General features: G+C 31.1%; 49 protein-coding genes, 2 pseudogenes and 3 riboswitches. Of the genes and pseudogenes, 7 read left to right on the forward strand and 44 right to left on the reverse strand.

Translation table 11 applies throughout. The annotated features are described in order from the left end of the window. Nucleotides 1–472: 472 nt before the first annotated feature. From guaA to BUB34_RS07505, 8 genes and pseudogenes are all read right to left on the reverse strand, one after another. On the reverse strand, nt 473–2005 hold the full coding sequence (gene guaA / locus BUB34_RS07465; protein ID WP_073126081.1) for a glutamine-hydrolyzing GMP synthase: 1533 nt from the start codon (nt 2003–2005) through the stop codon (nt 473–475). 3 nt (nt 2006–2008) lie between these two features. Beyond that, nucleotides 2009–3472 carry an IMP dehydrogenase gene (guaB, locus tag BUB34_RS07470; RefSeq protein WP_073126082.1) on the reverse strand — a complete coding sequence of 488 codons (1464 nt, stop codon included), beginning with the start codon at nt 3470–3472 and terminating at the stop codon, nt 2009–2011. Between the two features lie 240 nt (nt 3473–3712). Further along, nucleotides 3713–3814: riboswitch (purine riboswitch) on the reverse strand. 50 nt (nt 3815–3864) lie between these two features. Next, a pseudogene (larC, locus tag BUB34_RS13555) lies at nt 3865–5048 on the reverse strand (nickel pincer cofactor biosynthesis protein LarC). 32 nt (nt 5049–5080) lie between these two features. Continuing rightward, nucleotides 5081–5824 carry a nickel pincer cofactor biosynthesis protein LarB gene (gene larB / locus BUB34_RS07485; RefSeq protein ID WP_073126087.1) on the reverse strand — a complete coding sequence of 248 codons (744 nt, stop codon included), beginning with the start codon at nt 5822–5824 and terminating at the stop codon, nt 5081–5083. A gap of 190 nt (nt 5825–6014) precedes the next feature. Next, nucleotides 6015–7640, reverse strand: coding sequence for a chaperonin GroEL (groL, locus tag BUB34_RS07490; protein WP_073126089.1), 1626 nt, complete (start codon nt 7638–7640; stop codon nt 6015–6017). A 20-nt stretch (nt 7641–7660) separates the two neighbouring features. Continuing rightward, nucleotides 7661–7945 (reverse strand): co-chaperone GroES, encoded by a 285-nt coding sequence (gene groES, locus BUB34_RS07495; protein ID WP_073126091.1) that lies wholly within the window; start codon nt 7943–7945, stop codon nt 7661–7663. A gap of 245 nt (nt 7946–8190) precedes the next feature. Then, entirely contained in the window at nt 8191–9681 is a 1491-nt protein-coding gene (cls, locus tag BUB34_RS07500) for a cardiolipin synthase (protein WP_073126093.1), read from the reverse strand. A 21-nt stretch (nt 9682–9702) separates the two neighbouring features. Further along, nucleotides 9703–10578, reverse strand: a complete 876-nt coding sequence (locus BUB34_RS07505) for a DNA-3-methyladenine glycosylase family protein (RefSeq protein ID WP_073126095.1) — start codon at nt 10576–10578, stop codon at nt 9703–9705. Nucleotides 10579–10839: 261 nt separating this feature from the next. On the opposite strand from BUB34_RS07505, the gene BUB34_RS07510 reads away from it, so the two are divergent. After that, the gene (locus tag BUB34_RS07510) at nt 10840–11502 is read left to right on the forward strand and encodes a deoxynucleoside kinase (protein ID WP_073126097.1); all 663 of its coding nucleotides are present in this window, start codon (nt 10840–10842) and stop codon (nt 11500–11502) included. Beyond that, nucleotides 11495–12157, forward strand: a complete 663-nt coding sequence (locus BUB34_RS07515; RefSeq protein ID WP_073126100.1) for a deoxynucleoside kinase — start codon at nt 11495–11497, stop codon at nt 12155–12157. The genes BUB34_RS07510 and BUB34_RS07515 overlap by 8 nt, the downstream gene beginning before the upstream one ends. Nucleotides 12158–12231: 74 nt before the next feature. On the opposite strand, the gene pyrE is transcribed toward BUB34_RS07515, so the two are convergent. From pyrE to BUB34_RS07555, 8 genes are all read right to left on the reverse strand, one after another. Beyond that, a complete protein-coding gene (pyrE, locus tag BUB34_RS07520) occupies nt 12232–12804 on the reverse strand; it encodes an orotate phosphoribosyltransferase (protein ID WP_073126101.1) in 573 nt (190 codons plus the stop codon). Nucleotides 12805–12843: 39 nt separating this feature from the next. Beyond that, a complete protein-coding gene (locus tag BUB34_RS07525; protein WP_073126175.1) occupies nt 12844–13746 on the reverse strand; it encodes a dihydroorotate dehydrogenase in 903 nt (300 codons plus the stop codon). Continuing rightward, entirely contained in the window at nt 13739–14431 is a 693-nt protein-coding gene (locus BUB34_RS07530) for a dihydroorotate dehydrogenase electron transfer subunit (RefSeq protein WP_084120282.1), read from the reverse strand. Before BUB34_RS07530 ends, BUB34_RS07525 begins: the two co-directional genes overlap by 8 nt. Nucleotides 14432–14441: 10 nt before the next feature. Further along, nucleotides 14442–15365, reverse strand: coding sequence for an aspartate carbamoyltransferase (pyrB, locus tag BUB34_RS07535; RefSeq protein WP_073126105.1), 924 nt, complete (start codon nt 15363–15365; stop codon nt 14442–14444). Nucleotides 15366–15529: 164 nt separating this feature from the next. After that, nucleotides 15530–16684, reverse strand: coding sequence for a C40 family peptidase (locus tag BUB34_RS07540; protein WP_073126107.1), 1155 nt, complete (start codon nt 16682–16684; stop codon nt 15530–15532). A 533-nt stretch (nt 16685–17217) separates the two neighbouring features. After that, nucleotides 17218–18477 carry a Glu/Leu/Phe/Val family dehydrogenase gene (locus BUB34_RS07545; protein ID WP_073126109.1) on the reverse strand — a complete coding sequence of 420 codons (1260 nt, stop codon included), beginning with the start codon at nt 18475–18477 and terminating at the stop codon, nt 17218–17220. A 127-nt stretch (nt 18478–18604) separates the two neighbouring features. Beyond that, nucleotides 18605–19426, reverse strand: coding sequence for an ATP-binding protein (locus BUB34_RS07550; protein ID WP_073126110.1), 822 nt, complete (start codon nt 19424–19426; stop codon nt 18605–18607). 190 nt (nt 19427–19616) lie between these two features. Continuing rightward, entirely contained in the window at nt 19617–20708 is a 1092-nt protein-coding gene (locus tag BUB34_RS07555) for a CapA family protein (RefSeq protein WP_073126112.1), read from the reverse strand. A gap of 152 nt (nt 20709–20860) precedes the next feature. Between BUB34_RS07555 and BUB34_RS07560 the strand changes: the two genes are divergently transcribed. After that, a complete protein-coding gene (locus tag BUB34_RS07560) occupies nt 20861–21031 on the forward strand; it encodes a DUF362 domain-containing protein (RefSeq protein ID WP_073126114.1) in 171 nt (56 codons plus the stop codon). 120 nt (nt 21032–21151) lie between these two features. Here BUB34_RS07560 and BUB34_RS07565 read toward each other — a convergent pair whose 3' ends face one another. After that, nucleotides 21152–21781 (reverse strand): redox-sensing transcriptional repressor Rex, encoded by a 630-nt coding sequence (locus BUB34_RS07565; protein ID WP_073126116.1) that lies wholly within the window; start codon nt 21779–21781, stop codon nt 21152–21154. 137 nt (nt 21782–21918) lie between these two features. Here BUB34_RS07565 and BUB34_RS07570 point away from each other — a divergent pair, with 137 nt between their 5' ends. Both BUB34_RS07570 and BUB34_RS07575 read left to right on the forward strand, forming a co-directional pair. Next, entirely contained in the window at nt 21919–23832 is a 1914-nt protein-coding gene (locus BUB34_RS07570) for an ABC-F family ATP-binding cassette domain-containing protein (protein WP_073126118.1), read from the forward strand. Nucleotides 23833–23968: 136 nt separating this feature from the next. Beyond that, nucleotides 23969–25345 (forward strand): MATE family efflux transporter, encoded by a 1377-nt coding sequence (locus tag BUB34_RS07575; RefSeq protein WP_143153348.1) that lies wholly within the window; start codon nt 23969–23971, stop codon nt 25343–25345. 74 nt (nt 25346–25419) lie between these two features. Here the strand turns inward: BUB34_RS07575 and BUB34_RS07580 are convergent, their stop codons facing one another. The 4 genes and pseudogenes from BUB34_RS07580 to BUB34_RS07600 all read right to left on the reverse strand — a co-directional run bounded on the left by BUB34_RS07580 (nt 25420) and on the right by BUB34_RS07600 (nt 27070). Then, nucleotides 25420–25623 (reverse strand): helix-turn-helix transcriptional regulator, encoded by a 204-nt coding sequence (locus BUB34_RS07580; RefSeq protein WP_073126121.1) that lies wholly within the window; start codon nt 25621–25623, stop codon nt 25420–25422. 5 nt (nt 25624–25628) lie between these two features. Continuing rightward, entirely contained in the window at nt 25629–25991 is a 363-nt protein-coding gene (locus BUB34_RS07585) for a DUF3796 domain-containing protein (protein ID WP_073126123.1), read from the reverse strand. Nucleotides 25992–26034: 43 nt separating this feature from the next. Continuing rightward, nucleotides 26035–26577: pseudogene (locus BUB34_RS13560) on the reverse strand (ATP-binding cassette domain-containing protein). Nucleotides 26578–26821: 244 nt separating this feature from the next. Beyond that, nucleotides 26822–27070, reverse strand: a complete 249-nt coding sequence (locus tag BUB34_RS07600; protein ID WP_073126126.1) for a hypothetical protein — start codon at nt 27068–27070, stop codon at nt 26822–26824. A gap of 285 nt (nt 27071–27355) precedes the next feature. Between BUB34_RS07600 and BUB34_RS07605 the strand changes: the two genes are divergently transcribed. Next, nucleotides 27356–27682, forward strand: a complete 327-nt coding sequence (locus BUB34_RS07605) for a transposase (RefSeq protein ID WP_278276710.1) — start codon at nt 27356–27358, stop codon at nt 27680–27682. Nucleotides 27683–27935: 253 nt separating this feature from the next. On the opposite strand, the gene tsaD is transcribed toward BUB34_RS07605, so the two are convergent. The 14 genes from tsaD to BUB34_RS07675 all read right to left on the reverse strand — a co-directional run bounded on the left by tsaD (nt 27936) and on the right by BUB34_RS07675 (nt 45655). After that, nucleotides 27936–28952: a tRNA (adenosine(37)-N6)-threonylcarbamoyltransferase complex transferase subunit TsaD gene (tsaD, locus tag BUB34_RS07610; RefSeq protein ID WP_073126129.1), complete on the reverse strand. Its 1017-nt coding sequence runs from the start codon at nt 28950–28952 to the stop codon at nt 27936–27938. 3 nt (nt 28953–28955) lie between these two features. Continuing rightward, the gene (rimI, locus tag BUB34_RS07615) at nt 28956–29411 is read right to left on the reverse strand and encodes a ribosomal protein S18-alanine N-acetyltransferase (RefSeq protein WP_073126131.1); all 456 of its coding nucleotides are present in this window, start codon (nt 29409–29411) and stop codon (nt 28956–28958) included. Beyond that, the gene (tsaB, locus tag BUB34_RS07620; protein WP_073126133.1) at nt 29401–30117 is read right to left on the reverse strand and encodes a tRNA (adenosine(37)-N6)-threonylcarbamoyltransferase complex dimerization subunit type 1 TsaB; all 717 of its coding nucleotides are present in this window, start codon (nt 30115–30117) and stop codon (nt 29401–29403) included. Before tsaB ends, rimI begins: the two co-directional genes overlap by 11 nt. Then, complete coding sequence (tsaE, locus tag BUB34_RS07625; protein WP_073126135.1) at nt 30117–30569, reverse strand: tRNA (adenosine(37)-N6)-threonylcarbamoyltransferase complex ATPase subunit type 1 TsaE; 453 nt, start codon at nt 30567–30569, stop codon at nt 30117–30119. Before tsaE ends, tsaB begins: the two co-directional genes overlap by 1 nt. 324 nt (nt 30570–30893) lie before the next feature. Further along, on the reverse strand, nt 30894–31502 hold the full coding sequence (locus BUB34_RS07630) for an ECF transporter S component (RefSeq protein ID WP_073126136.1): 609 nt from the start codon (nt 31500–31502) through the stop codon (nt 30894–30896). 120 nt (nt 31503–31622) lie between these two features. Continuing rightward, a riboswitch (FMN riboswitch) is annotated at nt 31623–31741 on the reverse strand. 99 nt (nt 31742–31840) lie between these two features. Then, nucleotides 31841–32998: an amidohydrolase gene (locus BUB34_RS07635; RefSeq protein ID WP_073126138.1), complete on the reverse strand. Its 1158-nt coding sequence runs from the start codon at nt 32996–32998 to the stop codon at nt 31841–31843. Nucleotides 32999–33028: 30 nt separating this feature from the next. Continuing rightward, complete coding sequence (locus tag BUB34_RS07640) at nt 33029–35170, reverse strand: Tex family protein (RefSeq protein ID WP_073126141.1); 2142 nt, start codon at nt 35168–35170, stop codon at nt 33029–33031. Between the two features lie 59 nt (nt 35171–35229). Then, nucleotides 35230–36340 (reverse strand): peptide chain release factor 2 gene (gene prfB, locus BUB34_RS07645; RefSeq protein ID WP_143153350.1). Its coding sequence is split into 2 segments (ribosomal slippage): nt 35230–36264 and nt 36266–36340, totalling 1110 coding nucleotides; the frame shifts between segments, so codons are not numbered across the junction. 14 nt (nt 36341–36354) lie between these two features. Next, entirely contained in the window at nt 36355–39027 is a 2673-nt protein-coding gene (secA, locus tag BUB34_RS07650; protein WP_073126145.1) for a preprotein translocase subunit SecA, read from the reverse strand. 226 nt (nt 39028–39253) lie between these two features. Next, nucleotides 39254–39802 carry a ribosome hibernation-promoting factor, HPF/YfiA family gene (hpf, locus tag BUB34_RS07655; protein ID WP_073126147.1) on the reverse strand — a complete coding sequence of 183 codons (549 nt, stop codon included), beginning with the start codon at nt 39800–39802 and terminating at the stop codon, nt 39254–39256. Between the two features lie 751 nt (nt 39803–40553). Next, complete coding sequence (locus tag BUB34_RS07660) at nt 40554–41354, reverse strand: ComF family protein (protein WP_073126150.1); 801 nt, start codon at nt 41352–41354, stop codon at nt 40554–40556. Continuing rightward, nucleotides 41341–43578, reverse strand: coding sequence for an SF1B family DNA helicase RecD2 (recD2, locus tag BUB34_RS07665; protein ID WP_073126153.1), 2238 nt, complete (start codon nt 43576–43578; stop codon nt 41341–41343). The genes BUB34_RS07660 and recD2 overlap by 14 nt, the downstream gene beginning before the upstream one ends. Before the next feature lie 128 nt (nt 43579–43706). Continuing rightward, nucleotides 43707–44900 carry a methionine adenosyltransferase gene (gene metK / locus BUB34_RS07670; protein WP_073126155.1) on the reverse strand — a complete coding sequence of 398 codons (1194 nt, stop codon included), beginning with the start codon at nt 44898–44900 and terminating at the stop codon, nt 43707–43709. Nucleotides 44901–45018: 118 nt separating this feature from the next. Beyond that, a riboswitch (SAM riboswitch) is annotated at nt 45019–45121 on the reverse strand. 96 nt (nt 45122–45217) lie between these two features. Next, nucleotides 45218–45655 (reverse strand): COG2426 family protein, encoded by a 438-nt coding sequence (locus BUB34_RS07675; protein WP_084120284.1) that lies wholly within the window; start codon nt 45653–45655, stop codon nt 45218–45220. A 152-nt stretch (nt 45656–45807) separates the two neighbouring features. Here BUB34_RS07675 and yyaC point away from each other — a divergent pair, with 152 nt between their 5' ends. Then, nucleotides 45808–46317 (forward strand): spore protease YyaC, encoded by a 510-nt coding sequence (gene yyaC / locus BUB34_RS07680; protein WP_073126157.1) that lies wholly within the window; start codon nt 45808–45810, stop codon nt 46315–46317. 113 nt (nt 46318–46430) lie between these two features. On the opposite strand, the gene fabZ is transcribed toward yyaC, so the two are convergent. The 9 genes from fabZ to BUB34_RS13410 all read right to left on the reverse strand — a co-directional run. Further along, nucleotides 46431–46859, reverse strand: coding sequence for a 3-hydroxyacyl-ACP dehydratase FabZ (gene fabZ, locus BUB34_RS07685; protein WP_073126179.1), 429 nt, complete (start codon nt 46857–46859; stop codon nt 46431–46433). 22 nt (nt 46860–46881) lie between these two features. Beyond that, nucleotides 46882–47901 carry a rod shape-determining protein gene (gene mreB, locus BUB34_RS07690; protein ID WP_073126159.1) on the reverse strand — a complete coding sequence of 340 codons (1020 nt, stop codon included), beginning with the start codon at nt 47899–47901 and terminating at the stop codon, nt 46882–46884. Between the two features lie 181 nt (nt 47902–48082). After that, nucleotides 48083–48349: a sporulation transcriptional regulator SpoIIID gene (gene spoIIID / locus BUB34_RS07695; protein WP_073126161.1), complete on the reverse strand. Its 267-nt coding sequence runs from the start codon at nt 48347–48349 to the stop codon at nt 48083–48085. Nucleotides 48350–48457: 108 nt separating this feature from the next. After that, on the reverse strand, nt 48458–49120 hold the full coding sequence (locus BUB34_RS07700; RefSeq protein WP_073126164.1) for a M23 family metallopeptidase: 663 nt from the start codon (nt 49118–49120) through the stop codon (nt 48458–48460). Nucleotides 49121–49245: 125 nt separating this feature from the next. After that, nucleotides 49246–50274, reverse strand: a complete 1029-nt coding sequence (gene spoIID, locus BUB34_RS07705) for a stage II sporulation protein D (protein ID WP_073126166.1) — start codon at nt 50272–50274, stop codon at nt 49246–49248. An 82-nt stretch (nt 50275–50356) separates the two neighbouring features. Continuing rightward, complete coding sequence (murA, locus tag BUB34_RS07710) at nt 50357–51610, reverse strand: UDP-N-acetylglucosamine 1-carboxyvinyltransferase (RefSeq protein WP_073126168.1); 1254 nt, start codon at nt 51608–51610, stop codon at nt 50357–50359. 20 nt (nt 51611–51630) lie between these two features. Beyond that, nucleotides 51631–52368 (reverse strand): YwmB family TATA-box binding protein, encoded by a 738-nt coding sequence (locus BUB34_RS07715; protein WP_073126171.1) that lies wholly within the window; start codon nt 52366–52368, stop codon nt 51631–51633. A 1105-nt stretch (nt 52369–53473) separates the two neighbouring features. Further along, a complete protein-coding gene (locus tag BUB34_RS07720; RefSeq protein WP_073126172.1) occupies nt 53474–54646 on the reverse strand; it encodes an SEC-C domain-containing protein in 1173 nt (390 codons plus the stop codon). Between the two features lie 128 nt (nt 54647–54774). Beyond that, the coding region (locus BUB34_RS13410) for a hypothetical protein (RefSeq protein WP_207647851.1) at nt 54775–54976 on the reverse strand (202 nt) is incomplete at its 5' end.

The raw sequence follows: 54976 nt of genomic DNA on the forward strand, positions 1-54976 counted from the left end.
CACAACCGCATTTAGAGCATGCTTTTGGAACATATGTAAGCACTGCGTTTAATACCTTAAACTCAATACCTCTTACTTTTTCAATTCCATCTCCTGTAAATACTAAATTTTTATCGCTAATTCCTAGAATATTTGATATAATATCATTTGAGCACATGTCAAACCTCCTCGTTTATTTTGTTGTGGTGACTTAATTATACAACGAGTTTGACATGTGTTCTTTATTTTTTAAAAAATAATAGCGCTGATAGTAATTAGTCCATTTTTGTCTAACGACAATTATGGATTTTTTATTACCATCAACGCTAAATATTATACAGCCGTTTAATATTGATTGTATTGGTTGCAAAAAGGTTGCATTTTTTTAAAAAACCCCTCTGAAACTTACTATAAATAAGTCTTAAAGGGGTTTTTGTGTTAGTATTTTCAATATTTGTAGTACTTTATTTTTTATGACTAATTTTAACTATTGTTATTCCCACTCAATAGTTCCTGGTGGTTTAGAAGTTATATCGTAAACAACTCTGTTTGCTCCATCAACTTCATTTACTATTCTATTAGATATTCTTTCAAGCACGTCGTATGGCATCTTATACCAGTCTGAAGTCATACCATCAGAAGATGTAACAGCTCTTATACCTACTAAGTAAGCATATGTTCTTTCATCTCCCATAACTCCAACAGTTTTTACATCTGGTAAAGTTGCGAATGCTTGCCATATATCCTTGTATAAACCAGCTTTTCTAAGCTCGTCCATGTATATTGCATCAGCTTCTCTTAGAATATCACATTTTTCTTTTGTAACTTCTCCAATTACTCTTATTCCTAGACCTGGTCCTGGGAATGGATGTCTAAATATTAATCCTTCTTCTATTCCAAGTTCTAATCCTATTTTTCTAACCTCATCTTTGAATAAATCTCTTAGCGGTTCAACTATTTCAAACTCTATATCTTCTGGAAGCCCTCCAACGTTGTGATGAGATTTTATAGTTGCAGAATCTCCTTTTCCACTTTCTATAACGTCTGGGTATATAGTCCCTTGAACTAGGAAGTCCATTTTTCCAAGTTTATTTGATTCTTCTTCAAATACTCTTATGAACTCTTCACCTATTATTTTTCTTTTTTGTTCTGGTTCTGTTACACCTTTTAACTTAGATAAAAATCTATCTTCACAGTTAACTCTTATTAAGTTCATGTCGAATTTTTCTCTAAATATTCTCTCTACATCATTACCTTCATTTTTTCTTAGTAATCCATGATCAACGAATATACAAGTTAAATTATCGCCTATTGCTTTATGAACAAGCACTGCTGCAACTGATGAATCTACTCCACCACTTAAAGCACAAAGTACTTTTTTGTCTCCTATTTTAGCTTTTATTTCCTTTATTTTATCATCTATAAATGAATCAGTTGTCCAATCTCCTTTTACTTCACAAACATTGTATAAGAAGTTTGTAAGAACTTTATCTCCTTCTAAACAATGTTCAACTTCTGGATGGAATTGAACTCCGTATAATTTCTTTTCAGCATTTTCCATAGCTGCAACTGGGCAATCTTCAGTATGTGCTACTATTTCAAATCCTTCTGGTATTCTATCTATTAAATCAGTATGGCTCATCCAAACTGAACTTGTAGAAAGTCCTCTAAATAAAGGAGATTCATGATAAGTTATAGCTGTTTTACCGTATTCTTTTTCTGCATTACTTCCTTTTCTAACATTTCCACCTAATATGTGTGCCATCACTTGCATTCCGTAGCATATACCAAGTATAGGTACACCCATTTCAAATATTTCTTTTGCTATCTTTGGTGAATCTTCTAGGTAAGCACTATTTGGTCCACCTGTAAATATAATTCCCTTTGGATTTTTAGCCTTTATTTTTTCTAAATCTGTATTGTATGGTAATATTTCACAATATACATTATTTTCTCTAACTCTTCTTGCTATAAGTTGGTTGTATTGACCTCCAAAATCTATTACAAGTACTAATTCATGTTTCATATTCTATATATCTCCTTGTATACTATAGTTTGGTGCTTCTTTAGTTATTGTTATGTCATGTGGATGACTCTCTTTTAATGAAGCAGCTGTTATTTTCACAAATTTAGCATTATCACTTAACGCCTTTAAATTAGATGAACCTGTATATCCCATTCCCGCTCTTAGACCACCTAACATTTGGAATACTATATCTTCTGCTTTTCCTTTGTATGCTACCATTCCTTCAACACCTTCAGGAACTAGCTTCTTAGCATCTTCTTGGAAGTATCTATCTTTAGAACCGTGTTCCATAGCTCCTATAGAGCCCATTCCTCTATAAGTTTTATAAGATCTTCCTCTGTAAAGAACAACTTCACCTGGACTTTCTTCTGTACCTGCAAATAATGATCCCATCATACAAGCACTTGCACCACATGCTAAAGCTTTTACTATATCACCAGAGTATTTTATTCCTCCGTCTGCTATAACTGGTATTCCGTATTTTTTACCAACTTCCGCGCAATCCATTATCGCAGTTACTTGAGGTACACCTATACCTGCAACTACTCTTGTAGTACATATAGATCCTGGCCCTATACCTACTTTAACACAATCCGCACCAGCCTTTATTAAATCTTCTGTAGCCTCTGGAGTTGCAACATTACCTGCTATTACTTGAAGTTCTGGGTAAGTCTCTTTAACCTTTTTAACTGCGTCTAAAACACCTTGTGAGTGACCATGAGCCGTATCTACAACAATTATATCTACACTTGCTTTAACTAAAGCTTCTACTCTTTCCATCATATCGCCAGTTATTCCAACGCCAGCTCCACATAATAGTCTTCCACGAGAATCTTTTGCAGAGTTAGGGTATTGTATTTTCTTTTCAATATCTTTTATAGTTATCAAGCCTTTTAAATGACCTTCATCATCTACTATAGGTAATTTTTCTATCTTATGTTTCTTAAGTATTTGCTGAGCTTCCTCTAAAGTTACACCTTCTTTAGCTGTTACTAAGTTTTCCTTAGTCATAGCTTCTTCTATACTCTTAGTTAAATCATTTTCAAATTTTATATCTCTATTAGTTATTATACCTATTAATTTATTGTCTTCGTCTACTATAGGTACCCCTGATATTTTGTATCTAGCCATTATATTATCGGCATCACCTATATTATGGTCCTTAGATAAGAAAAATGGGTCTACTATAACACCACTTTCACTTCTTTTTACTTTGTCTACTTCTAATGCTTGTTGTTCAATAGACATATTTTTATGGATTATACCTAGACCTCCTTGTCTAGCCATAGATATTGCCATTTTAGATTCTGTAACAGTATCCATACTTGCACTTATTAATGGAATATTTAACTTTATTTTCTTAGTAATGTTAGTTGATAAATTTACATCTTTAGGTAAGATTTCAGATTTTTGAGGGACTAATAACACATCATCAAATGTTAAGCCTTCTTTTAGTATATTTGCCATAATAGCTCTCCCTTCCTTTTATATGTTTATACGAAATATTTTTAAATAATTTAACGAATTAAAGTTTTGCTTTGTGGAATATTTGTTCGTGTCCGAAATATTTAACAAAAAACCTGTATAGTAACTTCCATAATTCTTATTAAAAGTGAAATTACTATACAGGCTTCCAAATTACCTATTTTCATCTAGCTAACATATAGGGAAATCTATTCAGCCTATATATTTACTTAAAAGGTATTTTGGTATAATAATTTCACTCATAGTCAAGATATTTACGGTATCTTGGTAGAAACTCTCAGACCTTATTTCTGAGCATATACGAGTGATATTTTTATCTTTAGTTATAATTATTGTTTATTCAAGTTGAATACTAATTTATCAAAATTTAATAACTATGTCAATAAGTTTGGTTTAAATTCTTGCTGAATAAAAAAATTTATGTTATTAAATATCGTTATAATAGGAACTTTGTTGTCTTTTGACATTTGTTTGCACTGTTCATACTCAGGCGAAACTTTAATAAGACTTCCTTTATAGTATCCTAGTTTAACTGTTATATTACCGTAAGGAGTGCTGATTTCCCTAAATTCCCTATCTATTTTTGCCCTATTATATTTTGTATACCTAACTCCAAATGTACTAGTTTCCAAAATAAGTATATCGACAAATTTTTCTAAATCTTCAACTTCACATAAAACAGATATTTTTATAGCTGGCCTATTTTTTTTCATGAATATACTCTCTGTATAAACATCAAGTGCACCTTCACTAAGAATTTTTTCATATAAATAAGAATACACCTCTGAAGACATATCGTCAATATTAGCACTTATTTTATAAATTACTTCTTCTTTTTTTTTTCACCTAGGATGGTTCTTAATATATTTGGAACTTCAAATTTTTTATCTCCTATACCATATCCAATTTGACTAGGTTCAAATTCAAGTTCATCCACAAACTCATCTACTAAAACCTTTATTATAGCCGCTCCGGTTGGAGTTGTACATTCACCTTTTACTGTATTTAGTTTTATAGGTACTCCCTTCAAAATTTCTATAGTAGCTGGGGCAGGAACCGGCATAATACCGTGATCACATTTTACAAATCCTGATCCTACAGGAACACTACTTGCATATATTTTATCCACTAAAAGCAAGTCTATTAATACAGATACTCCTACTATGTCCACTATAGAGTCTATAGCACCAACTTCATGGAAATGTATCTTTTCAACAGTTGTCCCATGAACTTTCGCTTCAGCCTCGCCCACTACCATAAATATTTTTTTGGATAATTCTTTTACTTTTTCATTTAGCTCACTTTTTTCTATTATTTCAAATATATCCTTTAGATGTCTATGAGCATGAGTTTCTTTAGTTATTACATTTACGTTTGTTCCTATTATTCCACTTTCATTTTTTTCATTTATCTTTATTTCTACTTCTTCATCTAAATTTAATTTACCCATTTCCTTTAAAAATATATCTTTTGATACTCCCAAATTTAATAAACTAGCTATAGTCATATCCCCTGAAATTCCATTTACAATATCAAAATAAAGTATCTTATTATTCATTTTATCTCTCCTCAAATATATTATTTTATAGGTTATTTTAGTTTATTTATCATCGATGCTAAATATCCAGCACCAAATCCATTGTCTATATTTACAACAGATATTCCAGAGGCACAGCTATTGAGCATTGTAAGAAGAGATGATAATCCTCCAAAATTTGCCCCATACCCTACAGAGGTAGGTACAGCTATAACAGGTACATCAACAAGACCGCCAACTACACTTGGAAGGGCCCCTTCCATCCCTGCTACTGCGACTATTACCCTAGCACTATCTAGTATATGTTTTTTATTTAATAATCTATGTATCCCAGCCACTCCTACATCATATATCCTGATGACATCGTTTCCTAGAAATTTAGCAGTGTAGTATACTTCATCCGCAACAGGAATATCAGAAGTCCCTCCTGTTAATACGACTATTTTTCCTTTGCCTCTATTTTCTATTTCATGATTTTGTATTTTAAGTATTTTAGACAACTTTTCATACTCGGCTATTGGGTAAACTTCTCTAACTTTATCAAAAGTTTCTTTTCTACATCTAGTCCCTAATATGTTAGAACCTTTTTGATTCATTTTTTCTATTATGCCCAATATATGCTCATCTTCTTTTCCCTCACAGTAGATTACTTCTGGGTAACCATTTCTTATTTGCCTATGATGGTCCACATTTGCATATCCTAAATCTTCATATGGTAAATTTTTTAATTTTTCTAATGCTAAATCTATATCAACGTTGTTGTTTTTTACATTTTCGAGCAATTCCCTTAGGTCCATTTTTTAGCTCCTTTTCATTTTTAGTATCATTAAACTTTAGTATCATTAATTTTAGTATCATTAATTATTAATTATAACATTATTTCTAGCTGATTTTACCTGTTCCTTTTGTAAAATACGTAAAAAAATGGTGAGCCATCTCAGCTCACCATTTTTGATAATGCTATTTTGTATTTATATGCTTAATTTATTACATCATACCAGGCATTCCTGCTCCCATTCCTGGCATTGGTTTATCACTTTGAGGAAGGTCTGCTACTGCAGCCTCAGTAGTTAAGAATACTCCTGCTATTGATGCAGCGTTTTGTAAAGCAGTTCTAGTAACCTTAGTTGGGTCAACTATACCAGCTTCTATCATGTTTACATATTCTCCGTTTAAAGCATCAAATCCTATTTCAGGCTCTGAAGTAATAACATTTTGAACTATTACCGCTCCTTCAAGACCAGCATTTATAGCTATTAATTTTAGCGGTTCTTCTAATGATTTTCTAACTATTCTAGCACCTAGTTTAACTTCGCCTTCTAAAGATTCTATTAACTTATCTATAGCTGGTATAACACTTACTAAAGCAGTACCTCCACCAGATACTATTCCTTCTTCTACAGCTGCTCTTGTAGCATTAAGTGCATCCTCTATTCTAAGTTTTCTTTCTTTCATCTCAACTTCTGTAGCAGCTCCAACTTTTATAACAGCTACTCCACCAGCAAGTTTAGCTAATCTCTCCATTAGTTTTTCTTTGTCAAACTCTGAAGTAGTTTCTTCTATTTGATGTTTTATTTGATTTACTCTATTTTCTATAGCCCCTTTGTCTCCTTGACCATCTACTATTGTAGTATTGTCTTTTGTAACTTTTACTGAAGAGGCTCTACCTAACATAGTTAAATCAGCTTCTTTTAGGTCATATCCTAATTCTTCTGATATTACTTGACCTCCTGTAAGTGTAGCTATATCTTCAAGCATAGCTTTTCTTCTGTCACCAAATCCAGGAGCTTTAACAGCAACAACTTCAAATGTTCCTCTTAATTTATTAACTACTAATGTAGATAATGCTTCTCCATCAACATCCTCAGCTATTATTAATAATTTTTTGCCTTGTTGAACTATTTGTTCAAGTACCGGTAATATTTCTTGTATATTAGAGATTTTTTTATCAGTTATTAATATATATGGGTCATTTAAAACTGCTTCCATCTTATCTACATCTGTAACCATGTATGCAGAAACAAACCCTCTATCAAATTGCATACCTTCAACAGCCTCTAATTCTGTATGCATAGTTTTTGATTCTTCAACAGTTATTACACCGTCTTTTCCTACTATTTCCATAGCCTCAGCTATTAATTTACCTACTTCTTCATCTCCTGCTGAGATAGAAGCAACTTGAGATATAGACTCTTTAGTTTCTATAGTTTTTGATTGAGATTTTAACTCATCAACTGCAATTTCAACAGCTTTTTGAATACCTTTTCTTAGTAATACAGGATTAGTTCCAGCTGTTACATTCTTTAACCCTTCTCTTATTATAGCTTGAGCAAGAACTGTAGCAGTAGTAGTACCATCACCAGCAACATCGTTAGTTTTAGTAGCTACTTCCTTAACAAGTTGCGCTCCCATATTTTCAAATCTATCTTCTAACTCTATTTCCTTAGCTATTGTAACACCGTCATTAGTTATAAGAGGTGAACCAAATTTCTTATCTAGTATTACATTTCTACCCTTAGGTCCTAATGTTACTTTAACTGTATCTGCTAATTTATTTACACCATTTTCTAAAGCTTTTCTAGTATCTTCAGCAAACTTAATTTCTTTAGCCATTTTAACCCCTCCTAATAAACTTATTCAATTACCGCTAATATATCATTTTGTCTTAATATCGTATACTCTGTGCCTTCTATTTTAACTTCTGTGCCTGCATATTTTTGGAATATAACTTTGTCTCCAACTTTTAATTCCATTTTTATTTCTTTTCCTTCTACAACTTCACCTGGTCCAACTTCTACAACTTCAGCCATTTGAGGTTGTTCTTTAGCTGCACCTGGTAAAACTATTCCACTCGCAGTTTTTTCTTCTGCTTCAATCTTTTTAATAACAACTCGATCAGCTAATGGTCTTATTCTCATTCTAAATACCTCCCAATGAATTATCTGTAGAAATAAATATATTTATAATTTAGTTATCACTCTATAGTTTAGAGTGCTAACAATTATTATAATATACCATTAATACATATTTTTCAATACCCTTTATAAACTTTTTCCTAAATAATATCATACTGATATTATATCCGATAATCTTAATTATATACCTTTATAAACTTTTTCCTAAATAATATCTTTAACTTTTATATTCCTTTAAACGCACCTATTTACAGTATTGGAGAGAATAATCTAGCAATAGATTCCTTAGTTTTCCTTAAAAAACTTCTCTTTTCAAACTCCTCTAAATCAATCTCCTCACAATTTTTAATATCCTCAAAGAAGTCATAAGTCATCCTTTTAATAACATCACTGTCATATATAAATGCATTTATCTCAAAATTAAGCATAAAGCTCCTCAAGTCCATATTTGCCGAACCTGTAGATACTATTTTATCGTCTATTATAACTACTTTTGAATGTATAAATCCTTTTTTATATAGGTACACTCGTCCTCCTGATTTTAATATATCTATAAAATAGGAATAAGATGCGCTATTAACTATTTTATGGTCCGCTATCTTAGGAAATACTATCCTAACATCAACTCCACTTAATGCGGCGCTTTTAAGGGCTCTCAATAGTGCTTCATCTGGTATAAAATATGGTGTTTCTATATACACGTTCTTTTTCGCCTGACATATAGCTGAGAAATATGCATAGTGTATTGCCTCCCAGTCGCTATCTGGTCCACTAGCTACTATCTGAAGCATACTCTCTCCAACATATCCTACTCTAGGAAAGTAGTTTTTTGTTACTAGGATCTCTTTTGTCGTATAATACCAATCTATTAAGAATACCATTTGAAGCATATAGATAGCTATACCTTCTATTCTTATATGAGTATCTCTCCAGTAGCCAAACTTTTTATTTTTACCTAGGTATTCATCCCCTATATTTATTCCCCCTGTATAGCCAATTTGTCCATCTATTATGACTATTTTTCGGTGATTTCTATAGTTGATTTTTCCTCCTAAAAGAGGGAATTTAGCTGGTAAAAAAGGTGCAATTTCTATTTTATATTTTCTCATTTCATTGAAGAACTCTCTACGGAACCAAAATCTCCAGCACCCTACATCATCATATAATATTCTTATCTTTACTCCTTGTTTAGCTTTTTCTATAAGAATATCCTTTATTTTATTAGCTATATCACTTTCTTTTATAATAAAGTACTCTAAATGTATATGGTCTTTCGCATTTTTTATGTCATCAATAAGTTTTTCAAATTTTTCATTGCCATCAACAAAAACATCTATCTTGTTATTTTTTGTAAAAGGAAACATTCCTGTATTTAATAGTAAGCTAATCACCCTTTTTCTTATACATCCTTCTTCCTCTTCTTTTAATAACTTATTTTCCTTTATTGATTCTTGTTCTAGTTCTACTATCTCTTTCATTTTTTCTAGAGTTTCAAAGAGTTTCTTTTCCTTTATGTTAGTAGCCATCTTCTGTGTCTTAAATATTTTTATCTTCCTTATATTCCTTCCAAATATAGCATATACAATTAAGCCTAACCCTGGTAATAAAATAAATATTAATAACCATGTCATAGTCTTCGCAGGGTCTCTATTTTCCAGTAATATAGTCATGGCAACTGCTGCTCCAGCCACGTATGATATAAGTAAAAAAATTACAACCAAAAACCCTACAATTTCCATATTATCTCCCCTCTAATTATATTATCTTCCTATACCAAGTTCTCTTGCGTAGTAAAATAGGTACTGCTGTGCAAATCCAGCCAACTCACCAAATTTATCTAATGCATATGCCCTTATTTTAGGAAGTGACATATCCTCATCAACATAAAATTCTTGCATAACTCTCTTTACCCATACATCAACCGGGAATGTATCGTATTTTTGCATTCCGAATAAAGAAATACAATCACAAACTTTTGGACCTACACCATTAAACTTTAATAGTTCTTTTCTACACTGTTCTGTATCCAACATCGAATATCCATAGACGTTGTCATTATTATTTGCTACTGCATCTGCTGTGCTTTTTATGTACTTATCTCTAAATCCAGTCTGACATGCCCTTATTTCCTCCTTAGAAGCTCTACTCAACTCCTGTGGTGTAGGAAAGGCATAGTACTCCTTACCGTTATATTCTCCTATAAATTTACCGAATTTTTTTGACAAATTATCTATAGCCTTTTGGATCATAGGAATTCTATTATTTGATGATATTATAAATGATATAAGCATTTCCCATTGATCTTGTTTTAATATCCTTATTCCCCATCCAAAGTCAGTTGCTTTATCTAAGTATTCATCCATTTCCTTTAATTTATTCTTTATTTCTGTATAATTTGTTCCCAAATCAAAGTAATCGTGCCAAATATTATTAAAATCTTCTAAATTAGTATTGTTTAGGTAGATTTTATCGCCCTTTTCTTCTACATTTAGTATTTTCCCCTTTGCAACTCCTGTGTAAGATTCATTCTCTTCTTTTTTCCATCTAAAACACTGACCGCACTCAAAAATATGTTTAATATTAAAATCTTCTACTCCCTCTAGTACAACCGAATTATTTTCTTCATAAATTTTCATATTCTTAATACTCCTTCTAATATATGTCTGTTTTTCAATTATATTTCTAAGATATAGTATCTATATTTCCCATATATAATCACAATAAACTAATAAGTTTATTAGTGTAATTATATTAATTATAGTACAAATCTTACTATTTTTTACATAATTAAGGTAAGTATTTAGTTTATGCAAAATTATATCAAAAAATCTAGAGTAGAATTAATATTCTTTTTTTGTTAAAATACATAGGATATTATATTTAGAAGGTGGTTTAACATGAATAAAAAAAGCATATTTATTGCTATAGAAGGACCTATAGGGGTTGGAAAAACTACCCTAGCAACAATATTAAATCAGCATTTTAATTACACTCTTCTTAGAGAGATTGTAGAAGAGAATCCCTTTCTAACAAAGTTTTATACCGATAAAAAAGAGTATGCTTTGCAAACAGAAGCATTTTTTCTATTTAATAGAGTAAAACAATTAGAAGATCTTCAAAGAGATGTATTAGACAAGTCTAAATGTGTTATAAGTGATTACCATATAATAAAAAATCTTATTTTTGCTGGATTAACACTTGATAAAAAACAGCTTTATAGATATAAACAAGTATATAATATTTTCGTTAACGATCTTCCTCAGCCGGATATAATAGTATATTTGAATTCTAACACAGATACATTGATGAAGAAAATCGCCCTTAGGGATAGAAGTTTTGAAAGACAGATGGATAGAGGTTATATAGAAGAACTTAGTACGGAATATAAATATTACTTTAGTCCATTATCTATAAAACATAATTTTATAGGCAAAGAACCTGTCATTATCAATATCGATAATTCAGACTTGGATTTTTTAAACAATGAAGAACATAGATCATTTATAATAAAAAAAGTCGAGGAAGCTATAGACAATTTAGGAGGACATACAAATGTTTAAATTAGTAAATCAATGTAGTAAACCTCTAAACAGAGATTTATTTATAACTGTAGCTGGAAATGTCGGCTCAGGAAAATCAACTTTAACTAAATTAGTTGGTGAAGAGCTAGGATTTGAAACTCACTTTGAAAAAGTTGATGGCAATCCATATCTTGAAGATTTCTACTTAGATCAAGAGAAGTGGGGATTTCATTTACAACTTTATTTTCTAGCACAAAGATTCAAGCAACAAAAAGAAATAGATAGTAATGGCTTAAATAATATACAAGATAGAAGTATATATGAAGATGTAGAGATTTTCGCTAGAAATCTATTTGATAATAATAAAATGAGCAAAAGAGATTATATCACATATAGGGACTTGTTCAATGATATGGTTCCCCACCTTAGAAGACCGGATTTGATGATATATCTAGATGGTTCTATAGATGCTATAGTTGATAGAATAAACCTTAGAGGACGTGAAATGGAAAAATCTGTAGACATCGCTTATTGGAAAAATCTTCACGAAAGATATGGAAAATGGATAAAAGAATACGACCAATCCCCTGTTCTTTATGTTAATATAAATAAGGTCGATTTGATTAACAATCCTGACGATCTTAGGATATTATGCGATGAAATAAGAAAATGCCTATCAATACCAAGTAAATAATTTCCATAAAAAATGACCTATAAATAGGTCATTTTTTATTAGCATCAACACTAAATATTATACAGCTTTTTATCTTACTTAAATTCTCTACTCCCTGGTTTTACTAACTCTATTTTTCCTTCTTTACATAAAGGGCAATTATTTGCATCATGAACTTGTATTTCAAGTTTTATCGCACTATATATAGGCATTCCTATATCATCATTTGTTCTGTTTGCTATACATGCTACACCTATAACTTCTCCACCCAGTTCTTCCAGGGCTTTTTTAGTTTCTATAGTTGATTTACCAGTTGTAACAACGTCTTCAGCTATTATTATCTTAGCTCCTTTTTTAACTTCAAATCCTCTTCTTAGTTGCATTTCTCCATCTTTTCTCTCAGTAAATACTGTTTCTTTGCCTAATTGTCTACCCAACTCATAAGAAACTATCACTCCACCCATCGCTGGTCCAACTACTAAGTCTATGTTTAAGTCTTTAATCTGTTCAACTACTGTTCTTAATACCTTTTCTGCATACTCTGGAAATCTAAGTACTTTTGCACATTGTACATATCTATTGCTGTGTTTTCCTGAAGATAATAAAAAATGTCCTTCTAATAATGCATCACTTTTCTTTAATATATCTATTACATCAACTTTACTCATCTTAAATTCCTCCGTATTTGTTTTATCTATATAATCTATTTAAATAATTCCTCTTATTTCATCAAGAGTCTTTATGCCTTCTTTTTTCATAAACTCCTCTATTCCATCTATTATTTCAAGCCCTATTCTAGGATTTATAAAGTTCGCTGTTCCAACTTGTATACAAGTTGCTCCTGCCATTATAAACTCTATCGCATCTGATGCGTTTGTTATTCCGCCCATCCCCATAACTGGTATACTAACATTTTTGCATACTTCATTTACCATTCTAAGGGCTATTGGTTTTATAGCTGGACCTGATAATCCTGCATATACATTTTCAAATACTGGTTTTCTTTTTTTTATGTCTATTGCCATAGCCTTAAATGTATTTACTAAAGATACCCCATCTGCACCTTCTTCTTCACACACCTTCGCCATGCCTACTATATCCTCAGCATTGGGAGATAACTTTATTACTAGAGGCAGATCCGTAACCTTTCTCACTTCTCTAATCACTTCTCTAGCCACTTCATTCTTTATACCAAATGCCATGCCTCCAGCCTTGACATTTGGACAAGATATATTAAGTTCTATTATATCTACTGATTGATTATTTAATAATTGAACTCCTTTTATATAGTCATCTAAAGTTCCACCGCCGATATTTACGATTTTGACTAAATCTAACTCTTTGAAAAAAGGTATCTCATTATCTATAAACCCTTGAACTCCTGGGTTCTCAAGTCCTACACTATTCATCATACCAGATGCTGTTTCATGTACTCTAATCCCTAAGTTTCCATCTTTCTTATTTAAAGTAAGACCTTTGCTACTTATTCCACCTAATTTTTGTATATCATATATTTCGCTATACTCTCTACCAAATCCAAAGGTTCCAGACGCCATCACAACTGGATTTTTGAACACTATATCCCCAAACTTAACATTTAAATTAGTCACCAAATATCACGTCCTCTCCCCAGAAAACTGGACCATCTTTGCAAGTTTTTTTGTTCCCAAATTTTGTTTGGCAAGTGCAAACTAAGCACGCTCCTACACCACATGCCATATGGTTTTCTAGAGATACCATTATTTTTGTATTTGTTCCCTCTACCATATTGACTAGTTTTTTCATCATAGGGGTCGGCCCACAAGTTAGTATATAATCATATTTCTCTACATCTAATATATCAGTTGCAAATGTGCTACCTGTTGCTATATGAACTTCATTACAAACGGATTCATATTCTTCTTTTAGTATAGGCTTTTCCCTAAACCCTAGGTATGCGTCACAATTTTTTATATTCTTTGCTACAAGATAAAGAGGTGCTATTCCTATTCCCCCACCAACTATCGCGACTTTACCTTTTACATGTCTATATCCATTTCCATAAGGGCCTTCTAACTTTATTGTTTGATTTTCTTTTAAATTACTTAAGATTTTTGTACCTTCTCCTACTACTTTATAAAGAAAAGTTATACTTTTTTCATCTATATCATGTATGCTTATTGGTCTTGAAAGCACTGGATACGTATCCCAAGCCCTCAACATATAGAACTGTCCCATTTCTCCTTTGAAATTACCTTCAACCTTCATTCTATACATATCTTCGCCTATATACTTATTTTCTAGTATCTTATACATTGCCATCCCCCTATTCATTTATATCTACGCCTAGAAGCTTCATTATTAAAGCCATTCTAACAAACATTCCGTATCTAGCTTGTTCAAAATATACCGCTCTCTTATCTTCATCTACGTCTATATCTATTTCATTTACTCTTGGTAGTGGGTGCATAACCAACATATTTTCCGTTGCTTTTTCCATCTTACTTTTATTAAGTATATAACAGTCTTTTAATCTATCATATTCACTTTTATCTTCAAATCTTTCTCGTTGGACTCTAGTCATATATAAAATGTCTAAACTGCCTATGACCTCATCTAGATTATTTGTTTCATAGTATGCATGTCCCTTTATATCATCTTTTATGTATTTGGGCATTTTTAATTCATCTGGTGATATAAATACAAACTTAGTATTCTCATATCTAGCCATAGCTTTAACTAATGAGTGTACTGTTCTCCCAAATTTTAAATCTCCGCACAATCCTATTGTATGATTTTCTAATTTTCCTTTTAATGATTTTATGGTAAGTAAATCGGTAAGTGTTTGAGTTGGATGTTGATTTCCTCCATCTCCCGCGTTTATAAAAGGTACTTTAGCATATTTAGCTGCATCCATTGCTGCTCCAGACTGTGGATGTCTCATTGCTATTACATCGACGTAATTCGATACTGTCGTCATAGTATCTCCTAGAGTTTCTCCCTTTGCTACAGATGATGAGTTTGGTTCTGAAAAACCCACTACTCTTCCTCCTAATCTGTTCATAGCAGATTCAAAACTAAGTCTTGTTCTTGTCGATGGTTCATAAAACAATGTCGCTAATAGCTTACCTTCGCATACACGAGAATATTTCGATGGATTATCAATTATTTTTTGACCTAATGATAATATTTCATCTATTTCTTCTACAGAAAAGTCTTCTGGTTGGATTAAATTTCTTGATTTTAGCATGTTCGTTTGTCCTCCTTTTTTAGCCTCTCTGGACTAAAATTAAAAGTATTTTTATTCTGTTAGTAGCTTATCACTTTTGATGTTTGATGTCAATAGAATGATTTAAGTGAATAAAAAAAGTATATTACGCTTACTAGAAACGCAATATACTTTATTATAAATTATTATAAAACTCTCTTAGCAGTCACGAATCTTGATGTGTAGTAAGACGAGTTTATGCTAGTTACACTTATAGTTTTTCCTGAAGATGGTGCATGTACCATATTTCCACCACCAACATATATACCAACGTGACTTACTCTTCCAGTACCATTTGTACTGAAGAATACTAAGTCTCCTGGTTGTAAATTTGATTTACTTACAGTTGTTCCGTACCCTGATTGAGCGCTAGATGTTCTTGGTATAGATATACCTACCGCATTTCTATATACATAAGATGTAAATCCTGAACAGTCAAAGCTATTTGGACCTTCCGCTCCCCATACATATGGGTATCCCATCTTAGAGTATGCTAAATTAAGTACAGCTTGAGCTGATCTTGAACTTGAGTTACTAGTTGACTCATTTGATGAACTTGAACTATCAGCTGATTCATTTGATGAGCTTGAGTTACTAGTTGATCCGTTTGATGAAGATGATGTATTTGAAGAACTACTAGGTCTTCTATAAGTATTTGTTGATGTATTTGTTGATGTATTTGTTTCTGTATTTGTTGTTGTGCTTTCAGATTCAGTTGATATCTCATCATTGTTAACATTATACTCTACAGAAACTTCTTCCTCTTCTTCTACAACAGGAGCTTCATCAGATATGTATAAAGATCTTATGTATCCCTCTTGCTCTCCTTTTTGTACTTTTATCCAGCCTTCATTGCTTTCTAAAACTTTAACAGTACTTCCTATTTCTAATTCTTCTATTACGTCTGAGTCAGTATTTGTGTCTTTTCTTAAGTTAACTTTATCAGATGTTAAATATCCAGTTCCTTCAACTAAATCAACATATCTAGCTGCTAACCAACCTTCTCCATCTTCAGTTTTAACCTTCACCCATTCACCTTGAGTTCCAAGAACTTTAAACTCGTCTCCTGTGTAAGCTATATGTTGAACTTCACCTTGTTGTCTTACTTTAACTGCTACTCCATCCTTAACAACAGCCTTTTTGTATGTCATTTCTTCATACTGATCTATATCTGTTAAGGTATTCGTTTTTTCTTCCTTGTTTTCAACACTGTTGTCCTTAACCTCATCTGCATTTGCAACTGTGTTCATTGATAACGCCATAACTGACGCAAACATTGGTACTAATATTTTTCTCTTCATTATATTCCCTCCTAAAAATCAACAATAAATATATGTGTTATTTTTAATAGGTGCAATTTATGTAGGATAAAATACTAATACACAAGATATCTTACAAAAACTCATTAATTACCCATAAAAAATTTATATTATGCTATAAAAAATTTATATTATGCTTTTTTGTAACTTATTTGTAATCAATTGTCATTCAATTTATAGTATTCTTATATTAATAATAGTTGTGCTTTCAATTTATATCTTGTATAAAGTTATTATTATAAAATTAATCAAATTAATTATTTTATCCAATGTGCCACCTAAATATACGTATTTATTTCCATTATATACGATGGATGGATAAAAGTAAAGTTTTTTGTAAATTCTAGGCTTTTCGTACGCATAAATTCTCATTTATGTGTTTTTTTATGCCCGTTTTTAATTATCTATAGACAAATTTGTTGTATTATCTCCCTATTACTAGTTTTACTATAAAAATTACCGAAAAAAAAGTAGTTACTTTTTCAAGTAACTACTTTCTTATATAATAAATTTAATTATTTTGTTTCAGTAAACCATCCTCTTAACTTCATAGCATCTTCTATTCTCTTTATAGACATCATGTATGCAGCAGTTCTCATATCAACATTGAATTCATGAGCTAACTTCCATATTTCTTCGAAAGCTTTCTTCATTAATACAGTTTGTTTTTCTTGAACTTCATCAAATGTCCAGTTGTATCTTTGTAAGTTTTGTACCCACTCGAAGTAAGAAACTGTAACTCCACCACTATTAGCTAGTATATCTGGAACTAAAGTTAATCCTCTTTCGAAGAATATTTTATCTGCTTCTGGAGTTGTAGGTCCATTAGCACCTTCACATATTATTTTAGCTTTTATATCATTTGCATTAGCTTCAGTTAATTGGTTTTCTAAAGCACAAGGCATTAATATATCAACATCAGCAGTTAATACATGTTGATCAGTTGGCTCTGCACCTGGGAATCCTTTTATACATCTATGTTCCATATTGTAAGCTACTAAAGCTTTCATATCTATTCCGTTTTCGTTGTAGATATTTCCAGTGTGGTCTCCTACTATAACTACTTTCGCACCGAACTCTTCTATGTAAGTACCTGCGAAACTACCAACGTTTCCACATCCTTGAAGACCTACTCTTACATTTTTTAAATCTATACCTAATTTTTTAGCAGCTTCCATAGCCATTGTTGCAACACCGTATCCAGTTGCTTCTGTTCTAGCTAAAGAACCATAGAAATCTACTGGTTTACCAGTGAATACACCTGGTTGGAATTCTCCTGTAACATTTGCATATTCATCAACCATCCAAGACATTATTTTTCCATTTGTGTTAACGTCTGGAGCTGGTATATCTTGTTTTTCTCCTATTATTGGAGCTATAGCTCTTGCATATGCTCTAGATATTCTTTCTAATTCACCTTCTGAGAATTCTGTAGGATCGATAGCTATACCACCTTTACCTCCACCGTAAGGTATTCCTACTACTCCACACTTGAATGTCATCCAAGTTGATAAAGCTTTTACTTCGTCTAGGTTTACAGCTGGATGGAATCTTATTCCACCTTTGTAAGGTCCACAAGCGTTATTATGTTGAGATCTATATCCTGTAAATGATCTTGTAGTTCCATCATCCATTTTAACTGGGAAAGATACTTCTGTAACTTTCATAGGATTCTTTAAGATTTCATAAACTGCTGGATCTGATCCTAATTTATCACATGCATTTTTTACTTGAGATTGTGCAATCTCAAAAACATTTAAAGTTTTTTCTGCCATTTGAAAAGCCCCCTTAAAATACTCAATATTTATACCTTAATACTCAGAGAAATCGTTTCCCCCCAAGTTACAGTTAGATTATAACATAGTTTATTCTGGTTTAGTATAGGATTTTTTAATTTATTTTTTAACGTACTTTTTCGCTTGTTTTTTTCATTTTACTAATATAAATATCAATTTTACCAACATTAATTAAAGTTATTTGCTCTACTGCCTTTATTAATCGCCTCTGTATACCTTCTAGTTCTTTTATTACACTAGTATCGTTGATAGTTATATTGATATAAATATTAACATTATTGTCGAAGTTATTTACGTCAATTTTTACAATTTTCTCTATTTTTATACATTTTTCAATCTCATATGTTAAAATTTGAGGTATAACATCTTCGCTTATATAGAATTTTCCTATATAGCTAAAATTAGGTCTTACAATTGTTTTTTCAAATACTCTGCTCTGTTGATTATTTTTTCTAAAAAATCTTCTAAGGGGGTTTATACTAAGCCCACTTGTCATATACTTTATCTGTACAGTAGGCACGGGAATTATATGATTTCCCCTTTCCCTTGATTTTTTTGCTTTATCCATTTCATCACTCGTACTTATATCTTCAATGTCTATAAATTTATAGACTTCACCAATCTCTAATCTATCTGCAATTTGCTTTATCATTTTCCTAGATGTTCCAAGTATTAGAAGCTTGTCAATCGTTTCCTTTTGTATGCTAGTTTTAACATCCTGCATATGTTCATCTTTATTAAATATAGCAGTCTTTACCGCCTCTATAACTGTTTTTGCTTTTTTTGCTGAAATACCAGCTATGATTTTATTTTTATATATAAGAATCCCATCATCTATTATATAATCTATTTCATTTTCATATGCTACTTCTAAAGCCTTATAACTCTTTCCTGTTCCACTTCCTCCAACTAGAGCGTATATTTTCATTTTTTCACCTCTGGTTAAATATACATAACTAACAAAAACCTATAATCTATTATGTAATTCAATTTTATAATAATTTTTATACTAATACTATATATCAATGTACTATATAAAAAATTTCTATCCAAAAACTTTAAAGGATATCTTAGAATTATTCTCACTCAATCCAAGATACCCTTTTAAAATTTAAATATTATTTTATCTGTTCACTTATTTTCTTTAGTTTATTTAATACTCTTTCTCTCTCACTTGCATCTAAAATTGTCGGTCTATAATTATTTCTATAACTTGATGATGATATTGAAACTGGTATTACGTTTGGTTCATCTATTTTTGTAAGTTTATTATCTGTAAATGTAAATGTTTGCTGGTATATCATACTATCTTTATCTGAAGGATTCTTATTACCTCCAAAACAGAAATTTCCAAGACCATAAGCTATGTACTTATCATTGTACTTTTCTATTCCTTGAATTACATGGTGATGTGATCCAACAACTAAATCTGCCCCTTTGTCTATAGCATGATGAGCAAAATCTTTTTCTACTTTATTAGGTGTGTACTGTCTTTCTATACCCCAGTGGAAAAATACAATCACTGCATCTGATTCTTTTTTTAACTCTTTTATATCTTCTTCCATTTTGTTTAGATATTCTTCGTTATAATTCTCAGGCCATCCAGTATACCCTAAAAAACCTACTTTAATTCCTTCTACATCGATTATTGCCTTTTCTCCTAAGCCAAAATAATCTATTTTATTTTCATCCAAGATAAACTTGGTGTCTTGCATTCCCTTTTCAAAATAATCCTCTGAGTGATTATTAGCTATATTTACAGCCTCTACACTTCCTTCTTTTAATATATTTACATAAGATGGATCTCCCTTGAATGCAAATTTTTTCACCTTTGCCTCAGTAGCTGTAGTAAGAGGACCCTCCAGGTTTACAACCGTTAAATCATCCTTTTCAAAAACAGATTTTACTCCTCCTAGAAAATATGAGTAATCCTTACCTTGCCTTTCAAATTCATGATCAAAACTGTCGTAATTAGGCGCTCCTTTGTAATTACCCATTGTTACATCTCCTGCAAAACTTATTGTTATGCTTTTTTGTACAGGCTCTTCCGTTTTTTCTTCCACAGTATCCGTATTTACCTTGCTTTCGTGTTTTGTATTGACAACTTTATTTATAATTCCTCTAAAACCTATACCTAAAACTACCACCACTGTGATTAACACTATTGCAATTAGGGAAACTCTCTTCTTGTTTAATTTTCTTCTACTCATCTTGATCTCCTAAAAATATATTTACTCTTCACTAAAATAACACATTATTAGATTTTAAGTAAATAGTATAATTAATTTAATTGTTATATGTTTAAATTTTTGCTATAATATTACTGAAATAACAATACATAGTATGAGGGAGGAATATTAGAATGGCATACAATATAAACGATGCTTGTATAAGCTGTGGTGCTTGTGCAGCTGAATGTCCTGTTGAATGTATATCTGCTGGAGATGACAAATATGTTATAGACGCAGATGTATGTATCGAATGTGGTGCTTGTGCAGGTGTTTGTCCTGTTGACGCTCCTCAACCAGAATAATATACATCAAAAAGAGATTGATTAGATTACACTCATCTTATTATCAATCTCTTTTTTTTATCTCAATTAAATTATAAGTTCCAAATTCCGTCGGTAATCCTGATATTATGTCGAACTCTATTACTCACTCTCTTTCATTAAATATGATAAAGTAAATAAACTTTCCGTTAAATTAACATTTTCAACTATAACATCTTTAGGAACTTCCAAGTCTATTGGTGCAAAATTCCAAACTCCTTTAATACCTACTTTTACAATTCTGTTCATAAGCTCTTGAGCTCCATTTTTAGGTATACACAATATAGCTATGTCAATATCATTCTTTTGTATGAATTCCTCTATATTTTCAGAATCTAGTACTTCAAATTCTCTTATTTTTAAACCGATCATTCTGGGATTAGCATCAAATAACGCCTTTATTTCAAATCCAGCCTTTCTAAAACCTGAATAATTCGCTATAGCTTGACCTAAGTTTCCGGCTCCTACAAGAATAGCTTTGTAAGTTCTGTCTAGTCCTAGTATCTTACCTATTTCACTGTGAAGTGCTTCAACATTATATCCGTATCCCTGTTGTCCGAACCCACCAAAGTTGTTTAAGTCCTGTCTTATTTGAGATGCTGTAAATCCTATTATATCACTTAATTCCTTAGATGATATTCTTTGTATGTCTTTATCTAATAAATCTCCAAGATATCTATGGTACTTCGGTAATCTTCTAATTACTGCCATCGATATGTTTTTATTGCCCAATCTTTTCACCTCCTAAATAGTCTTACATTTTACTGATTTGCAATAAATTATTTCGTTTTTTAAAACTAATATATATATCCTTGATTATATTATATCAAAACATTATAATTTTAGATAGTTTAAGGAGGTAGAAATTTATGATTGTTTTGTCATGTAACAACTTAAATAAAAGTTTTGGAATAGATTCTATACTAGAAAATATCAATTTTACAGTAAACGAAGGAGATAAAATCGGGGTTATCGGTGTCAACGGAACCGGTAAAACAACCCTATTTAAAATAATTTCCGGAGTATATGGATATGATAGTGGAGATATATATACTTCTAAAGATTGTGAAATTGGATACTTAGAACAAAATACGAACTTTCAGTCTAATAATACGATTTTTGAAGAAGTTTTGGAAGTATTCAAAGATCTAATAGATATGGAAAAATATTTAAGAGAACTAGAATTAAAAATAGCAGAAGAAAGTACTAAAGAGAACTCTCCAATTTTAGAAAAAATTATGGATGAATACTCTAGTAAACTAGAAAATTTCGCTTCTCTAAATGGCTATGGCTACAAGTCTGAAGCCAAGGGAATTTTAAAGGGACTAGGTTTTAACGATGAAGATATGGACAAACCTATTGGTATTTTATCTGGTGGGGAGAAAACTAGAGTTCTTCTTGGTAAACTTCTTCTAAAGAAACCTACACTTCTACTATTAGATGAGCCGACTAACCACTTGGACTCAGAAGCAATTGAATGGTTAGAAGTATTTCTAAAACAGTACAAAGGCACATTTATTTTAATTTCACACGATAGATACTTTTTAGATCAGTCTGTAAATAGAATTTTTGAAATACATAATAAAAAACTTAAATCTTATAACGGAAACTACTTTAAATTTATTGAACTATCTAAAGTTGAAAAAGAATTAGAACTTAAAAAATTTGAGGAACAGCAAAAAGATATCAAAAAACAGGAGGAATCAATTGAGCGGTTAAAGGCATTTGGTAGAGAAAAACATTTAAAAAGAGCTAGAAGCAAAGAAAAAGCACTTGATAAGATAGATATACTGGACAAGCCTGAAGCCTATAGAAAAAGAGCTAAAATTCAATTCAATCCTTCTTCCACGAGTGGAAACGACGTTCTTCAAGTTAGAGACGTCTCTATGGGTTATGGCAACAGAATCTTATTTAAAGATTTAAATATAGATATATACCGAGGAGAAAAAGTCGCCCTTATTGGAGCAAACGGTATAGGTAAGTCTACTTTGTTCAAAATAATTACAAATGAAATAACTCCTCTATCGGGTACTGTAAAGCTTGGTACAAATGTAAATGTTTCTTATTTCCACCAAGAGCAAAAGACTCTTAATCTTGATAACACTATAATAGATGAGATATGGGAAGATAATAAAAGTTTAACCCAAACACTTTTAAGAAGTATGCTTGGTGCATTCTTGTTTGAGGACGAAGAAGTATTCAAAAAAATATCTACTCTTAGCGGTGGTGAAAGGGCCAGAGTTGCCATACTAAAATTAATTCTTTCAAATGCAAACTTTTTATTGCTGGATGAGCCTACAAACCACTTAGATATAGACTCTAAGGAAGTCCTTGAGGAAGCTTTATCAAACTATACAGGAACTATATTTACAATTTCTCATGATAGATATTTCCTAAATACTGTTGTAGATAAAATTTTAGTTTTAGACAAGGATGGAATTACTGAATACCTTGGTAATTATGATTACTACATAGATAAAAAAAGACAAATCCAAGAAATGAATGTTGTAGAGGAAAAAGAAGATAAAACTAAGACTCAAATCAAAGAAGAAAAAAGAAAAGAGAGAGAGCAAAGAGAAATAGAGAAGAAAAACAGAATCAAAAGGCAAAATATAGAAAAAGAAATAGAGGAAACTGAGGCTAAAATAGAAGAACTAGATCTTCTACTATGCCAAGAGGAAGTTTACTCTAATGCTGATACAGCAAAAGAAGTTGGTCAGGAAAAAATGAATTTAGAGAGTAAGCTTAGCACTCTTTACAATGAATGGGAACAGTTTATGTAAACTGTTCTCTTTTTCTAAATTTGTAAATTTTTCATTTTAACTGTTTTTGAATGTTTTTTTATGTATTATTGCTTACCTTGAGTATACTATTTGTGATATGATGTATATCGTTACATTATATTCTGGAGGTGGTTATTTGAGGAAAATATTCCCTTTAAACGATGATAGTAAAAGGTTTTATAAAATACTTTTTTCATTATGTATACCTATTATTATTCAAAATCTTATTTCTACTTCTGTAAACATAATAGATACTGTTATGATTAGTAGTTTGGGTGAGACATCTGTAGCTTCTATAGGAGTTGCAAACCAATTTTTCTTTTTATTTAGTATGTCTCTATCGGGTATTACAGGGGGAGCTGGAGTTTTTATATCCCAGTTTTTTGGTAAAAAAGATGCTAATAATATAAAAAAGGTTACAGGTTTAAGTACAATACTTGCAATAATACTTAGTTTAATATTTGTAGTTCCTGCTTTACTTGTACCCGAATCGATAATTCATATATTCTCATACGATCCTGATGTTGTGAGATTATGCAGTGAATATCTTAGAATAGTAATATTGGGGTACCCTCTAATATCTATTAGTATTGTGTTTAGTATGGGATCTAGGGGTGTTAGAAATCCTAACTTAGGTATGTTTTGTAGTGCAATTGCTTTGGTAACCAATGTAATTTTAAATTACGGTCTTATATTTGGTCATTTTGGGTTGCCTGCACTTGGTGTAAAGGGTGCCGCTATAGCTACTGTAATAGCTAGAGTAGTTGAATTAATTTTAATACTTGGATATGTCTACATCTTGAAAAAAGACTACATATTAAAGTTTACTCTAAAACATTTAAAGTCTATAGATAAAGTTTTTGTAAATTCATTTTTCTCAAAAAGTATGCCTATATTTTTTAATGACTCTGCGTGGGCAGTGGGGACGGTATTATATTCTGTAGCATACGCAAAAGCAGGAACTTCTGCTATTGCAGCTAGCCAAATAGCTACTAGTACAGGAAACTTTTTTATTATGACTTCTGTTTGTATAGCAATCGGGGCTTCTATCATGCTTGGAAATGAACTTGGTGCTGATCATATAGACCGTGCAACACAATATGCTAAAAAATTCTCAATTCTTGTTTTTGTAGCTGGATTGTTATTTGGTTTACTTTTAATTATTAATATACCATTTTTACTAAAGATATTTAGTGTTTCACAAGCTCTAAAATCAGATATAACTAAAATATTTATTATAATGGGTATCTTTATGGCTCTTAAATCATTCAATACTCTTATAATAATCGGTATTTTAAGAAGTGGTGGAGATACTAAATATGCACTATTTTTAGAGTTGGGCTGTATGTGGTTGGCCTCTCTTCCATTAACTTTTATTGGAGCTGTTAAGGGTTATCCAATCTTTGTACTTGTTTTATTAACTTACTCAGAAGAAATAGTTAAATTTATCTTTGGAGTACCTAGAGCGCTGTCTAAGAAGTGGGCAACAAATATTGTTAAGGATATTGATTAGACTTTGCTTCAGTAGAACTGTACATAAAGCTTATTCTTAGCTTCATGTACAGTTTTGTTGCATTTATCTGCAAATTAAAGTTTAAATATAAATAATTCTTCAATCGGAATATTCAGTTCCTTAGATATCCTGACTGCTAATTCAAGCGATGGATTGTATTTTGCATTTTCTAGTCGAGCAATGGTTTCTCTTCTAACATTAACCCTCTTGGCTAGTTCCTCTTGGGTTAATTCATTGAACTGACGATATTTTTTTAAATTACTAATAAACTTTGTCATTATCTTTATTTTCCTAAGTCAAATTTGTAAGTTAAAAAAGCCCATAAATTCATTGATATTGCAAAAGTTAGCGCTATTATTAATACTTGCATTCTATATAAAGTTAATAAATCTACTGTGTACAATCTAATTAATACACTTGATACAACTGCTATGACAAATCCTATGTAAAAAGATATGACTCCTGCCCTATTTTTATTATATATTAATCTTTCATCTTCAACATCACCTAATTTACGCCACCAATAACTAGCCAAGTTTCCAAAAAAACCAAAATACAAAAGCCCTAATGGATCACCCTGTAATTCTTTAAATCCTAATAAGCCGAAAAATGCAAACAGAATCGAATATTTTTTTATCCCTTTCATTAATAAATCTCCCTTGTTAACATGATATATTTGTATCTTTGTATTACATATATATCACATCAAGAATTAATTTATTCCTAAAAAATAAAATCTGGTAGGTTGTCTCATCCGCTAATATTATATCACATGGTTTTAATATAATTCTTGCTATAGAATATCTTTGTTGTTCTCCACCTGATAACTCGTATATTTTAGATTTAGTATTTATATTTAAACCAACCTTTTTTAAAGCATTTTATTTTCTTTTTTATTTTTTTGAATATGTTAAAGCTATATCTAAGTTTTTATCAATACTTTCAGAATCTATTAATGCATAGTTTTGGAATAAATACGATACTTTATTTCTAAGCAATTTATTTAATTTATTATTAGTTATTTTAGTTACATCTTTATCAAAAAGTATGACTTTTCCACTATCTATTTTTTCAATTAATCCAATTATATTCAATAAAGTTGTTTTGCTAATTCCAATTTTTACTTTTATTACTACAAATTCACCTTTATAGATCTCTATGTTAAAATTGTTTAAAATTTTACGGTTACCATACGATTTTACTATATTATTGAGTTTACATATTACTTCCATAGATTTACTCTCCTTTTAAAACCTCTATTTTTTTTCTTTTCAATTTTAATTATACTTATAAAAGAATATATAAAATCTAAAGATGATAGCAAAATTATTGTTTTTAAAAAATTATTGTCTATAATAAAAAACTTTAAATACAAAAAGAAGTAAAAGCATCTTTAAATATGCTTTTACTTCTTTTTGTATTCGAAGTTAGAAATTTATCTATTGATATATCTTTAAAATTTAATTATAATTCCCATCATTTTATTTTGCTTATATTTTTAATTTCGGTTAACCTGTAAAGTCCAATAGAAAATAATATTCCACCAATTATTTGAATCATATACATATAACTTTTAAATATTTCAATTGATACTTTTTCATCTACACCAATATCGGTTAAAAAGCTATCTCTTAGCCAAAATGCAAGTGATACATTCGATAATAATAGTAATAATCCGGCACATATTAATACTATATTTATTGTTGTATAATGTTTTTTATACATTAATATCCCCTCTAATTTGAGTTATTAAATACTAATTTTATAATATAATTCTGCAAATATTTTATACATCCTTCATTATCTTATAAGAAATTTGTATTTTTTGAAATTTTCCAACAATACTAATGTTTTCATGATATTTTTAAAAAACAAAGATTCTACTGCAAACACTGTAATGAGTCATTTATTGCTGAAACTCCACTTACAGACAAATGGTGTTTTATTTCCAGAGTACTTAGAAGTAAAGAAATTAAAACTAGTAAAAAATATCTTCCTAGAGTACTTGGAATAGATGAATTTAAGTCTCTAAAATCAGTTGATGCTGCAATGAGTGTAAATTTAGTTAATAATGAAACTGGAAAAGTTTTTGATATTTTACCTGATAGAAGAAAACATTACTTGAGACAGTATTTCTTGTCATATTCTAAAGAAGTAAGAGAAAAGGTTGAATTTATAACTACTGATATGTATGAGACGTACATAGAACTAGGTAAAGAATTGTTTCCAAATGCTACGATTATCCTAGATAAATTCCATCTTGTACAACTTTTAACTAGAAATATAAAAAAATTTAAGATTAAGAGTATTACTAAGGGAAAAAATACAAGAATTTAAAAACAGCATCTATATAGGTAAACTGTATTAGATGCTGCCTTTAAAAATTAAATACTGACTTCATCAACGTTATTTAACAAAGAGCCTAAAATTTATCAGAGGTTTTGACCTTTACGAACCACATCAAATATTGGACAAGTATTCTTAACGCAGGGCTATGTGAATATAAATTGTAGCGACATTGCAGCTTGACTGCCTGGAGCACAATTTATATCACATAGCCCGAAGCGGTAATACGAGAACAAATTCTAATTTATCTTTGTCCTATTTTTAGGTTCGGAACTGCATTTAAACTCATATCATGAGTTCTTCCTTTTATATAATTATAATATCCTGCACACCCTATCATAGCTGCATTATCGGTACATAAGATTAGTGGTGGGTATTTAATTTCTATGTTAAATTCTTTTGCCTGATTTGTAATTTTTTCTCTAAGTGCGGAATTTGATGCGACTCCTCCAGCTAAAGCTATTGTTCTATATCCTCTTTCTCTCGCTGCTTTTATGGCTTTTGTAGATAGCACTTCTACTACAGCCTCTTGGAAGGATGCTGCAACGTCTTCTACTACAATTTCTTCTTTTTTCATTTTCTTTGCATTTAGGTAATTTAAAACTGATGATTTTAGTCCGCTAAAACTAAAATCATAACCATCATCTAAATAAGCTCTTGGGAATTCTATTGCGTGTTTGTTCCCTTTTTTAGCTAAGTTATCAATTATAGGTCCACCTGGGTATCCTAAGTTCATAGCTCTTGCAATTTTATCAAAAGCTTCTCCAGATGCATCGTCTCTAGTTTTTCCCAATATTTCATACTCTCCATAGTCTTTTACCTCTACTAAGTGTGTATGTCCACCAGACACTATCAATGTTATAAATGGTGGCTTTAAGTCCTTGTGTTCTATATAGTTAGCACTTACGTGACCTTCTATGTGGTTTACTCCTACAAGTGGTATATTAAGAGAGTATGCTAATGCTTTTGCATGTGAAAGTCCTACTAATAATGCTCCTACTAGGCCTGGTCCATAAGTGACCGCAACATGATCTATATCCTTAAATTTAATTCCTGCCTTATCCAAAGCTTGCTGCACTACTACATCTATATTTTCAATATGTTTTCTAGATGCTACTTCTGGTACTACACCACCAAATTTTTTGTGTAGTTCTATCTGTGTTGAAATTATATTTGACAATACTTCTCTTCCGTTTTTTAAAACTGCTGCTGCTGTTTCATCACAACTACTTTCTATAGCTAATGTTATTATATCTTTCATAAGTTACACCTCTTTTATCTGGTTCCACATTATAATTGCATCTTCTTTGTTATCACTATAATATTCTTTTCTAACTCCAACCATTTTAAACCCGTACTTTTTATACAGATTTTGTGCTATAGTATTTGAACTTCTAACCTCTAATGTCATTGCTAAAATACTATTTTTTCTACATAGTTCAACCAATGATTTTATTAGCTTGTCTCCAATTTTTTGGCCTCTATAGTCTTTATGCACTGCTACGTTAGTTATATGTCCTTCATCCACAATAAGCCATATACCAACATAACCAACTATTTTTCCACCAAGTTTGGCTACTATATATCTAGCTACATCATTTGAAAGTTCTTTTTTAAAAGAATCTTTGGACCAATAATCCTCAAAACAACTTTTTTCTACTTCAAAGACACCATCTATATCAGACAGAGTCATAGGCTCTATTATTATATTATTTTCCATCATTTAACCTCTTCATTTTTTCGTCATATTGAACTTCTGCTTGAGATTTTCTAATATACATAGGATTTATTGTATAACAAGATTCAATATTTTCTCCTTGATTATACTTTTCAAGAGCAATTGAACATAGACTACTTGCTTTAGTCACATTGTGAGAAGGAGAAGGTATTGATATATTTTCTATATCTTTTAATTTTTCTTCGTATTTATACACAGCCTCTCCGATTAGTATGTAATCATCCTCACTAGATGATATTTCATTTATAAGTTTGTCTATTTCTAAAACATCAGTATCATTTATCTGAACTAACCTATTTCCTATATATTCAAATTTAGCTGTATACACTTGATTTCTCTGTGCATCTAATATTGAACATATTTTTTTATCGCATAAGTTCATATTAGCAGCTAACATTTCTAAAGATGTAACACCTACTATAGGAATGTTATTTACATGTGCAATTGCCTTTGCTGTAGCCATACCTATTCTTAACCCTGTAAATGAACCCGGTCCTACACATATACCTATTAAATCTATATCATTTATATTTAAGTCACTCTCTTTTAGCATATTTTCTATCATAGGCATAAGTTTTTGAGAATGAGTTTTTTTAGTGTTAATAGTATATTCACAAACTAACTGATTGTCTTCTATAACTGCCACACTAGCTGCCATTGTGGAAGTGTCTATCCCTAATATTCTCATTACTTAATCAACTCCTCAACAATTTTTTCGTATTTTTCTCCTTTTGGAGTTAATATCATCTCTCTTGCCATTTCCTTATATTTTAACTCTACGTACAGATATTCATCAGGAAGTATATCCTCTATTAAATTTGCCCATTCTATAATGCAAACTCCATCAGAGTTTATGTACTCATCATAACCTATATCATACATTTCTTCACTACAACCTATTCTATATACATCAAAATGGTATAAAGGAAGTCTTCCTTCGTATTCATTTACAATAGTAAAGGTCGGACTTGTTATATAATCATCTACTTCTAGGGCCTTAGCTAAACTCTGAGTCATCGTAGTTTTCCCAGCTCCTAGGTCTCCTATTAGACAAATTACACTCCCAGGCTCTACTAATTTTCCTAGTTTGTATCCTATTTCTTTTGTCTTTTCTTCATTTTCTAAATATATTTTAACCATCAATTCATCTCCGTAATTAGCTATTTTAGCTATTATTATCAGTACAATTCATTTAAAATTATCTACTAATTTTAGATAATTAAAACTAAATGCCAGTATATTATAAATTTATTAATAGTCGATAACAACTATTATCAACTAGATATTATTATATTATAACAAAGTTTCATTATAAAGACCTTATCTGTACAAACTTTTATAGTCTCCTATTTAATACATCAGATTTAATTTTTCAACTAATAAAAAAATAAAACTATGATATTTCTCAATTTAAAAAGGTATGTATTTAATCTTATCAAAATACATACCCAATAAATTCTTATATTATTTTTTAAGTAGCGCCGCCATTTTTTTATATAGAGGTAGTGTTATTAAAGACATCATTGTCGCCTTTACTATGTTAAATGGCACTATCATCCATAATGTAAATGTTAATAAATCATGAACTTTAGGATTTATTACTGAACCCATACCTATTATCGCATCTAAGCCCATTAAGTTTCCATAAAACGGAAGCATAACAAAGTAATTCATAAATCCACCTACTACAGCCATACCTATTGTTCCCACTACAAAACCTGTTAGAACTCCTTTTATATCAGATCTTCTCTTATATGAATAGCAAAGTATATACACATAAGTTCCGCCTATTAATATATTTGCAATTTCCCCTATTCCTCCTGTAGTTGTGGCAGTTATTAATTGTAGTAAATTCTTTATTACAACTATCATAAATCCAGCCATTGGGCCCATAGCCATCCCACCAAATATAGCTGGTATATCTGATATATCAAGCTTTAAAAAATCTGGAAATATTCCAGGAATTGGTGCTGATATAAACATAAGTATATATGCTATTGCTGATAGTATTGCAACCTTCACTAAAGTTTTTGTTGATAATCTACTACATGTTTTTCTTGATTCAATATTCATAAATAATTCCTCCTAATATTCCTACTAGAAAAAATAAAAAGCTCGAAGATTTCATCTTCGAGCTTTTATGGTTATATATAAAAATACAAATTCATGTAATTTAATATAATTCTATTCCATAACTCTCTTCTCTCATCCAGACTTTACTGTCGGCTTTGGAATTTCACCAAATCATACTACAAAAGTAGTTCGCGGGCTATACCGCCGGTAGGGAATTTCACCCTGCCCCGAAGATCTTCTTTGCTATTTTATTTTTCTTCTATGTATAGAATACTCAATACCTATTGCTATGTCAACTTAAATTTATCCGTTTAATCTTTAAATTCTTTAAGTTTATACTATCTTTTATAAACTACCTTGCCGTCTATTATTGTATATAGCACATTGCTCTCTATTCTTAAAGGTAAGTTGTCCCATATAACTAAATCTGCATCTTTACCAACTTCTATGGATCCTACTCTATCATCTATACCTAGGGTTTTAGCTGGGTTTATTGTAATTGACTTTAAAGCTTCTTCTTCCTTCATACCGTGCTTAACAGCAATACCTGCACATACAGGTAAGTACTGAACTGGTATTACTGGATGATCAGTCATTAAAGATACATCTAATCCTGAATTAGATAAAATTCCAGCTGTTTCAAAAGTTAAGTTTCTAAGTTCTATTTTAGATCTCTCTGATAATGATGGTCCTACTACTACTGGATAATTTTCATCTGCTAATTCTTCAGCTATAAGATGACCCTCTGTACAATGATCTAAAGTAAGTTTCACATTAAACTCTTTGGCTATTCTTATCGCTGTAAATATATCATCAGCCCTATGTGCATGAACCTTAAAAGGTATTTCTCCCTTTAAAACAGGTATTAAACTCTCCATTTTCATATCATATTCTGGCTTATCCTGATCTTCATGCTCTTCATATATCTCCAAGTCTTCCAAATACTCCTCTGCCTTCTTTAAATTTTCTCTTAGAAGTGCAGCTATTGCCATCCTAGTTTGAGGCATTTTTTCATCCTGACCATAACAGCTTTTTGGATTTTCTCCAAATGCTATTTTTGATGCAACAGGATTTTTTATTATCATATTATCTATTCTTCTTCCAAATGTCTTTATGGCTATACACTGTCCGCCCATTACATTTGCACTCCCTGGAGTAGTACATACTGATGTAATTCCACCCTCATAAGCCTCTTTAAATGTTCTGTCCATAGGATTAATTCCATCTATTGGATTTAATTGAGGAGTTATTGGATCTGTCTCTTCATTTCCATCTGCTCCTTCAAATCCCATACCATCTTCCCAAAGTCCTAAGTGTGTATGGGCATCTATAAACCCTGGAAATATATATTTTCCTTTTGCATCTATAATTTTTGCATCTAAAGGAGCTACTATATCTTTTCCTATTTCAGCTATTTTGCCATTTTTTATTAAAATATCGCCTTCTATTACTCCATTTGTTATTGTATTTATACTTCCATTTTTTATAAAAATCATATAATCTCCTCCTCAAGTGCATGCTCTACTTTATATTTTCATAGATAAAGCTACTCTTTGCTTATTTAAATCGATACCTATTACTTTAACATCTACTATATCCCCAACTGTAACTATACTCATAGGGTCTTTTACAAATGTTTTACTCATCTCTGACTTATGAACTAACCCATCATTTTTTATACCAATATCAACGAATGCTCCAAAATCTACTACATTTCTTACAGTTCCTTTTAAAATCATTCCCTCTTGTATATCTTCTATTTTTAAAACATCAGTTCTAAGTATAGGTTTGATACCTTCTTCTCTAGGGTCTCTACCCGGTTTTTTTATTTCAGAAATTATATCTTTAAGTGTAACCTGTCCAACTTCTAGTTTTTCACTTAATTCCTTTAATCCAATCTCTTTTACCCTAATATCTATATCTTCTATATTTCTATTTTTTACATCATCTAGTGAATATCCTATCATCTCTAACATCTTTTTGCATACATCATAACTCTCTGGATGCACACCTGTGTTATCTAAAGGATTTTTTGCGTTTATAATTCTCATAAATCCAGCACACTGAGTAAATGCTTGTGGTCCCAACCTCTTTACTTTTTTTAATTGAGCCCTAGAAGTAAAATCTCCATTTTCTTCTCTATAAGCTACTATATTTTTAGATATTGTTTTACTTATACCTGCTATATGTTCTAATAAAGAGTATGACGCCGTGTTTAAATCTACTCCAACGCTATTTACCGAATCCTCTACCACTCCAGACAATACTTCTTCTAGTCTTTTTTTGTTTAAGTCATGTTGGTATTGCCCTACTCCTATACTCTTTGGATCTATTTTTACAAGTTCTGCAAGAGGATCTTGTAATCTTCTTCCTATAGATATTGCCCCTCTTATAGAAACATTTATATCAGGGTGTTCTTCATTAGCAAGTTCTGATGCCGAATAAACTGATGCTCCTGCCTCACTGACTATTACATACTGAACTTCCTCATTTATTTCCTTTATCATATCTGATACAAACTTCTCTGATTCTCTTGAAGCTGTCCCGTTTCCTATAGCAATTACATCTATATTGTATTTCTTAATTAACTCTTTTAAAGTCTTTTTTGCACCTTCAACATTATTTTGGGGCTCTGTAGGATAAACAGTTGTATAGTCTAGTAGCCTTCCGTTTTTATCTACTACAGCTATTTTACAACCTGTTCTAAATGCTGGGTCAAATCCCATAACGACCTTGTCCTTTAGCGGTGGTTGAAGAAGTAAACTCTTTATATTTTTACCAAATACGCTTATAGCTCTCTCCTGAGCTATCTCAGTCAAATGATTTCTTATTTCTCTTTCTATAGACGGGAAAATTAACCTTTTATAAGAGTCCTCTATAGCTGCTACTATTTCTTCTTTGTTGTTTATATTATTATTTTTTACATACTCATTTATTATAAAATTAAGTACTTTATCGTTATTAATTTCTAGTTTTACCTTTAGCAGATTTTCTTTTTCTCCTCTATTCACTGCTAGTGTTCTATGAGGAGCCATGTTTTTTACACCCTCACTATAATCATAATACATCTCATAAACAGATTTCTCATCTGTTGTGTTTTTTGTAACTATGACACCTTCTCTTAGAGCTAATTCCCTAATATGTTTTCTTATCTTAGCATCGTCTGATACTATTTCAGCTATTATATCTCTTGCCCCATCCAAAGCATCTTTTTCAGAGTTGACTTGTTTTTCTTCGTTTATGTACTTAGCGGCCTCTTTTTGTATATCTTCTATATTATTTTTTAAGATAGATAAAGCAAGTTCCTCTAACCCTTTTTCCTTAGCTATAGTTGCCCTAGTTCTTTTCTTTTGTTTGTATGGTGCGTAAATATCTTCTACTTCTTGAAGTGTATTTGCTTTTTCTATATTTTTCTTTATTTCATCTGTAAGTTTACCTTGTTCATATATTATCCTTATTACATCATCTTTTCTAGTTTGCAAATTTCTAAGGTATATTAGTTTCTCATAGAACTGTCTTAAAGTGACATCACTCATTTCACCAGTCATTTCTTTTCTATATCTAGCGATAAATGGTATAGTGTTACCTTCGTCTATAAGCTTTATAGTATTATTTATTTGTTCATCTCTAAGATTGAATTCTTGTTTTAAAATTGCATTTATATCCATGGTACCTATCCCCTTTGCTTAAAATAAGGCTTAAGAATTAAATTCTCAAGCCTTATATCTTAATTTTTTGTTTTATTCATTTTTAGATATTCATTCATAAAGAAGTCTATATTTCCATCCATAACACTATCAACATTTCCTACTTCTGCATTGGTTCTATGATCCTTTACCAATTTATATGGTTGGAATACATAGGATCTTATCTGACTTCCCCATGTTATTTGAGAATATTTTCCCTGTATATCTTCTATTTTTTCTTTTTGTTCTAATTCTTTAATTTCTATAAGTTTTGCCATAAGCATTTTCATGGCTCTATCTTTATTTAAGTGTTGCGATCTCTCATTTTGACACTGAACAACTATGCCTGTAGGTATATGAGTTACTCTTACAGCCGAATCTGTAGTATTTACATGTTGACCTCCAGCACCAGAAGCTCTATATGTGTCTATTTTCAAATCTGATTGATTGATATCTATCTGGATATCATTATCTAGTTCTGGTGTAACATCTATAGATGCAAAAGATGTATGTCTTTTACCAGAAGTGTCAAATGGAGATATTCTAACTAGCCTGTGGACCCCTTTTTCACTTTTTAGGTATCCATATGCATTGAAACCTTCTACCAATAATACAGCTGTTTTTATACCCGCTGCTGGGTCTGAGATTAGGTCTAACAGTTTAACCTTATGACCTTTTCCCTCTGCCCATCTTATATACATTCTAAGTAGCATCTGAGCCCAATCTTGAGCATCTAATCCACCAGTCCCAGCATTTATAGATACAATTGCATTATTTTTATCATATTCTCCATTTAAAAGAGTCTTTATTCTCATATTATCTATATTTTTTTTAAGATTTTCAATAGACTTTTCTATATCACTCTCAACAGAACTATCATCTTCTTCTAGTCCTATTTCAATCAATATTTCTATCTCTTCTACTATCTCTTTTAATGAATTATACTCATCTACTGTTTCTTTTAAAACTTTTGTAGATTGTAGCAGATTTTGTGCTGACTCGTTGTCATTCCAAAAATCTTCCTTGCTCATTTTTTGTTCATTGTCTTTGATTTTAGAATTTAATCTATCTATGTCAAAGAGAATCCCTCAATTCTTCTATATTTGAGGTTAGCTTTTCTAAACTATATTTATATTCTTTTATGTTTAACACCTATTCCTCCTAAATTACTTTCCACAACATTTTTTATATTTTTTGCCACTTCCACAAGGGCATTCATCATTTCTTCCTACTTGCTCATCTTTTCTTACAGTTTTATTCTCTGGTTCGTCGCTTGCACTAGAAGATATCTTTTCTAGGTCCACCACTTGTTTTCTTTCAACTGGTGCCTCTACTGTTATATTAAACAGATATTTAACTGTGTCTTCTTGAATATGTTTAGTCATTTCATCAAACATATCAAATCCTTCTATCTTGTATGCAACTACAGGGTCCTGTTGTCCTATAGCACGAAGGCCTATACCTTGACGTAACTGATCCATAGCATCTATATGATCCATCCAGTGGCTATCAACAGATTGAAGAAGTATAACTCTTTCTACCTCTCTCATTCTCTCAGAACCAACTAGTTCTTCTTTAGCTCCATATATTTTCATTGCTATTTCATAAACTTTTTCTACTATTTCAGACTGATTTAATTTTTCTATGTCAGGTATTTCTATGCTTCCTTTAGGCATGAATTGATGATACATATATTCTTTGAATCCTTCTTCATTAAATCCAGTTTCTATAAAGTAAGCATTTACACCTTCTTCTATTATAGAATGTATCATACCCTCTATCTGCTCTTTTAAGTTTTCTCCAGCTAGAACACGACTTCTCTCTCCATACATTATCTCTCTTTGCTTGTTCATAACATCATCGTATTGAAGTACATGTTTTCTTATCCCAAAGTTTTTACCTTCTACTTTCTTTTGTGCACCTTCTATAGACTTACTTAGTATCTTGTGTTCTATAGGCATATCTTCCTCTAGACCTATCTTATCTACTATTCTAGATATCTTGTCACTTCCAAATAGTCTCATTAGATCATCATCTAGTGCTATGTAGAATCTTGAACTTCCTGGGTCACCTTGACGCCCAGCACGACCTCTTAACTGGTTATCTATTCTTCTAGCCTCGTGGCGTTCTGTACCAATTATAGCCAATCCACCAGCCTCTATAACCTGTTTTTGTTCTTCTTCTGTTTGTTTTTTATATTTTGTAAGTAATTTGTCATACTCCTGCTTAGCTTTTAATATTTCATCATTTTCATCTAGTTCTGAAGCGTCTAGTGCAGAATCTACCTTATTTATTATATCTTCACTATACCCTAATCTTTTCATTTCTTTTTTAGTTAAAAATACAGGGTTACCTCCTAAAACTATATCCGTACCACGTCCTGCCATATTAGTAGCAATTGTTACTGCCCCTAATCTACCAGCTTGTGCTATTATTTCTGCCTCTTTATCATGGTGTTTTGCATTTAATACCTCATGCTTAACCCCTCTTCTCTTTAGTAACTGAGATAATAACTCGGATTTTTCTATTGAAACTGTACCTACAAGTATAGGCTGCTTAACTTTTGTTCTTTCTATTATATCTTCAACTACCGCATTAAATTTACCTATTTGGTTTTTGTAAACTGCATCTGGTAAATCCTCTCTTATAACTGGTTTATTAGTTGGAATTTGGAAAACATCCATTTTGTATATTGCTTTAAATTCTTCTTCCTCTGTTTTTGCAGTACCAGTCATACCAGCAATTTTATTGTACATTCTAAAGTAATTTTGGAACGTTACAGTAGCCAAAGTTTTAGATTCTCTTTGTATTTTCAATCCTTCTTTAGCCTCTATTGCTTGGTGTAATCCTTCTGAGTATCTTCTACCAAACATAAGTCTTCCTGTAAACTCATCTACTATTACTATTTCTCCATCTTTAGCAACATAATCAACATCACTTTTCATTATTTTATGCGCTCTTAGAGCTTGGTTTATATGATGATATAGTTCAGTGTGAGCTATATCTGTTATATTATCAACATTAAAGTATACTTCTGCTTTTTGTATACCTGATTCAGTTAGTGATATTGATTTTTGTTTTTCATCTAATTCGTAATCACCTTCTCTTAGAGTTAAAACAAATGTATTTGCATCAGAGTATAAATGAGTAGATTTATCCCCAGGTCCTGATATTATAAGTGGAGTTCTTGCCTCATCTATAAGTATTGAATCGACCTCATCGACTATAGCATAGTTAAGTTCCCTTTGAACCATTTGTTCTTTATGAATAACCATGTTATCTTTTAGGTAGTCAAATCCGTATTCATTGTTTGTACCATAAGTTATATCACAATTATACTGTTCTCTTCTAACAGTTGGATTTTGACCATGAACGATTACCCCTACTGTCATTCCTAAAAACTCATATATTTTTCCCATCTCTTCTTTATCACGCTTTGCCAAGTAATCATTTACTGTTACTACATGTACCCCTTTACCCGTAAGCGCATTTAAATAAACAGGTGCTGTTGCAACTAAAGTTTTCCCTTCACCTGTTTTCATCTCAGCTATTCTACCCTGATGAAGAACTATTCCTCCAATAAGCTGAACCCTATAGTGTCTCATTCCTAATACTCTCTTAGATGCTTCTCTAACAACCGCAAAAGCTTCTGGTAATATATCATCCAAGCTTTCACCCTTAGCTATTCTATCTTTAAATATATTAGTCATGTTTTTAAGTTCTTTATCTGACATACTAGAAAACTTAGATTCAAAAGAATCTATTACGTCTACTGTTTTATTAAATTTCTTTAGTTCTTTTTTATCTGCCATATTAAATAAGCTATCCATAAAACCCATGTTAAACATCTCTCCTCGTGCTTTTATTGTACTAATATTCATTTTACCATAAAAATTGTATATTTAATATTAATTTAAAATCCTATCTAGGTATTAGTTTCAGTATTCTATTTATGTACATAATTTTAGTATATAATTCAAATTTATGTATAATCACGTTGAAAAAGCTACCAATAATTAAATTTTTACCGGTAGCTTAAAGTTATATAGATAAATCTAAATTATATTATTCGTGTTCTATTAGTCCATATCCTCCTGATTTTCTTTTATATACTGTGGATATATCGTCTGTATCTACATTTCTAAACATATAAAATTCATGACCTATTAATTCCATTTGTAGCACTGCTTCCTCTGGACTCATAGGTTTCATATCAAACTTTTTACGTCTTTTTATAACTATTTCTAAATCAGTATCCTCCTCTAATTCATTTGTATCCTCAGTAAAATCTGTTCCTTCGTATTTAATGCTCTTACTAGTTTGTGTTCTATCTATTAGTTTGTTCTTATATCTTCTAAGTTGTCTATTTAACTTATCATAAACAACATCTATTGCCGCATATAAATTCTCTTCACTATCCTCTGCTCTAATTATAGGTCCACTTATAGGAATTATTGTAACTTCAATAGTTTGTCTCGCTTTTTTTGCCCTCACAGTAACTCTAACCTCTGTATTTGGATGAAGATAATGATCTATTCTTCCTAATTTCTCTTCTATTGCAGCTTTTATTCCAGGAGTCAACTCCATTTGTTTTCCAGATATTATCATATTCATAAGATTATCTCCCTTCAGTTATCATATTACGAATTCTAAAAAACCTTTGTTTTTATTGTTTACTTTTATATTTTATTATATTCAACTAACAATAATTCTTTTTAAAGTCTTAAAGCATAATAAATCGATTTTTTGGAAAATGTTTTCAATATAATCAAATATTTTTTTGGTATGAAATTTATTTATTCCCATGGTGTGGATTAATAATATGCATAATCCCTGTGGATAATGTGGACAGATATGTTAATAACTCTTGATAGTTACTCTTAAGGCTATTTTTTTGTAAATTTCTATCCACAGAAATGTGGATTTATTGTTATTAATTTGTGTATTTATGTCAAAATTTAATATCTTATATATTTTTTATATGTATATGAAAATGTTAACATCATTATATTTGATAAATTAAAATTCCTTATATAATAATTTCCTGATACGTAAAAAAAAGTACCCCTAAAGGTACTTTGAATATTTAGCTGACCTGGTTTTTGACCCCACACTCGCCTACTGGAACTTTCGCTTGGGTTTGCCGCACTATTAATTCTCTCGATTTGTTATCGGTAGGTCTTACTTCTAAGCCGCACCATGATCATTAATCTAACTTTTAAGATTAACTTACGTGGATCCCTTTGCCTGCGACTGGCTTGGACTTTCAACCACAGACCTAAATATTACTTATCCATTTTAATATTTTAAAATAGATAAGTCAATAGTTAATATTGCCAACAACATATCTACTTATGATATATAATTATTCTAAAACTCGTTCCCATATATAATTGTCGCTAACTTTCGTCAGTAGAGTCATTACAAACACACTGTTAACATCTGAAAATTTTAATACCCTTGATAATTCATTTGCCGTTGCACCTGTTGTGAATATATCATCTATTAATAAAACATCTTTTTTCTTTATTTTTTCTATATTGTCTTTGACTTCAAATACATCCTTTAATTCTCTTTTTCTTTCATCCCTATTTAAATTATAGAGTCTTTTTGTGTTCTTTTTTCTATATACGCAATCTACTACAGAAATGTCCATCAGCTTTCCTAAGTAATCGGCGATTTTCTGCGACTGATTAAATCCTCTTTTTTTCTCTCTCTTCTTATGAAGTGGCACAAATACTATATAATCAAATTTTATTTTTTCTAGTTCTAGTTTGTCCTTCATAATTTGTGCGATATATTTACACATATATGTATTGCTCTGATACTTAAGCCCCAAAATTAACCTTTTGCTTATATCATTATATTCCATACAGGATATAACCTTTTCAAAATAAAAGGATCTATTTATACAAAAATTACAACCCTCTACACTCTGACTTTCCAGTGAATGATTTATTATTGGTTTTCCGCATTTTATGCACCCATCCAATATAAAATTAATCTCTTTAAAACAATCCTTACATATTGAATATGTATTTGTTTTTTTTATTGGCTTATTGCAGATTATGCAACTTATATTTTCTGGGTAAATAAGGTCTAGCAAAACATCTACTACTTCTTTAAATCTTTTCTTTAAAAATCCATCTACTCTAGAATCCTTCATTATTATTTAAAAGTATCCCTTCCTCCTTAAATTTATTTAATTTATATGCTAAGTTAGAATACCTTTCATTTGTTCTGTTATTTTTTATCATATACTCTAGGTACTTGACATCTCCTACCAATACAACTAGTTTCTTTGCCCTTGTAACAGCTGTGTATAATAAATTTCTACTTAATAGCATAGGTGGTGCCCATGTTATAGGTATAACTATTACAGGAAACTCACTTCCCTGACTTTTGTGTATAGTTGTACAAAAACTATGCTCAATCTCATCTAACTCATCATATCCATAAGAAACTATTTTTGTATCATCAAATAACACATAAATATTTTTCTTGTCTTTATCTATATGGTATATATATCCAATATCACCATTGTATATACCTTCTCCGCTGTCACTTCCATCCTCTGTTTCCCATTTTTTTGTATAGTTATTCTTTATTTGCATAACCTTATCAGCTACCCTAAACACTCTCTTTGAAAAATTCTCCTCTACCTTATATTGCTCAGGCTTATTAAGATATTTCTGTAATTCTATATTAAGATTTGTTACACCCAAGTCTCCTTTTCTCATAGATGATAATACTTGAATATCCTTCATCTTATCTAAATTATAAAACTTTGGCAGTCTTTCGTTGACTAATCCAATTATCTCACTCATTATTTCTTCAGAGGTATTTTTTCTTATAAAGAAAAAGTCTTTGCCTTTTGCATTTAACTGCAGAGGCTGTCCACTATTAATTCTATGTGCATTGACTACTATCATACTCTCTTGAGCTTGTCTAAATATCTCGTTTAGCCTTACCTTATTTATAACCTCTGAGTTGATTATATCTCCAAGAACATTTCCAGCCCCTACAGACGGTAACTGGTCACTATCACCTACTAAAATCAATCTTGTTCCTAATTTTATGGCTTTTAAAAGGCTATACATCAGTAATATATCTACCATAGATACTTCATCTATTATTACAACATCTGCTTTTATAGGGTCCTCCTCATTTTTTAAAAATAGCAGTTCTTCACTATCTGTTGTATATCCCATTTCTAAGAGTCTATGTATAGTTTTAGCCTCTTTATTAGATGTTTCACTCATTCTTTTAGCTGCTCTCCCAGTTGGAGCTGCTAATACTACTTCTTTGTTATTATTTTCAAATATCTTTATTATTGTGTTTATAGTAGTGGTTTTTCCTGTTCCAGGGCCACCTGTTATTACCACTACTCCACTATTAATAGCTTCCTTGACTGCTGAGATTTGTTTGTTGGCTAATTTAATTTCTTCATCTTCTTCTACTTTTCTAATTTCTTCATCTATATTAATATTTAAATCTTCTATTTTAGCTTGAGATAACTTTATTATTTGTTTGCAAACTCCATTTTCAGACATGTAGTAGGTCATTAAGTATATTAAGTATTCATTTTTTCTCTTTTCTATGTGTAACTTCTGATCATACACTAAATCCATTATGCACTCCTCTATTATAGATGGAGAAACATCTAGAAGGTTCCTTGAGTTTTCTATTAAAACATCTTTTGGAAGGTACGTATGTCCGCTTAGACTGGCCTGGTTTAAAGAGTATAATATCCCCTGTGATACTCGATCTTTAGAATTTTTGTCTATCCCTATTTTACTAGCTATATTATCAGCTATTTTGAAACCTATACCTCTTATTTCTTCTGCAAGTTTATAAGGATTTTTGTTTATAACCTCTATTGCTTTATCTTTATACTTTTTGTATATCTTAAGGCAGTAATTAGGTGTTATTCCATAAGGAGATAATTCTATTATTATATTCCTAAGATCCCTATTTTCCTCATAGCTCTTGACTATTTGCTCTATTTTTTTTGCACCTATTCCTTCTACCTCTTTTAATCTTTCAGGAGTAGATTGTATTACATTTAAGGTCTCAAGTCCAAACTTATCTATTATTCTCTTTGCCATCTTTTCGCCTATACCATGTATCATTCCAGAAGATAGGTATACATAAATTCCTTCTAGTGATGATGGAGTTACAGGCATAAACTTATTTACTTCAAATTGAACACCATATAGTTTATGGTTTACCCACTTTCCCTCTACTTCTATGGTTTCTCCCTGAGCTAATGTAGGCATACACCCTACTATTACTACCTCATCTTTTTCATTTGCTAAATGTGCTATTGTATATCCATTATCTTCATTTTTGAAAACTATATCACTTATCATTCCTTCTATTCTTTCCATATTTACTCTCCTACAAAATCCATTCTCCTACAAACAAATAATATCTGTATCCTTGTCCTAGTTTTCAATTATTATACACTTTATGGACAATAAAATAAAGGGGGCTGAATACTCAGTCCCCCTTACAATTACTCTCCTAATGCTTCTTTTCTTAATACTTCTGCCTTGTCTGTTTTTTCCCATGGTAAGTCTATATCAGTTCTTCCAAAATGACCATAAGCAGCAACTTGTTTGTATATAGGTCTTCTTAAATCTAAGTCCCTTATTATCGCACCTGGTCTTAGATCGAAATATTTATTTACTAATTCAACTAGTTTTTCTTCAGAAACTTTTCCTGTTCCAAAAGTATCTATAAATATAGATAATGGCTTAGCTACACCTATAGCGTAAGCTAATTCTATTTCACACTTATCAGCTAACCCTGCAGCAACTATATTTTTAGCTACATATCTCGCAGCATAAGCAGCAGATCTATCAACTTTTGTAGGATCTTTTCCTGAGAAAGCTCCTCCACCATGTCTAGAGTATCCACCGTAAGTATCTATTATTATTTTTCTTCCTGTAAGCCCTGTATCTCCTTGAGGACCTCCTATAACGAATCTTCCTGTTGGATTTATATATATTATAGTTTCATCATCAAGTAATTCAGCAGGTATTACATGTTTTATTACATGTTCTATTAAATCTTTTCTTATTGTTTCATTTTCTACAGTTTCACAGTGTTGAGTTGATATAAGTATAGTATGAACTCTTACCACTTTATTCCCATCATATTCAACTGTAACTTGAGTTTTTCCATCTGGTCTTAGGTAATTTAATAACCCAGATTTTCTAACCTCTGTTAATCTTCTAGATAACTTATGTGCTAAAGATATTGGAAGAGGCATTAACTCTGGAGTTTCATTACATGCAAATCCAAACATTATACCTTGGTCCCCAGCTCCTACTTTTTCTATTTCTTCTTCTGATTGTTCACCAGTTTTACTCTCTAAGCCTTCGTCAACTCCCATTGCAATGTCCCCTGATTGCTCGTCTATAGAAGTTATAACTGCACATGTTTTAGAGTCAAACCCAAACTTTGCTCTTGTATATCCTATTTCTTCTACTGTATCTCTTACTACCTTAGGTATATCAACGTATGCAGATGTACTTATCTCTCCTGCTACTAATACTAATCCTGTAGTAACCGTTGTTTCACAAGCTACTCTTGATAGAGGATCTTTTTCTAATAATGCATCTAGTATTGCATCTGACACTTGGTCACATATTTTATCTGGATGCCCTTCCGTAACTGATTCCGATGTAAATAAATGTCTTGCCATTTATCGTACCTCCTATGTTTATAATTTTATGGTAGTTAGTTATATTTAAAAATCACATATAAAAAACCTCTTCTTTGCCAGAAGAGGTTAATTAAAACAATTTATTTTCAATTAACTAACCTCATCTCTCAAGATTTCATCTTGTAGGAATTAGCACCGTTTCCTTAAAAGGTGGTTGCTGGGCTTCACAGGGCCTGTCCCTCAGCCTCTCTTGATAAGGTAATCAAGATTTATATTATTTTGTTATTGCTATCCTATATAATACTATTTTTTTAAAATCATGTCAATATTTTTGTAGCTTATAAAATAACCTAATACTAAGTTAAATACAACATAAACATTAGTACAATAGCCCCACATAGAGCATTTCCTAAAAAAATTCCTATCAAAGCATCTTTTATTCTCATTTTCAGAATAGATGCTATCGCTGATCCAGTCCAAGACCCAGTCGTAGGAAGCGGTACCCCTACAAAGATCATAAGACCAAAAATAGTTATACTTTTTAGCTTTTTCATTCTATTATTTATAGTCCTATCTATTTTATTACCCACTTTATAAAATAATTTATTTTGCTTTAATATTTTTAAAATACTTCTAAACGTTATTATCAAAGGAATAGATATTAATGTAGACCCTATTACGCAAACTATGTAAACAAGTACTGGATTTAAACCACTAGTTATGCCTATCGGTATGGCACCTTTTAGCTCAATTATCGGTAGCATAGACATAAACATTAGCATTATATAGTCCACTTTATCTCCTCCTTTCGATTTGTAGTTTGAAACTTATAATGAAACACTCGCTTTAGACATTACATAAAATAATTATAGTAGTTTTATGTAGTCTAAAGTTAGGTATTTTTTAATTTAAACACTCATATATTTCTTTTGAAGGGGGTGTTCCTATGTATCTGGCCAAGGCAAATTATAAAGAAGAAAATGTAGTACAAATTTTAACTCCACCTCTTAAAGAAATACTAAATGAAAATACTGTTGTTGTTTGTATAGGAACAGACAGAGCTATAGGCGATACTTTAGGTCCTCTAGTGGGGACTATGCTTAAAAATAGCGATTTTAAATACCCTGTTTACGGTACATTAGATAATCCTATTCACGCCTTGAATATCTACGAGTCAATTGATTATATAAAGAATGCGCATACTAAAGGTACTTTCTTGGCCATAGATGCTTGTTTGGGATCAAAAAATAATATAGGAAATATACAAATTAGAAAAGGACCTATCCTTCCAGGGAAGGGTGTCGGTAAAAAACTCCCTCAAATAGGAAATCATTCTATAGTAGGAATAGTAGATAAAATTGATGAAAACAATAGGTTTTCATTTAATAATGTTCGACTTAGCTTTATTCTAGAGCTAGCCGAAACCATAGCGTTATCACTACTACTCTCTACCTAAGCACCAACAAAAACCTGCTACATTATTTCTACCATGTTCCATGGGTTATAAACAAATTTTAATACATTATAGTTCCTTATACGTAAAAAAAGTCCTATTTAAGGACTTTTTTTCTACTTTTCAACAAGAGCAAACATCAGCTCCCCACTACAAACTAATTGATCTTCTACATAAGCCTTTCCTATAGCTTTTCCTATATTTCTTCTTATTGACAACATTTCAACTTCCATCTTTAATGTATCTCCAGGTCTAACTTGTCTTTTGAACCTAACCTTATCTATACCTGCAAATACACCTAGCTTGCCTCTATTCTCCTCTAAAGACATCATAGCCACACATCCTACCTGTGCCATAGCTTCAACAATTAAAACACCTGGCATTATAGGAAATTCCGGAAAATGACCTTGGAAAAAAGGTTCATTAACTGTTACATTTTTTATACCTATAGCACTCTTCCCAGGTTCTACTTCTAAGATTTTATCTACTAATAGAAATGGGTATCTATGCGGTATAAGATTTTTTATCTCATCTATGTTTAACACTATAACTTTTCCTCCTGTATTACTATTTTCTTCTAAATGCTCCTCCAGTTTCAAGAACATCTAGAGATGAAAGAGCACTTCCTGTTCCCTTTGCAACACAAGATAAAGGTTGCTCAGCTATCGTAACTTTTATTCCTGTTCTATCTTCTATTCTCTTATCAAGTCCACGCAATAAAGCTCCCCCACCAGTCATTATTATTCCTGTATCACTTATATCTGCGGCTATCTCAGGTGGTGTTCTCTCTAAAACTGAATGTGCAACAGCAACTATTTGCTCTGCGCACTCATCAATAGCTTCTAGAGCTTCTTTAGAGTCTATCATTATGCTAACAGGTAAACCTGTAACTAAATTTCTACCTGTTATTTTCATAGTTTTATTATCATCTGTTTTAAATGCAGAACCTACCTCTATCTTTATTCTTTCTGCTGTTCTTTCCCCTATTAAAATATTGTGCTGTTTTTTAATATATCTTACTATAGCTTCGTCAAATCTATCTCCACCAACCTTGATAGATTCACTTACAACAGCTCCTCCTAATGAGATTACAGCTATGTCTGTTGTTCCTCCACCTATATCTATAACCATATTACCATTAGGTTGAGATATGTCTATTCCTGCACCAATAGCAGCTGCTATTGGTTCCTCTATTATATATACTTCTCTAGCTCCTGCCTCTTTAGATGCCTCTTCTACAGCCCTTTTTTCTACTTCTGTAACACCTGTAGGAACACATACCATTATTCTAGGCATAAAAAATTTTCCGAAACCTTTTTTGCCCGCTATTTTATCTATAAAATATTTAAGCATTTTTTCGGTAACATCATAATCAGATATAACACCTTCTCTCAAGGGTCTTATCGCACATATATGTCCTGGCGTCTTACCTATCATTCTTCTTGCCTCTTCACCTACTGCTAAAACAGACTTCGTTTTCTTATCTATTGCTACAACAGATGGCTCCTCCAAAACAATCCCTTTCCCACTAACATAAACTATTACATTAGCAGTTCCCAAGTCTATGCCTATATCAGCTCTAGCCAAATTTTCCAACTCCTTTTGTATTATCGTTTTATATTATTATCATTAAAATTTATTGTTATCTATCTTTGTGATTATGTAATTTATGATTATCTATTTTAACTTTTAATACTCCTATAATAAAACATATACAAAAACCGTATTTTAGTCAAGAAAAAAATGTAGGTTTTCGCCTACATTCTTTCTATTTTGCTATTTTCTTGTTTTCTTTTTCGTACTTCAGTTTTGTCGCCATGCCGCCCCTGATATGTCTCTCGGATTTATTCTTTTCTAAAACCATCTTCACCTCTTTTGCAAGGTATGGGTTTATTTCTTCTAATCGTTCTGTTACATCTTTGTGAATAGTACTTTTACTAACACCAAATGTTTTGGCTGTCTGTCTTACTGTAGTATTTTTCTCAAGTATATATTTTGCAACTACTATAGCCCTTTCTTCTATATGCGATCTCAAAGCTTACCCCCCTAACATCCTAGCCTTACTCATATATATGTATGTTTTCAAAAAAATATAACAGGCTTAATCAAATATGATTAAGCCTGTTACAACTTTTAATAATTTTTATTTTATTAGACTCATAGGATCTATTGATTTTCCCTCTTTATACGCCTCTAAGTGTATATGTGGACCTTCTTGACTTTCAATCTTAGATTCATTTCCTACAATACCTATTTTGTCTCCTTCGCTTACTGTTTGACCTTTTTTAACTTTAATATCCTTGCCTAGATTTGAATATAGGACAGTCGTACCATCATTACAGCTAACCTTAACTGACATACTATATTTATCATCATTAAATACATCAGTTACTTTTCCTGAAGTTAATGATTTTACTTCTTGGCCTTCACTTGCACTTATATCCAAACCTTTATGTATTTCCCATACATCTAATGTTTTTGAATAACTTGGCTCTTTTTCAGAATATCCTCTAATTACTTCCTTTCCAACAAAACTCAACTTTGACTTAGGTTGATCACTTTTTTCTTTGGCTTTTTTAAGTGTCTCCTCTGATTCTGTTGTTGTAGGAACGACATTATCTCTACCCTTTTCTATTAGGTTTATCTCGTCTCTATCATCTTGTGCTGTAATATTTAATGAGTCTTTATTAGATGCTAAATCATTTACGTTTTTATTTGTAAACCAAATTCCACCCACCGCAACTACACATATACAGATAAATAAAGATAGATAAAAACCATCCTTTTCCAATAATCTCTTCTTCATATAGCACCTCCAAATATATTTATACATTTGGATTATTGCCTTTTTTTGTACTTATATACATTTTATTCTCTAAATTATTCTCTAAAAAAATAAAGTTTGAGCCTATATAAAGCTCAAACCTCATCCTAGTATAAATCCTTTATTTTAGACCCTGAGTAGTAATGCTCTAATATTTCATAATACTCATATCCTTCTTCTGCCATTCCTTGAGCACCCCACTGGCTCATTCCTACACCGTGTCCGTATCCTTTTACAACAAAGTCTATGTAACCTTCGCCAAATTTTATTTCAAAATTGGCTGAGTTAAGATTAAACATACTTCTTATATCTCTTCCTGATAATTCCTTATCGCCTATTTTTATTTTCTCAATAGCTCCTCCATCACTTCTATCTATTATCTTTATTTTAGATTCTAAGTTACTATTTTCTAATTTTATATCGCTATATCTTTTATTTACACTATCTACAAAATTCTTATTTGTTATCTTCATGTTGGATATATATTTAGGTGAATTTTTATCTTGAGGACTTTTAACAGATTTTAAGTATGGATAACTTGCAGCAAAAACTTCTTCACTATTCTCTGTTTTTCCCGAAGACGTTGAGAAGTATAAAGGAAGAATTGGTTTGCCATTATAAGTTATAATCTGACCTTTTGTCTGGCTAACAGCTTGTTTGATTTTAGGATAAGATTTTTTAATCCAATCCTCTCCTTTAATCTTCTTTAATTCTTCATAGCTTTTGTATTCCTGACAATGTTTATAGTCAGTACATACTACTGCGCCCTTATGCTTATTAGATTCTCCCTTATCCTGTTTATATAAGACATAGGTTCTTGCTGCTAATGCCTGTGCCTTTAAAGCCTCTAAATCGAAATCAGCAGACATTTCACCTGATAATACCCCACACAAGTAGTCTTCTAAGTCCATTTCCTGATTTTTATTTAGTTTGTGATTATAAACAGTTATAATCGGAGTTTCTTTATCTACCGTCTCATAGTCTATTATTTTCTTTTCTATTTTATTGTTAGTTATAGTATGTTTGGTTGTGCTTGTATCATTATAAACATCTCTATAAGATAGAACTGTTATAAGTATTGGCAACGATATGCAACAAAACACAACTCCTAATAAAACTACCAAAGGGTTCTTCATATACTTCTCCTCCTTAGCTCTCACCTTGTACTTTAAAGTATATGAACAACCCTATTATTTTATTACATAAGGTATTTATAAATTAGTCTTCAACTATTTCTATATTTCCACCTAATGCTCTTATCTTTTTATCTATATCAACGTATCCTCTTTGTATATGGAATATCTCACCTATTTGAGTTTCACCTTCAGCTATAAGACCGCATAATATAAGGGCTGCTCCCGCTCTTAAATCTGTTGCATTTACTTTAGCCCCATGAAGTTCATCTACTCCATTTACAACAGCACTTCTTCCATCTATTTTTATGTTAGCTCCCATTCTATTGAATTCAGCTACATGCATAAATCTATTTTCAAAAACAGTCTCTATAACTACCCCAGTTCCTTTTGCTACAGTAAACATAGCCATAAATTGAGCCTGCACATCTGTAGGGAATCCTGGGTGTGGTAATGTTTTTATATCTATTGGTTTTAATGATTCTGGCCCTATTACTCTAACAGCATTATCCATTTCTATTATTTCACAGCCAGTTTCTTTTAATTTAGCTATTACTGGTTTTAAATGCTCTATTAAAACATTTTCTATAGTTATATCTCCTTTTGTCATAGCTGCTGCTACCATATATGTAGCTGCCTCTATTCTATCTGGGATTACAACATGCTCTGCTCCCTTTAATTCTTTAACACCTTTTATTTTTATAGTGTTAGTTCCGGCACCTCTTACATCAGCACCCATTTCATTTAAAAAGTTTGCTAAGTCAACTATTTCTGGCTCTTCTGCAGCATTTTCTATTATAGTAGTTCCCTCTGCAAGTGCTGCTGACATCATTATATTTTCAGTAGCTCCAACAGATGGAAAATCTAAGTATAGTTTTGAACCTTTTAATTTATTAGTCTTGGCTTCAACGAAACCATGATCCATCTCTACTTTTGCTCCTAATGATTTAAATCCTTTTAAGTGTAAGTCAATAGGTCTAGTACCTATTGCACAACCTCCAGGCATTGATATTTTAGTATTATTGAATCTCGCAAGTAATGGTCCCATAACCAAAAAAGACGCTCTCATTTTTCTTACAAGTTCATATGGAGCCTCACATGTTTTTATATTTGTAGCATCTACTGTAAGCGTACAGTCCTTGTATTCTACTTCTGCACCTAAATGTCTTAATAAATCTGATATAACATGTACATCTCTTAAGTTTGGAACTGCCTTTAATGTAGATTTTCCGTTAGCTAATAAAGTTGCCGCTATTATTGGTAAAACTGCATTTTTTGCACCATCTATTTTAACACTACCTTTAAGTGGATTACTCTTTTTTACTATTATCTTTGCCATTTTGTTTGTTCTCCTCATCATTAATAATCTAATTTTATAATAGGTGTAGCAATATATATGAGTGTCTTCTCATCATCTTCACTATACCTAATTCCTATATTTAAATTTATCTTATTTCCCAAATATTCTAAGTAATTATCATTTAACAATTTACTATATGCTGTTACAGATATAAAGTTCTCTTCCTCTACTCTGTCTATTTCCTCAGCACTCATATTATATAATATTTTGTCTAAAATATCATCATATTTATTTATTTGTAACCTTTTTGTGTACTCTCCGGCTATACAAGTATATATATCTACCTGAGATGAATACTTATTTAACACATTATCTAGGTTATTATAAGTATCCATTATATTTTTATATACTTTATCGTTCAATATGTCAACTATTATATAAGCCTCTTTATCACTTTTTTTAATTCCTATTATGGAAATATTTTTATTTTCTTCCTTTATATGTGAATATATTTGTTTTTCATTGTCATTCCACTTTTCATCCCAATTTATACTTTCTTCTTCAAACCCTAATTTATTAAATATTTGTAGTGATATGTCTTTCATCTCATCTTTAGATATATCGTAATCTATAGTTGTATTTGCTTTTATGCTATAAAATTTAAAGTCGGCACCTGTTTCATCAAATACCTTTACTAACTTATTATATTCATTGTAGAACCTAGTTTCAGCATAAGATATAACTACTCCGATCAATATTAATGATATGAAACTTAAAATCCACTTAGTACCTTTCATCAAAAATCCCCCTTGAGTTTATCAATTTTATATCTAGATTATTGACAAGTTTAAGGAGGATATACCCAAAATAGAACCGATAGTTTACTTGTAAGTAAAAAAGGAGCTATCTCCTTAAAATAAAATCTATTCCTCGGAGATAACCCTCTTGGTAAAGTATAAAAAAGTTTGGTTATAGGTTAAATTGCCTCAAAGCCACAATATACCTACGGTTAAACGAATTTTGAGTATATTGGTAGAATAATAAAGTCTGCTCGTGAAACTGCTGATTATGGCAAGTTAATTTGAATATAATTATAAAAATAAGAGCCAAAAAAGATAAAAAAGTCTGCTTAGAAATAGAGAGTTTTGCAGCAGACTTTGATTTTTCTTTCATATTTAATTATTTATTTAATTACTTCTGCGACGTACACAACTTGGAGGAAAGCGCAATATAGGAATATCGTAGTGAAGAAATGCTGCCGCATAATTACATATTTATATATTAATTATTTATATATTTATTTTTCTTAAGGAGCGCCATAAACACTAAATTAATTAGGGATTTGTCAGGCCCGTAGGGCTTTATTTACTTTTTTATTTATTTATTTTTATCTTGTTATACGGTGCTACGCACTTGGCTTTTGTAGGTGTCGGGTACGTCGCAGAAGGCATACTGCCTGTAACTGTGTCACTTATCTGACTTTCCTTAAAGCCCGGCTAGGGCTATATTCTTATTTATTTTTTAATCGGGAGCGGTTGAACACTGGATTATGTTCCTACTTATCAGGTGGGGTATCTTCTACGGTGCTTCGCACTCTGCAGTTGCAGGTGTTAGGTACGTCCAGGGCAACAAAAAGCCTCGTGCAGTCTATCGGGATTTCTCCTTCATTAACCTCACGAGGCTCAACCAAACTTTATTATCTTTAACTATACTTTATTATCTTTAACTATACTTTATTATCTTTCATCAAACTTTATTATTTTTCATCATAGATACAATGTAATAATCAACCCAGTAAAAAGCCAATTACTTATCCTATAATAATATTATAAACTAATGATTTTCAGGTATTATTGTCTTGTTCTATACCTTTATTAAACTAATAAAAAACAATATAATATTTTAAAGTGCGTATGGTATAAAAAAATTAAATGGCATATTTGTTGTATCTATTTTAATCTCATTATTATCCTTAAGTTTCGCTATATTTTGCATATAAAACTGAACTCCTTTTAATAACTTAACACTATTTGGATCTGCAACTGCAAACTGTATACCACTTTGACCCAACTCTGACCAACTATCCCAAAGTTCAGGGCTAATAATTAGATTTTGTGAGTATAATGGGATGAATGCATTTAGATAATATTCAATTAGACCTATAGGAGAATTTCTTATTTGGTCAAAATATTGTCCATATATATCTAAATCCTTTTTTAAAACACTTACTAATATATATGACTTGCTTTCATCTGGAAAAGTAGTAAAAAATGCAAACTTCATTCTCTTTGTTGCTTTATCTATACATTTTATCTTTCTTCCTTTAATATCAAAAGGTGGTGCTACCATCATATAATTTTCAAACTGTATTCTATAAGGTATTTCTATTACCATAGTCTCTATTCCCCCATGATCTTGTTCTTTTATTGCCTTATCAAAATAATCTTTATAATAATTCAAATCTTCCAATTTCGAAACAGTGTTACGGTACTGATATACTGTCCCCCAGTTTTTTGTTGTTTGTGGTACATTTGCAAACATATTCTCTTGAAACTTTTGTGCTGCTATTTCTTTATACAACTCAAATGTAAATGTCTTATAAGCAAATAAAAAAAGTTGTTCATCATTTAGTTCATCAAGAGAATACTGAGATTTTTCAATCTTAGCAAATATTGAGTCATCATGTTCCTTGCAAAAGCAAGTTGCTACAGTAGCATCCTTAATATACACTTTCTTTAACAGGAAGAATGGTTCTGGTTTCCCCTTTTCTATTTCGAGCATTTCAGGATTCGAAGAAAAGTCTTGCATATAAACCTGTCTATCTATCTGAAGTTTACTTAGTATCCTATTTTCCTGTAAAGCATGTGCACCTATTATATTTTTCCCTTTTGCCGTGCAACCGTTATAGAGACACACTTTTATTCTACTTTTTTTCATCATTTTGCCCACCAAATGTAAGAATTCTCCTTGAGAATGAAACTCCTTAGGCTTCTTTACTTTGCAACAGTCTTTATATAATTTACCACTAGTACATGGACATTTTTCTCTACTGTTAAATATAAAATTTTTAAACACAATATTCCCCCCTTGTATAATGTAGTTGTAACATTTGATAGAAAACTTTCTAATAATCTAACGAACATTAACAACTTTTCTTAATTTTTAAATTTGTATAAAATCCTATCGGATCTTAATTCATTTCTTTAATTGTTTTCTATTAAAATTCTCCCTAATGGATGATTCAACTTTGACAAATATAGTATAATCTTTACTGAATAGAGGATAGATGTATCCCCCCTGGGTGATCTTAGAGATCCTATACCCGAAAAATAGCGTATCATTCCATCAGTAATAGTTCTATGTTTAGCTGGTTGAATTTCCCCGAAGGGAATTATTCGTGTCACA

The sequence above is a fragment of the Asaccharospora irregularis DSM 2635 genome (assembly GCF_900129815.1).
GTDB lineage: Bacteria > Bacillota > Clostridia > Peptostreptococcales > Peptostreptococcaceae > Asaccharospora > Asaccharospora irregularis.

Coding starts and splice junctions, on each gene's coding strand:
- guaA (WP_073126081.1), bottom strand. CDS start 2,005: ATGAAACATGAATTAGTACTTGTAATAGATTTTGGAGGTCAATACAAC.
- guaB (WP_073126082.1), bottom strand. CDS start 3,472: ATGGCAAATATACTAAAAGAAGGCTTAACATTTGATGATGTGTTATTA.
- larB (WP_073126087.1), bottom strand. CDS start 5,824: ATGGACCTAAGGGAATTGCTCGAAAATGTAAAAAACAACAACGTTGAT.
- groL (WP_073126089.1), bottom strand. CDS start 7,640: ATGGCTAAAGAAATTAAGTTTGCTGAAGATACTAGAAAAGCTTTAGAA.
- groES (WP_073126091.1), bottom strand. CDS start 7,945: ATGAGAATAAGACCATTAGCTGATCGAGTTGTTATTAAAAAGATTGAA.
- cls (WP_073126093.1), bottom strand. CDS start 9,681: ATGGAAATTGTAGGGTTTTTGGTTGTAATTTTTTTACTTATATCATAC.
- BUB34_RS07505 (WP_073126095.1), bottom strand. CDS start 10,578: ATGAAAATTTATGAAGAAAATAATTCGGTTGTACTAGAGGGAGTAGAA.
- BUB34_RS07510 (WP_073126097.1), top strand. CDS start 10,840: ATGAATAAAAAAAGCATATTTATTGCTATAGAAGGACCTATAGGGGTT.
- BUB34_RS07515 (WP_073126100.1), top strand. CDS start 11,495: ATGTTTAAATTAGTAAATCAATGTAGTAAACCTCTAAACAGAGATTTA.
- pyrE (WP_073126101.1), bottom strand. CDS start 12,804: ATGAGTAAAGTTGATGTAATAGATATATTAAAGAAAAGTGATGCATTA.
- BUB34_RS07530 (WP_084120282.1), bottom strand. CDS start 14,431: ATGTATAAGATACTAGAAAATAAGTATATAGGCGAAGATATGTATAGA.
- pyrB (WP_073126105.1), bottom strand. CDS start 15,365: ATGCTAAAATCAAGAAATTTAATCCAACCAGAAGACTTTTCTGTAGAA.
- BUB34_RS07540 (WP_073126107.1), bottom strand. CDS start 16,684: ATGAAGAGAAAAATATTAGTACCAATGTTTGCGTCAGTTATGGCGTTA.
- BUB34_RS07545 (WP_073126109.1), bottom strand. CDS start 18,477: ATGGCAGAAAAAACTTTAAATGTTTTTGAGATTGCACAATCTCAAGTA.
- BUB34_RS07550 (WP_073126110.1), bottom strand. CDS start 19,426: ATGAAAATATACGCTCTAGTTGGAGGAAGTGGAACAGGAAAGAGTTAT.
- BUB34_RS07555 (WP_073126112.1), bottom strand. CDS start 20,708: ATGAGTAGAAGAAAATTAAACAAGAAGAGAGTTTCCCTAATTGCAATA.
- BUB34_RS07560 (WP_073126114.1), top strand. CDS start 20,861: ATGGCATACAATATAAACGATGCTTGTATAAGCTGTGGTGCTTGTGCA.
- BUB34_RS07570 (WP_073126118.1), top strand. CDS start 21,919: ATGATTGTTTTGTCATGTAACAACTTAAATAAAAGTTTTGGAATAGAT.
- BUB34_RS07580 (WP_073126121.1), bottom strand. CDS start 25,623: ATGACAAAGTTTATTAGTAATTTAAAAAAATATCGTCAGTTCAATGAA.
- BUB34_RS07585 (WP_073126123.1), bottom strand. CDS start 25,991: ATGAAAGGGATAAAAAAATATTCGATTCTGTTTGCATTTTTCGGCTTA.
- BUB34_RS07600 (WP_073126126.1), bottom strand. CDS start 27,070: ATGTATAAAAAACATTATACAACAATAAATATAGTATTAATATGTGCC.
- tsaD (WP_073126129.1), bottom strand. CDS start 28,952: ATGAAAGATATAATAACATTAGCTATAGAAAGTAGTTGTGATGAAACA.
- rimI (WP_073126131.1), bottom strand. CDS start 29,411: ATGGAAAATAATATAATAATAGAGCCTATGACTCTGTCTGATATAGAT.
- tsaB (WP_073126133.1), bottom strand. CDS start 30,117: ATGAGAATATTAGGGATAGACACTTCCACAATGGCAGCTAGTGTGGCA.
- tsaE (WP_073126135.1), bottom strand. CDS start 30,569: ATGGTTAAAATATATTTAGAAAATGAAGAAAAGACAAAAGAAATAGGA.
- BUB34_RS07630 (WP_073126136.1), bottom strand. CDS start 31,502: ATGAATATTGAATCAAGAAAAACATGTAGTAGATTATCAACAAAAACT.
- BUB34_RS07635 (WP_073126138.1), bottom strand. CDS start 32,998: ATGATTTTTATAAAAAATGGAAGTATAAATACAATAACAAATGGAGTA.
- BUB34_RS07640 (WP_073126141.1), bottom strand. CDS start 35,170: ATGGATATAAATGCAATTTTAAAACAAGAATTCAATCTTAGAGATGAA.
- secA (WP_073126145.1), bottom strand. CDS start 39,027: ATGGGTTTTATGGATAGCTTATTTAATATGGCAGATAAAAAAGAACTA.
- hpf (WP_073126147.1), bottom strand. CDS start 39,802: ATGAATATGATAATATCTGGAAAACAAATGGAGTTGACTCCTGGAATA.
- BUB34_RS07660 (WP_073126150.1), bottom strand. CDS start 41,354: ATGAAGGATTCTAGAGTAGATGGATTTTTAAAGAAAAGATTTAAAGAA.
- recD2 (WP_073126153.1), bottom strand. CDS start 43,578: ATGGAAAGAATAGAAGGAATGATAAGTGATATAGTTTTCAAAAATGAA.
- metK (WP_073126155.1), bottom strand. CDS start 44,900: ATGGCAAGACATTTATTTACATCGGAATCAGTTACGGAAGGGCATCCA.
- yyaC (WP_073126157.1), top strand. CDS start 45,808: ATGTATCTGGCCAAGGCAAATTATAAAGAAGAAAATGTAGTACAAATT.
- BUB34_RS07700 (WP_073126164.1), bottom strand. CDS start 49,120: ATGAAGAAGAGATTATTGGAAAAGGATGGTTTTTATCTATCTTTATTT.
- spoIID (WP_073126166.1), bottom strand. CDS start 50,274: ATGAAGAACCCTTTGGTAGTTTTATTAGGAGTTGTGTTTTGTTGCATA.
- murA (WP_073126168.1), bottom strand. CDS start 51,610: ATGGCAAAGATAATAGTAAAAAAGAGTAATCCACTTAAAGGTAGTGTT.
- BUB34_RS07715 (WP_073126171.1), bottom strand. CDS start 52,368: ATGAAAGGTACTAAGTGGATTTTAAGTTTCATATCATTAATATTGATC.